The following is a 57,671-nucleotide window of genomic DNA, read 5'->3' on the forward strand; positions in this document are numbered from 1 at the left end:
TGAAATAAACAAGTCCATATCCTGTAGCTTCTGTTCTACCTAAACTTCCACCATAAGTTAATCCCTTACCTGTTAATACTCCTTGAGTATTTAATCCTGTTAACTTTTTATAATATCCATACATATAACCTATTTCTCTTCCACCTACTCCTATATCCCCAGCAGGTACATCAATATCACTTCCTATATGTTTGCATAATTCAGCCATGAAGCTTTGACAAAATCTCATTATTTCTCCATCTGATTTTCCTTTCGGATCAAAGTCTGATCCTCCTTTACCTCCGCCTATTGGTAATCCTGTTAATGAGTTTTTGAATATTTGCTCAAATCCTAAAAATTTTATAATGCTTGCATTAACTGATGGGTGAAATCTTAATCCTCCTTTATAAGGCCCTATAGCACTATTAAATTGAATTCTAAAACCTCTATTTACTTGGACATTACCTTTATCATCTATCCAAGGAACTCTAAACATTATTTGTCTTTCAGGTTCCACAATTCTCTCTAATAATCCATTTTCTATAAATTTAGGATTTTTATCAAATACAGGCACCAAAGAATTTAACACTTCAGTTATAGCATCAATAAATTCTTTTTCTCCAGCATTTCTTTTTTTTACTTTATCTAGTACTTCAGTTACATATTGTTTTCCATCCATGGTAAAACCCCCTTTTTATTAGTTAACTATATAATACATCTTTTTTCTATTTTTTTCTATAAAAATCAAATTTTATGATATAAGTTTGTTACTTTATTAATTTAACCCCTTTATTTTTATCAATTTACAAATTAAATATTTCTCTAACTTTTTTGAATTATATATATTTTTTTTGGAATTATATATATATAATTTACTATTACTTTAAGGAGGAGAACCTTATGAAAATTGGATATCCTTGTATTCCCCTAGGCGTTCCATATAAAACAACTAGAAAATTTTTATTGAAAAATTATAACGAAGAACTTCTCTATTCATGTATAGATAATAATCTAGATGATTTATTAAATATATTAAAATATAACAAATCAAATAATATACTTATGTTTAGAATAAGCTCTGATATTATTCCTTTTGGAAGTCATGAAATAAATATTCTAGACTGGAAAAAAGAATTTTCAAGTAAACTTTTAGAAATTGGAAAGTATGCAAAAGATAATAATATTAGATTATCAATGCATCCTGGACAATACACTGTAATAAACTCCCCTGATTTAAACATTTTAAAGAGATCTATAGCTGACCTAAAATATCATTGTGATTTTTTAGATTCTTTAGGAATAGATAAAAAAAATAAAATAATTTTACATGTTGGTGGAGTTTATGGAGATAAAAATTCTGCAATTGAAAGATTTATACAAACATATAAATCTTTAGACAAAAATATATTAGATAGATTAATAATAGAAAATGATGAAAAAAATTATTCTTTAAATGATCTTTTAAACATTTCTCATAGATGTAATGTACCAATAGTCTTCGATAATTTACATCATTTCTGTTATGAAGGTTCAATTGATATAAAAAATGCTTTAAAAAGTGCTTTTTCCACTTGGAATTATGATGATGGACCTCCTAAAGTTCATTATAGTGAACAAGACAAAAATAAGCGTTTAGGTTCCCATTCTCAAAGCATAGATATTAACAATGTAAAAGAATATATAGATGCTTCTGATGGACTAGATTTTGATGTTATGATTGAAGTTAAAGATAAAGATTTTTCTGCTTTTAAGTTTAATAATTTTATCCAATTTAAAGATAAAGATATTCCTTTTGAAATAGCAAATAAAGAATTTAATAGATATAAATATTATTTATTTCAAAGATCTTTAGCCCACTTTAATACTGGTAGAGACCTTCTTTTTAATGAAGGATTTTATAAATTTTATTCTTTCCTTGATAAATCTATTTATGATGATATATCTACTGAATTAAGTTTAAAGGCTTTCAAAGAATTTAAAGAAAACTTTAGTCATTTGAAAACTACAGAAGAAAATTATTTGAACAAATTATTTTTATCAAAAGATTTAAAGAAAATAAAAGATTATTTTTTAAAATTATCTTTACGTTATAAAATTCCTAATATATTAGAAAATTATTTTTTATTCTTTTAAAAAAGAGTGTGCTTTTAAACACACTCTTTTTATATATCCTTTAAAAATTCATCTATTAATTTAACATTTTTTCCTTTAGCAAATTTAATTATTGGGAAAAGAACTATAATTCCTCCTAATGTTCCAAGTATCATATCCCACATAGTATCATTTAATCCATTTTGAGCAGTTAATCCAAATATACTATCAGTTGTAAACTCCCATATCTCCCAAGCACCTGCTATTGATAACAAAAACATTATTATAAATATTATTAATCTTCTTATATCTATTTCTTTTTTATCTTTTATATTAAACATTTTTATATAGGAACCCAAGCCTATAAATCCTAATATAACACCTGATAATAAGTGTAACATCTTATCATAATTTTCTACTCCATAAAAATTCCAAACATTTGCTAAATACATAGAAATAAAAATAAAAAATAATGCTATTCTATATATTATTTTAGAATTTTTAAAAAAAGTTTTTTTATAAATTAAATTTAGTCCTAAAATTGTGATTGCAATTAGCGCTAATCTAGGTAATTTCTCTCCACCTCTATAAAAAATATCATAAACTGATGTTATTCCCAATATTAAATAAAATATAATTGTTAATTTACTATTTAATTTCAACTCTCTCATATTTTCTCTCCTTTATTTAATAATTTATTTTTCCCTTTTAGTTAATAATTTAAAGGAGAACATTTAAAAATTTTTATATGCTCTCCTTAATCAATATTTATTTATTATATTTCATTTTCTAACATATCTAATAATTCATTAAATCTCTTTATAGTCTTTTCTAATGGCATTGGAGTAGTCATGTCAACTCCTGAATTTCTTAAAATGTTTATTGGATAATCTGAACCTCCACTTTTTAAGAATTTCTTATATTTAGAAACTGCGTCTTTTTCTCCATTTAAGATTGAATTTGAAAATGCTGAAGCTGCTGCATATCCTGTAGCATATTGATAAACATAGAAATCTGAATAGAAGTGAGGTATTCTTGCCCATTCTACATCTATTTCTTCATCAACTATCATATCTTCTCCAAAATAATTTACATTTAATTCATGCCATTTTTTACAGTAATCTTCTGCTGTAAGAGGATTACCTTCTTCTATCATTTTGTGAGTATAATATTCAAATTCTGCAAACATTAACTGTCTAAACACTGTTGTTCTTATTTGTTCTAGCTCTTGATTTATAAGATATAATCTCTTATTTTTATCTTTTTCATTTCTTATTAAATAATTTATAAGTAATGATTCGTTAGTTGTTGATGCAACTTCTGCACAGAATAATGTATATCCACCATATATATATGGTTGTTCTTTATGTGAATAGTATGAATGAATTGAATGACCCATTTCATGAGCTAAAGTTGATACATCATTTAAATCATAATTATAATTTAAAAGTACATATGGCATAGTATCATATGTTCCCCATGAATATGCTCCACCTCTCTTACCTTCATTTTCATATTTATCTATCCACCCATTTTTTATTCCACTTTTAAAGATATCTAAATATTCTTCTCCTAATGGCTCTAATGCTTTAATTACAATTTCAACTGCTTTATCAAATTCAATATGTTCTTTTTCTATTTCTATAACAGGAACATATAAATCATACATATGCATTTCTTCTAGACCTAAAAGTTTTTTCTTTAATCTAACATATCTATGAAGTGATGGAAGATGTTTATTTATAGTTTCAATTGCTTCTTCATACACTTTAACTGGAATATTATTAGGTTTTAAAGATGCTTCTAAAGCTGAACTATATTTTCTTGTTTTAGCCATAAAATTAAAATTCTTTATTGAGGAAGTTAATGTTGTTCCTAAAGTATTTTTTATTTTTGCATATTCATTAAATAATGCTTTAAAAGCTTCTCTTCTAACATTTACATCTTTTGAACGAATAAATGAAGCATAATTTCCTTCTGTAAGTCTTACTAATTCACCTTTTTCATTTTTAACTTTTGGAAAAGTCATATCTGCATTAGTAAGAATTCCATGTATATTACTTGGTCCTTCTAAGCAATCTGAAACACTTGCAAGCATCTCTTCTATTTCTTTAGATAAAACATGATCTTTTTCAGCTAAAATAGATTTAAACATGAAATCATATAATTTTAATTCTTCTTTTTCATTAAGCATTTTATTTATATTTTCTTCTCCAATGCTTAATATCTCTGGTATAAAGAAAGCACCATAGCTTGAAAGCTCAGCCATATAGCTATCAGCTTTATTCATTCTTCCTTGATTTTGGTTATCTCCAGTATTTTCATCACTTTTTAGATGTGAATATACAAGTATTTTTTCTGCTTCTCTTGATATTTTTTCATCTAGCTTTAAAAATTCTAATAAAGTTTCACTATCATTAAGCTTTCCTTCGTATTCTTTAATCTTAATTCCTTCTTTTTTTAAAGTTTCAAAGGCTTTTTCCCATTCTTCTGAATTTTTATATATTTTTTCAATATCCCACTTATCTTCTTTTTTTATTTCTGATCTTTTTTTAAGTTCTTCCATAAATAAAATCTCCTTTTAAAATCTTATTCTTCAGTATATTCTTCTTTTTTATCTTTTATCTCTTCGAATACTTTATTCATCTCATCTTTAATTAAAGATATAACTTCAGAAATTTTTTCACTCATTTCTGAAAAATCCTCTACATATGGAAACTTAACTATGTATGTTGGATTATATTCTTCTAAATCCTCTTCTATTTCATATCCTTTTTCTTTAAATACATCTACATTAAAAAGATCATATATAGCAGAAAACTCCCATTCTTCTACATCTTTATTAGTATCAAATTTAACTATAACAACATCATTATCTACATAAAATCTTTTTACAAATAAAGCTCCTTCATCTACACTAAAGCTTCCAAGCTCCTTTGATATAAAACCTGTTTCTTTATCTTTTTCCATTAAAACTAAACTTGAAAAATCCATTTATATATCTCCTTTTCCTCTTTTTCTAATAAGTTTATTTAATTCATTATAATGTTAAATCTACTCTAATATCAACTATACCTATTATTTTATTCTAATAAAATAATAATATTCTTTACTTATTGGAAAAATATGGTAATATTTAAGTATATTTTATTTTGGGAGGTTATTATATTATGGTTGAACAATCAAAAGAAATTAAATTAAATAGACGTGAAAAAGCTAAAAAAAAGAAATTAAGACGAAGAAAAATATTTCTTTTAACTCTTGCTATAACTATTGCATTAATATCTTTATATTTTTTTAATGTATACAGAATAAAACAAAAACTCAACTCTTCTGATACTGCTTTAAAATATTATATGGTTGATTCAAATGATTCTAAACTTACTAGAATTGATAATTCAGAACTTATATTTTCTCATGAAGATAAATCCATATACAACGTTTTTGGAATTAATGAAGATGAAGAATTTAAAATGTTTGAAGTATGCTTAAAAAAAAATAATTCCAAATGGAACATAGATTATTTAAAAGATATAAAATAGATTTTATTTCTTGCAAACAATTCGCATTTATGTTTATAATGATTAGTAAAGATTTTTAGGAGTTGATTTTTTTGATTGAAATAAATAACTTAGCCTTTTCTTATACTGGAAAAAAGCCCTATCTTCTTAATGATGTATCATTAAATATAGAAAAAGGTATGTATGTTTCTATAGTTGGAGAAAATGGCAGCTGTAAAAGTACATTATTAAAATTAATTTTAGGACTTTTAAATCCAGTATCTGGAAATATAAATATAAATACTAAAAATATAGGCTATGTACCACAAAAACTAGAAAGTTTTAATTCACAATTTCCTATATCAGTTGAAGAAGTTCTTTTAAATCATTGTAAAGTAAATGGTATTAAAGATTTATCAAAGCTAAAAAAAGCCTTAAAAAAAGTTGATCTTTGTGATTTTAAACATAAACTTATTGGGAATCTTTCAGGTGGTCAACAACAGAGAGTTTTTATAGCTAGAGCCCTAATTGGTGATCCAGAACTTTTAATTTTAGATGAACCATCAACAGGTGTTGATTCAAAAAACCAAAAAAGTATCTATTCACTTCTTAAAGAATTAAATACTAATGGAAAAACTATAATTTCTGTTGAACATAATATAGACATAGCTTTATGCTACTCTACACACATAATAGAAGTAATTGAAGGATCTCCTAAACTTTACACTAAAGAAGAGTTTATAAAATATAAAACTTTTAACCGAGATAATATTATAGGAATGTAACGGGGGATCATATGTTTGAATTAGAATTCATGAAAAATGCTTTCATGGCAGGTGCTATTATTTCTGTACTTTGTCCATTTATAGGATTATTCCTTGTTTTAAGAAGGCATTCTATGATTGGAGATACCCTATCACACTCTTCCTTTGCTGGTGTTGCAATAGGATTAGTTATAGGCGTAAATCCTTTAATAACAACTTTTTTATTTACTACTTTATGTGCTCTTATAATTGAATTTTTAAGAGGATACTATAAAAAATATGCTGAACTTGTAATGTCTATCGTTTTAACCTTAAGTTTAGGTATAGCAATTGTATTAATCAGCAGTGGAAAAGCATCTACAAGTGTTAACTCTTTTCTTTTTGGTAGCATTTTAACAGTAACTAAAGAAGATATACTTCTTATTTTAGCAACTGGTATAATTTCTTTATTAATACTTCTTTTCATATTTAACAAATTACTTTATGTTACTTTTGATGAAGAAGGAGCTAAAGTTGCTGGAATTAATGTAAAAAGAATAAATTATTTATTCACTATTATAATAAGTGCTACTATATCTATGTCTATAAGAATAATGGGTATTTTAGTTATTTCATCTATAATAGTAGTTCCAGTTGCAACTGCTATTCAACTTGAAAAGAATTTTAAAAAGACATTATTATTATCAATTCTTTTCGGATTTATTGATATAATTTTAGGTCTAGTAATTTCTTATTACATAGATAGCGCTCCTGGTGGTGCTATTGCTATAACATCTGTAATTACATTACTAGTAGTTTTAATTCTAAAAAGATTTTTAAAGAAATAAAATAAGCCATAGTTTTTGAAACTATGGCTTTTATTTTATAAAATTATTTTTTACAATTATCACATACGCCTTTCATTTTTAAGCTATGTTCAGTTAATGTAAATCCTGTCTTTTCTCTAACTATCTCCTCTATTTGCTTTAGTGGACATGGAACTTCAACTTCCTTATGGCATATATCACACTCTAAAATATGCTTATGTGTCTTTTTATGTATTTTATATACTGAAACTCCATTTTCTAAAATAAATTTATCTAATATTTCTTTTTCTAAAAATATATCTAAAGTTCTATAAACTGTACTTAAATTTATGTTTTCTCCACTACGTCTACAAATACTAAAAATTTCTTCAGCATTTAAACTAGTATCTTTTTTCTCTAGAAATATTTCTAATATTTCTTTTCTAGCCTTAGTTACTTTTAACTCTTTTAATTTCAAAATATTATTAGTATCCATAACCTTCTCCAATTCTTTATTTTATTATATCAATATTACCACTTTTCTTACATATTTTAAACATAAATGAATAAGAATAAACAAGGTTTTAATAATATTAAAATAAATATCAATTTTACTTTTTCTATATTCTGTGTATACTTTATATTATTTTTTTTATTTTTTTTACCTTTTCCTCTTTATTTTACAATAATAATGTTGTATATTATTAAATAGAGTATGTTATTAATATCAATAGCATATCACATTAAAGTTATTATGATAATCAAAGGAGTTTTTTTATTATGTCAAATTGTATTATTGCTCAATCTGGAGGTCCTACTTCCGTTATAAATTCTAGTGTTGTTGGTTTAGTTAAAGCAAACCAAGAATTAAAACTATACAAAAATGTATATGGGGGTTTAAATGGAATAGAAGGTATACTAAATAAAAATATAATTAATTTATCTGACCTTAGTGAAGAAGATTTAAGATTATTTCAATATACACCTTCATCAGGACTTGGATCATGTAGATACAAATTAAAAGATTCATCTGAATGTATAGATGAATACAGCACATTAGTATCTATTTTACGTGAGCTAGATATAGATACATTCTTCTATGTAGGAGGAAATGATTCTATGGATACAGTGGCTAAATTATCTAAATACAGTAAAGAAAATAATTTAAATATAAAATTTATAGGTATACCTAAGACTATAGATAATGATTTAAAATTTACAGACCATACTCCTGGTTTTGGAAGTGCAGCTAAATTTATATGTACAACAGCTCTTGAATGTTATCTAGATTCTTCTGTATATACTAATAACGGAATATTCATTTTAGAAACTATGGGAAGAGATACTGGCTGGCTTGCTGCTTCTGCAACATTAGCTAGAATAAATGGACAACCAGTTGCTGATTTTATTTATGTTCCTGAAGTTTCTTTTGATAGACTTAAATTTTTAGAAGATGTTCGTAGTAAATTTGAAGAAAATAATAAAGTATTTATAGTAGTTTCAGAAGGAATAAAAGATGAAAATGGTAAATTTATTTCTGAATTTATTTGTACTTCAAATGATTCTTTTGGACATACACAATTAGGAGGGGTTTCTGAATATTTAAGAAATTTAATTCTTGATGCAGGAATAACTACAAGAGTTAAAGCACTTGAACTTGGAATACTTCAAAGATGTTCAATGCATTCTGCTGCTAATATAGATATAGAAGAAGCTTATTTATCTGGTTATGAAGCCTTAAAATATGCTATGGATAATTTAAATGGTGTTATGGTTTCTATTGAAAGAATTTCTGATACTCCTTATAAAACTAAATTCTCTCCAATAGAAGCTTCAAAAATAGCCAATAACGTTAAATATCTTCCAACTTCGTGGATAAACAAAGAAGGAAATAATTTAAATGATGAAGCATTTAATTATTTTTCACCTCTTATAGGAGACACTCCAACTTTAAACTTTGAAAATAATTTGCCAAAGTTTAAAGCTTTCACAATATAAATATGAACCTAAAAGAAGGGATTTACACATTGTAAATCCCTTTTTTTATAATATTTCATTAGATATATTTTTTAATTCGTCTAATAATATATCTATTTCTTCAATAGTATTATATGGGCCTAAACTAACTCTAACCATCCCTTTCATCTTTTCTTTTTTATCATAAATAAATTTACTAGCTTCCTCTTCAGTAAGATTCATAAGCCTTCTACAATAAGGATGTGCACAAAACCATCCATGCCTAACTGCTATACCTCTTCTATCAGCTAAAATTTTTGCAACTTCATGATGATATATTCCCTTTAAATTAAAAACTACTACTCCAAGCCTATCATCCATATTTATGGTATCTCCATAAATAATTATATTATCTATTTTTTTCAAACCATCTATCAAATATTTTAAAAGCTCTTTTTCATGAATTAATAATTTATCATATCCTATTTTATCAATTTCCTTTAAAGCACTTATTAATGTCATAACCCCAAAATAGTTAGGACTTCCAGCCTCATTTCTTTCAGGAGTATTTAAATAAAATACCTCTGAATCTTTTACTAATTCAACTGTTCCTCCACCTTGTTCATTTGGGCAAGTCTTATTAAATTCTGATTTTGGACCAATTATTACTCCACTACCAAAAGGTGCATAAATTTTATGACCTGAAAATACTAAAAAATCTATATAATCATTTTTTTCTTTTCCAGACATATTTATTTTTATATGTGGAACTAATTGGGCTCCATCTACAATTATTTTTCCTCCAGCTTTATGAACTAATTTTGCAATTTTATGAATATCATTTACATATCCAGTTACATTAGATGCTCCTGTAATAGTTAAAAATCTTAAATTACCTTTATATTCATCAAGTTTAGAATTTAATGAATCATAATCTATTCTTCCCAAAGAATCTACTTCCACATAATCTACATGTGCCTTTTTTCTCCAAGGCAAATCATTAGAGTGATGCTCCATTCTTGTGCTTAATACAACATCATTATCACAAAGGAGAGTATTTGCAATTTTATTTATTCCATCAGTTGTATTATTAACGTAAATAACAGTATAATCTTCTTTATTAGGAACATTGAAAAAATCTAAAATATATCTTCTAGCATTTTCATAATTCTCTGTTGATATAGATTGTTTTTGACCAGTTCCTCTACCTATTGAACCATAACTATCTATTAATTCTGTTAATACATTAAAAACTGCTTTTAAAGGAGGTGTTGTTGCAGCATTATCAAAATTTATAGCAGTTGAATAATTTCCATTTAATAATTTTATTTTAGCTTCTACTCCCAAAAAGTTTTCTCTTAAAGTATTCCTATTTGTCTCCATTTGTATCTCCTCCAATATATAATATTCATTAAAATAACTATTGTTCATTTTTTGTTCTAATAATAGCTTTCCCCGAATATTATAAAAGTAACAATAGTGTACATATTTCATATATCTATACTATATTATTATTTGGAGGTAAAAAATGTATCCTTATTTAAAATTTATGAACTCAAATGAAGATGATGATTTAATATTTGCTCCTTTAAATACTGATAATACTATTAATAATGGACTTTTTATTCCAGAAGAATTTATAGAGGAATTTAGGACTTCATCAGTTTCAGAAAATCCATTAGAATTTGATTTTAGAGAGGTTTTATTAAATTCTGATATTAATAGTGATGATGAGGATTTAAAAGAATTATTAGAAAATTATAAAAATGATTCTGAAAATTATAGAGATGAATTAAAATGCTATAACAATGAGGATAGAACTATTTTTAATTCTTATCTATCTATTCCTACAGATTCTAGTATTCTTAGAGAATTAGACCTAGATATTGATGAAGAAGTTCTAGAGCTTGAGAGAGACCTTGAAAATTCTTATGAATTTGAATTAAGGAATCCTCAAAAATTTCCACCATTTTTCCCACCAGTTCTTCCACCAAAAGTTCCACAAAGGTGTAATCCTGAAATTATATTTAGAAGAATAGAAGCTAATAATCCTAGAGTACTTCGTACACTACAATCATTTAGAATGCCTTATCCTGTAGCTAAAAGGATTACGAAGCAAATTATATCACTTACTCTTAGCTATTGTCCTAGTTGTAACAGAGGAGTGATTGAATAATGTTTGAAAGACTAAATAATTTACCTAGATTAAATTCTCATGTAAGATTTATACATGGTTGTCCAGACTTAGGACCAATTAATATATATTCAGAGGGAAAATTACTTGTTGGGAATTTAAATTTTGGAGGAAACACAGAATATATCCTTCTTCCATCTAAAGAATATGAGGTTGAAATTTTTAGAAGTTCTGATAATACAAAACCTATTGCCACTTATAAATTTGAAGCAATTCCAAATAAATTTTCAACTATTAGTTTAACTTGTAATAATGGAACTTTATTCGTTTTAAATTTAAAAGATGATTCAAGTGAGAAAGATCCTAAATTTAGTTATATAAGGTTTATAAATATATCACCTAATGCACCTTTATTAAGTTTAAATTTATCTAATAATAGGCCTATATTTTCAAATGTTGAATTTTTAGAAGAAACTAGATATTATCCTTTATCTCCTGGTTTATACAACTTTAATATTTCTTTTTCATCTTTTACTAAAGCTAGAAAAAGACTTCCTAGAATAAATCTTTTACCTGGAGAAAAATATACTATGTATATTATAGGTCTACTAAATGGAAAACCAGAGGTTGGTTATATACTTTTAAAAGATGGATAAACAAAAATAAACATTGCTTTAAAAGCAATGTTTATTTTTTAAGATATCATATTTTTTATTTTTTTAAATAAAATAGGCTTTATTTCTTCTATTTCGCAAGGTTTATTTAATATTATTGAATTATAACAAACACTACCTACCAATTCAATTATCATATAAAGAGTATGTTTTGCTTCTTTTTCACTATATCCTTTTTTCTTTAAATTATCGATAAAAATATTTAAAATTTCATTTGCTTCTTCTCTCTCCTCTAAATCTATTCCCATATTATCTCTATATAATCCTGCAGAAAAATTCTTAGATATTATACGTAACATTAATGTATTTTCTTTAAAATAACTTATTATATAATCAGTAAAATAAAGTATTGACTCATCAAATTCTGTTATTCCACTATCTCTTGTCTTTTTTAAAGCTTCTTTAGCCAATTTATAGCTTTTTTTACAAACTAACTTTTCTATAAGATCATATTTATCCTTAAAATAAAGATAAAAAGTTCCTTTAGCGACTCCAGCATTTTTAGCAATCTGATCAACTGTTGTATTCTCTATTCCCTTTTCTAAAAATAAACTATAAGCTGAATTATAAAGTTTTTTTTCTTTTTCTTTTTTATTTTTTAAAACTATTGTCCCCATAAAAATTTACCTCTTTTTCTTCTTGTTATACTATTATTCTATCATTTTAATTATTTTATTTAAACTATTTAACTATTTGCAAAAATTGATATACTTTTTTATAAATAGTATAATATAAAGAACAATGCAATAAGGTGAGGATAAAAAAATGATAGTTTTAAGTTGTAAAAATATAAAGAAAAGTTATGGAATAACAGAAGTCTTAAAAGACGTTAATATAAGTATAAATGAAGGAGATAAAGTAGGTATAATTGGTCCAAACGGTGAAGGTAAATCTACTTTATTTAAAATTCTTGCAAAAGAATTATCTTTTGATGAAGGTGAAATTTTTGTAGATAAAAAAAGAACTTTAGGTTATCTTTCACAACATCTTGAAGCTAATTCTGATAGCACTATTTATTCTGAAGCTGAATCTGTATTTAAAGATCTTTTAGAAATAGAAAAAAGACTTAGCGATTTAGAAATAAAAATGAATGAACCTTATGATGATTCTCAAAAATCTTATCATGAAGATTTAATAAAAAAATATACTACTCTTCAAGAGTTATACTCTCATAGAGGGGGATATACTTACAAAGGTGAAATTAATAGAGTTCTTAAAGGACTTGGCTTTTTAGAAACTGATTTTCAAAATAAGATTTCATCTTTAAGTGGAGGTCAAAAAACTAGAATTGCTTTATGTAAACTTTTATTACAATCTCCTGATATAATTCTTCTAGATGAACCTACTAACCATTTAGATTTAGAAGCTATAGAGTGGCTTGAAGAGTTCTTAAAAGCATATAAAGGTACTTTATTAGTTATTTCTCACGATAGATTTTTCCTTGATACAGTAACTAATAAAACTTTTCAAGTTATTAATGGGCATGTTAATTGCTATAATGCACCATATACAAAATCTCTTGAACTACAAAAGAAAGATTATGAAGCTAAATTAAAGGCTTATAATATTCAACAAGCTGAAATTAAAAGACAAGAGGCTATAATTGAAAAATTTAGATCTTTTAATCGTGAAAAAAGTATAAGAAAAGCTGAAAGTCGTGAAAAAGCTTTAAATAAATTAGAAAGACTAGAAGCTCCTGATAAAGAAAAAGGTGCATCTAAAATCTCTTTTGAAACAGAAACTAGTAGTGGATATGATGTTTTACATGTAGAAAATTTAACCAAATCTTTTGGTGACTTAAAATTATTTTCTAATGTTTCTTTTGATTTAAAAAGAGGTGAGAAAATAGCTTTAATTGGTGCTAATGGCCGTGGTAAAACTACTCTTTTAAAAATGATAATGGGAAAAATTAAACAAGATAAGGGGCTTATAAAACTTGGAGCTAATGTAGAAATTGGATACTACGATCAAGAACAATCTGATTTAGACCCAAATAAAACTATTTTAGATGAAATATGGGATTCTTTTCCTCATTTAACTACAACTAGAATAAGAACTGTTTTAGGATCTTTTTTATTTACTGGGGATGATGTATTTAAAGAAATAAAAACTCTAAGCGGAGGAGAAAAATGTAGAATAAATCTTTTAAAGCTTATGCTTTCTAAATCAAATTTTCTTCTTCTAGATGAACCTACTAACCATCTTGATATAATGTCTCGTGAAGCTTTAGAAAATGCTATATTAAACTATGAAGGAAGTATGCTTATAATATCTCACGATAGATACTTCTTAAATAAAATCATAAATAAAATTATAGAACTTGAGGAATCTGGTATAAAAGAATATTTAGGTGATTATAGCTATTATGTTCAAAAGAAAGAAAAGCCAACTAGATTCCAAGCTATAGAAAATAACGACTCCGGGAAAACAAAAACTCAAATAAAATCTGAAGTAAAAAAAGTTAAATTAGCTCAAAAAGAACTTAGAATTAAAAAATTAAGATTTAGAGAAATTGAAAAAGAAATTTCTGATACTGAAGAATTACTTGAAAAACTTAATTCAGATCTTTGTCTAGAAGAAGTTTATTCAAATCCAGAAAAATCATTAGAAGTTAATGAAAATATTAAAAATACAAATAAAAAAATAGAAGAACTTTATGAAGAATGGGAAGAACTTAGTGACTTATTAAATGATTTGTAATACAAAAGCACTAGCTTTATTAATTAAATAAAGCTAGTGCTTTTAAATTATTTTATACCAGTAGTTCCAAATCCACCACGATCTTCATTTCCAAAGCTTTCTACTTCTTCAAATTCTATTTCAGGCATAACTTCCATTATTCTAAATTGACCTATTTTATCTCCTTTTCTTATCCAAGTTCCTTTAGTTTCTATTCCTTCTATAACCTCAATATCTTTTCCTTGTAGACAAAATACTGGCATATGCCATTGATCATTATCTCCTATATATGTATCATCAACTACACCTACTGAGTTAGTTTGAATTATGCCCCATGTTTTAAATGTTGAGCTTCTAGGTGCTAAATGCGCTTCCCATCCTCTTGGTAATTCTAATGCAAATCCTAATGGAACCATTCCTCTCTCATCTTTTTTAACAAATATATCTTTATTTGCATATACATCTATCCAATTTCCTTTTGCTATCTTTTTTAATTTAGTAGCACCTTCAAAATATTTAATTCTCATTTTCATAATTAATTATTCCTTTCTTCTGTATTTGTTTTTATAAAAATATAAGTTTTCTATAATATTATAACTATAGAAAACTCATATAATAATCTTTATATACTGTATATATATTTTAATTAACTTTACTTTTAATTATTACTATCTATGTTTAGTAAAAATCAAATTTTAACTTCTTTTCTTCCTGTTTATTATATCTATTACAGTTTCTTTTAGATAATTTGAAATGTTTACTTCATTCCATGATTTATATATTGGTTTTTCATATATTTCTTTATCAATTATTTCTATCACTCTATAATTTCCAGGGCTTAAATTATCAAATATAACAACCCCATTTTTATCTGTTAATTTAGAAATTTCTAATTGAGGTGAAACTCCGTTTATTCTATATAAATTTATTTTTATTCCTTCCATTTTGCTTCCGTTTTTACTTTCCATAAAAACATTAACTATTATCTTCCCCAATTTTCCAGCTTTATTTCTATTATCTCTTTTTTCATTATTCACAAAATCCCCTCCTTAGTCAACCTATAATTTTAAAATATGATTAAACTAAGTTTTTTGGGATTATTTAGAATAAAATAGATAAAATATTTCCTATTGTATTCACATAATTATAATCCTTAAAGTCAAATTCTTTCCTTTTTAAAGGAACTGACATATATATAGCACCTTTTACTTCATCTTCATTTACTATTGGAACTATACAAATAGAATTCCATTTAGGCATAGTTTTATTTTCATTAACTACTTCATCCCAATCAATATCATATAAGCCGTTCCCCTCTTTGAATACATTATCTATAAGATTTCTATTGAAGTATTTTACATTTTTCCATCCTTGTTCTCTTTCTCTTATAGCCATTTCACATATTATTTCATTATTATTATTTATTTTAAATAACATACATTCTCTACTTTCAGTTAATTTAAGTATTTTAGTTAATATGTCATATAATTTAAATTCATTTCTAATATCTTTCTTTATTATTTCAATTATTTTTACTATAGAGGATATTCTTTCATAATCTTTTGAAGCATTTCCAGTCATTATACCTGCTAATCTATCGCTTACTTCTATTTTTATATCAAAAGTCTCATCCCATATCTTAACTATATTTTTTGTTCCTCTTTTAGCTTTATACAAAGCTTGATCTGCTTTACTTATTAACTCTTCCTTCTTTTTAGAATGTTTCGGATACTCAGATATTCCCATACTTATAGTAACTTCTCTTCTACCTCTAAGTATATCTGCCTCTTGTATTTTTTTTCTTATATTATCTGCTTTTTCATAAGCTTCTTCTGAATTCTTTCCTGGACATATTATAACGAATTCTTCTCCTCCATACCTAGAAAAAATATCTTTAATTTCTATTTCTTCTAACACTATACTAGATATTTTTTCTAATACAATATCCCCTGTTTGATGACCAAATTTATCATTTACTCCTTTAAAGTTATCAATATCAAATATAATTAAAGAAAATATATTTTCTGTGTAATTATAATTCATTATTATATTATTCATTGTCTTTTCAAAATATCTTCTATTGTATGCACCTGTAAGCTTGTCTCTTGTCGAACTAATATTTAATTTATATTGCTCTAAAAGAAATATTATAACATTCTCATATTTTTTAATTTTTTCATAGGACTCATAATTTATATTGTTTATTATTTTATCCGATACTAATACAAGTTCTATATCTAAAGGATTATTTATTTTTTCTTCAGTATATTTACTGCTTAATTTTTTATAAAAACAAGCTTTTGTTCTATTTTGAAAAATTTCATTATAAATTTCATTTTGAATCATTTCTTCATTATCAACTACAAAAAAATCAACATTTATTTTTTTACTTAATAATCTATCTTTTATATTTTCATAATTTATTCTATATGAGTAAATAACTTCATTTTTTCTACCATTTTTCATAATTAAAATTGCTGAGGTGGAAAGTGTTTCTCTTATTATAAATTTCATTATAGTTTCAATATTATAAATAATATTTTCTTTAAAATTTACTAAAACAGATTCTGCATCTTGAATTTTATTTAAGTAGCTTTTTTCATATTTCTCTATCACTATTTCTTTAAATTTATTATTTTTCATCATGTTACTAACTTTTATTTCATTCAAAAGTTTATCAATATCTTCATTATTTTTTATCATTGTAGTTATATCCAAATTTAAATTTAACTTTTCATTTGCACAAAAAATAATTTTTTCAAAAATTTTACAAAATATTTTACTTGAAACTATTTTTATTTTGTCTTCTGACTTTTCTTTTCTTATATAACTTGAAAGTATACTTAACCCTTCATAATAATTTTCAAAAGCTAATGAATAACAATTATTTTTTTCGAAGTTTTCTCCAATTATATAATATAACTCTACTTTATTCATATCATTTTTCATATCATTAATTAATCTTAGCCCTTGATTTATTAATGCATTAATAGAATAACTTTTAAATTTATTAGTTATCTTTAAATTTATTACTTCATCTAATTTAGTAAATGAAATTTTATATTTTATATTATTAAAGACTTTCCGTGCTAAATCTGTATAACCTAAATCATTTAATAGTAAAATCAAACTTATCATTTTATTGTCATAAGCTTTTGTATTGTAACTTTCCCTTGAGATTTGCTCTATATATGTTATTTCTTCATAAATATTATTTATATTCTTTAATAACAGTATATTTATAAAATTTGTTTTTATCTTTAAATAGGGTTTTTTATCAATTATACTTTTTATATTCTCATCACTTAATTTATTTATTTTATATTTTAATTTTTCATAATCCCCTAAAGCATAATAATATAATCCATATAAAAGTTCATTTCCACTTGTTTTGTCTATCTCTAATAAAATATTTTTATATTTTATTAATTCACATATATCTCTTTGAATTGCAGATACATAAATAAGGTACTCATATGTTGAATTTAAATATCTCTTTAAATTTTTTCCTGATTTTATAACTTCTAAACTAATTAAAAGATATTTTTTACTTACTTCAAATCTATCTGAATAAGCATATATATTAGCTAGTTGAATTAATGCATTATATTCTAAACTAGCAATTTTATATTTTCTACTAGCCTTTAAAACTTTTATTAAAACCTGTTTTCCTTTTTCTATATCTTTATCTCGTTCTATATATAAGATTCCTCTATTTAATAGATTTTCATAATACTTCTTTCCACTAATTCCTTCTTTAAATACTTTTTCACAATAAGATACATATTCTTCTGCTAAAATAAAATCTCCTTCTTGTATTGAATAACTAAATAATATAAGATATATTTCTCCAATTAATCCAAAATAATTTTCTTTTTTAGCTATATTTAAAGCTCTGTTAGCAAATTCTATTGCTTCCTCTTTGTTTTCAGCATATTTTAAATATAAGGCTTTTATTAAAAAATATTTTGCATATCCTAACTTATATTCGGTCTTTAAAAGGTTTATTCTAGCTATATTAATATTTTCAAATGCCTCTGTATGATTTTCATTTTCTATATGAATTCTAGCAATGTTAAGAGATGTTTCAATTATATATGAATAATTTCTAAGAGTTATTGCTTTTTCATTAGCTTTTTTATAATAACCTAAAGCTTTAGAATCACTTTCAGTCCTTGCATATATATTGCCAATTTCATAAGAAATCTCAAGCATTTCTCCATCACCTAAATAATTTAATATTCTTTTATATATTCTTATTGTTTTTTCATTTTCACCTATCTTATTCATTTTATTAGCATATTTTTTAGCATATATTATCATTTGGTCATATTCTTTTCCCATCTCTAAATGATAGATTAATTCATTATATAATCTCTCTTCTTTATCACAAATTTCCTTTAATATTTTTATAAAATTTAAATGTTCTGAGAACTTGTCCCTTCTATTCATCTTTTTATATATTATTTTTTTATAAAAACAATCTTTAAAATCTACATTTATTCCATTATCATCATAGCTTTCTATAAGTACATTTTTAATCTTTAATTCTGCATATGCTTCCTTTTCTTTTAATGTAACTATAGATTTTTTTAAAAATATGTCCTCTCTAATAGTAAAATTATATACTGCTAATTTTTTAAGAACTGAATACTCAAAAAATGATAATTTTTCTATTTTATCTATATATTTTTCCTCTAAATAAGATATTGAATTAAAAATCATGTATACATATCTATATTTCCAAATTCCATTTTTAGATACATAAATACTTTTATATAAATACATATCTTTTATTTTTTTCATAATTAAATTTGGATTTCCTAATGTATCATTATAAATAACCTCAACTATTTCTGTAATATCATTGGATGTATTAAGTACTTTTCTAGTCATTTCACATGTATAATACTTATTTAACATCTCTATTTTATACTCTTTTATATTTTGATTATATGAAATTTCTTCATAGTACTCTTTAAACTCTTCATCTTCTAAACTTCTATCTAAAGATGCTATTATTAAAATATTTTCCAAAGTCCTTAAGTTTTCAATTAAATGCTTAAAAAAATTTCTACAAATTTTATTTCTTTTATCTAAATCATCAATTATTAAAACCATAGGAGCAATTCTAGAATGTTCATCTATAATTTTTAATCCTGAATTTATAGTTTTATACATTTCCTTAATATCTTCAGTAAAAGAAAGATTATATCTTTTTTTAATCTTTTCTGAAAAATCATCAGTAAACTTTTCTAACTCAAGCCTAAATCCATTACTATAATTATATTCTTTAGCACACTTGTTCCATCTAAGTTTAACTTCATTTTTTATCTTAAAAATTGAAAAAATATTTGTAATATAATTATATTCAAGTCTACTTTTTACCTCTTTTAATAATCTAGTTTTCCCAACGCCCATTCCGCCATCTAATAATATTGCTTTTGAAGAAGATTTTCCTTTTGCTATATCACAATAAGTTTTTAAAATATTGCCTAATTCTACGTCTCTTCCTACAATGTCAATATGCTCTTCTATCTTTTGTATATTTTTCATTATAAATTTTTTATTTTTACTAGAAATTTTTCTATTTAAATATTCTATTAAAGTATTGATATCTTGTACTTTATTTTTATTTATATTGTTTAATATTATTTCTATTTCTTTTAATTTATAAAACTTATCATGTACAGATATTTCAACTATTTCTTGAATTATTTTTATTAAATAATCTAAATTTATTCTTCCATCATTATAAATATCTTTTTTCCCTAAATTTTCAATGTTATTACAACTTAAAATTATACCGTCTAATTTTCCAAATTCACTAGTAATTATATTAGGTAACTTAACAGTTCCAATACCATCTTCGCAATTTATTTTAATATCATCTAATGTTAAATTAGAATAGCTAAATCCTTTTAACATTAAAGTATTAACAATAGCTAAAATATCAAAAATTACTAGTAAAATTTTTTCTTCATCTACGATTCTTAAATATTCTTTTATATCAACTTCATTTTTACTTATTTCACTTATAAACCCATGTTTTATTTTTTCTAATCTTATACCATCAATTTCCTTTATACTTATTAACTCATAAGTCTCATATATTCCCTCAAAATTAAAATTTTTTATAGACTTAAAATTATTACTTATATATCTTATTGTAGATTTATCTATAGCATAATCACTAAGTATAGTTAACTTAAATTCTTTATTTTTCACTTTGTCTAAAACTTTATATTCAGATATAGCATTAAAATTTTTAATATTATTTTCTATTTCATATCTTTTATTAACAATTCTCATAATCTCACACCCTTACTATAAATATATTATGAATTAAACTACAAATATTAAATCATAATAATAGTATTTAAATATTATAAGTAAAAGAGTTTATTTTCATCTAAATCTCTTTAATGTGTACTGGCTTTGAAACATAATATTATTACAATATATAATATTTTTTATCAAATCCATCTTACTTGTATGTATATCTATTTATATCTATATCAATTTTACCATATTAAGGAATTTTAACCAATAAAATTCCCTCTAAAAGTAACTTTATGTCTTTTAGAGGGATTACTATTAATTTTTATACTAATTCTTTACTTAAAATTTCTATTTCTTCTATCTTCTCTTCTTTAACTCCATTTATTAAAATGTTACTTATAACTCCTACTATAGCCGCAAAGCTTAAGCCTGTTAAAGCAACTGTATTAGTAATTTTAATTCCTATTATAAATCCAAAGTTAGCTTCAATTATTGGATTTATTTGAGGTGCTATTAATCCAGTAATTATTATTAATGCCATTACTATTACATTTTTATAATCAAATTCTACTTTTTCTAATTTAATAGTCTTTGCTCCTATTAAAGCTATCATTGAAAATAACATTAAACTAATTCCACCCATTACTGGCTCTGGAATTGTTCTTATTACCATTCCAAATTTCGCTATAAAGCTTAATAGTATAGCAAATATTGCTGTTAATCTTAAAAGTGACGGATCATAATTTTTAGTTATTGCTAATACTCCTGTATTTTCTCCATAAGTTGTGTTAGCTGGTCCTCCTAATAAAGCTGCTACAAATGTAGCTAATCCATCTCCCAATAAAGTTCTATTTAAACCTGGATCTTTTATAAAATCTTTTCCTACTACTGAACCATTTGTTGTTATATCTCCAATATGCTCCATAAATACTGCTAATATTACTGGTACTATTATCACTACTGCTCCTATATCAAATTTAGGAAAAGTAAAGTTTGGTACAGATATTAAAGCTGCTTGTCCTATGGCTGTTGTATCTATAAATCCCATAAAATATGCTGCTAAATATCCAACTACTACTGCAAGTAAGATTGATATTTGTTTTATAAATCCTCTTCCAAAAAATCTAATTAAAAGTGCTGTTCCAAGTGTTATAAATGCTAAAATATAACTTTTACTTGCCATATTTAATGCTGTAGGAATTAAATTTAATCCTATTACCATTATCATTGGTCCTACAACTTGTGGTGGTAAAACTTTTTTTATTTTATCCATTCCAATTTTTTTTATTAAAAATGATACTAATATATATACAAGTCCTGCTATCATCATTCCACCTTGTGCATATCTTAAATCACCATATGTTTCTTTAACCACTCCAATTACTGCTATAAAAGCAAATGATGAACCTAAAAATACTGGTACTTTTCCTTTTGTACATATATGAAATATTATAGTTCCCACTCCAGCTGTAAAAAGTGCTACTGAAGGATCTAACCCTGTAAGCATTGGAACTAATACTGTAGCTCCAAACATAGCGATTAAATGTTGAATTGCTAAAATACATCTAAAACCATTTTCCTTTAATGTTCTTTCTTTTTTAAATTCATTTTTTTCAAATAGTTGCATTATTATCAAACTCCTTATTAATTTATTAAGGAGAAATCTAAATTTCTCCTTTATTAGCCTCTCTGGACTAATTTAAAAGGTATAAAAAAACTTCTTACAAATCCAATTTTTGGCCGTAAGAAGTTATAAATTCCATAACTATTAAAACTATTAATAAAAATAGTTTTTCTTATTTTCTTACATGCCTCTCTGGACAAGTTTAAAGATTTTCTTGATTATATCATACTTTATTAACATATTGCAATATTTTTCTTTAAGGTACATATATTTTTTTTATTTATAAATACTAATCATATAATATTAATTATTTAATAATTTTATAGAAAGGAGAAATAATACAAATTTAATATTTGTATTAATTTTATTATGAAAAATAAATTTAAACTTATATTCTTATCATTATGTATTTTAGTATCAATTATATCTTTTATACCAATAGAAGCTTTTTCTATGTCTGATGAAAAAGTAATCTATTTAACTTTTGATGATGGCCCTTCTAAAGGCCCTTGTAGTGAAATTTTAGATATTTTAAAAGAAGAAAATGTAAAAGGAACATTTTTTATTTTAGGAAATGAAATAAAAGGAAATGAAGATGTTTTAAAAAGAATTTATGATGAAGGACATTCAATAGGACTTCACAGTATGACTCACGAAAAGAAAAATCTTTATAATAATGAAAATGATTTTTTAAATGAAATGGTTCAAGTTCAAGATCTTATAGAAAAAACTGTAGGATTTAAATCAAATATTTTACGTTTTCCTTTTGGAGCTAATAACAATACATATAAACTAAAAAAATCTCTTGTTGAACTTCTTCATAATAATAATTTTAAAATTTATGATTGGACAGTAGATACTAGAGATGGAGAACTTTATAATTCCTCTCCTGAAACTTTTATTAAAAACTCTAAATCAAAGGATAATAATATAACACTTTTAATGCATTGTGGAAGTGCTAATAAAAATTCCCCTAAAGCTTTAAAAAGTATAATATCTTATTATAAAGAAAATAATTATATATTTAAAACTATTGATCAATCTACTCCAGAAATATTCCATTATGTAAAATAAAAAAAAAGGAGTTTCACTAATGAAACTCCTTTTATATTTTTTTTCCTATCATTTTTACTATATCTTTAAACTCTCTAGGTTTACTAAAATAATACCCTTGAATTATATCACATAATATATTTTTTAAGTAATCTACCTGCTCTTTTTCTTCTACTCCTTCTGCTACTACATCTATTCCTAATTGATGAGAAAGATTTATTATGTTTTCAACAATACATCTACTTTTTAAATTTTGATTTAAATCAGTTACGAAGCTTCTATCAATTTTTAAAACATCAATAGGTAATTTAGTTAAATAGTTTAAAGAAGAATAGCCTGTACCAAAATCATCTAAAGCTATAGTTGCTCCTAATTTTTTTATATCTTTCAGTATTTTTATATTTTTATCAAAAGATTTCATAAGAATACTTTCAGTTATTTCTATTTCTATATATTTTAAATCTACATCATATTTTTCTCTAAACTCCTGTAAATCTCTCAATATAGTATTATATCTCAATTGTAATTCTGATAAATTAATTGCTATTTTAAAATTATCATAACCTAAATTTAATAATTCTCTAATTTTTTTGAAAACCTCTTCTAAAATAAAAGTACTTATTGGAATTATAAGTCTTGTCATTTCAGCAATTGGAATTAATTCTCCAGGACTTACTTGCCCTAATTCACTACTATTCCATCTTAATAATGCTTCAAATCCTATAACCTTTCTATTTGAAACAAATACTTTTGGCTGAAATAAAACATAAAACTCTTCTTTTTTTATAGCTGTTCTAAGACATCTTTGTATATCATAAGTACGACTAAACTCCTTAGATATACTATAATCAAAAAATGCAAAGTTTCCTTTTCCAGTTTTTTTAGCTATAGTTAATGCAGCATCTGCATTTTTTAATAATCCGTAAAATTCTAATCCATTATGAGGTGAAACAGATACTCCTATACTTCCATTTATATATAAATGCTTTCCTCTATACACTATTGGATAATCAAAAATATCCATTATGTTATTTAAACATTCTTCTAGATATTCTTTTGAATCTACATTTTCAAAAAAAATTATAAATTCATCTCCATTATGCCTACATATGTATTCATTAGATAACATTTTCTTTGTAAGTCTTAATCCAACTTCTCTTAATACAAAATCTCCAGCTTGATATCCAAAAGATTCATTAATAAACTTAAAGTCATCTAAATCTAATAATATAAGTGAGCATCTTCCATTTGCACAAACTAATCTTTTATTTATTAATCTTACAATTTCTTCTTTTGTTTTAAAGCCAGTTATATTATCATGAGATAGTAATTTTTTTAATTCTTCTCTTTTTATTACTTCTTCAGTTTTATCTTTTATTATTCCTATAAGTAAATCTTCTTTTTTCTTTAAGCTTATATTTAAATAATAATCTTTTTGGTTATAAAATATTATTTCCTCTTTTAACACAGAACCTTCTCTTATACTATTATAATTTTCAATAAAACCTTCTTTAGTTTTTATACAATCAATAAATTCATCTAAAGAGAAAGAATATTCAAATGATTCAGATATTTGCTTTGCAAAATTACCTATCAATGTAACATTTTTTTCTATATTATCTATTTTTATGAATGTATCATTAGAAAATTCTTTTAAGATTTCTATAATTTCTAAATTTTTTATTATATTATTATTTTTAAATATTATATTTCCATTGAAGATTTCTAAATTACTTATTTTTTCTTTCAGTCCATTAATTTCATATTTAAGTTCTAAAATACAAATATCTAAATTTCCGCTTATATTTATTTCTTTTCCAATTTTTGAATACTTTATTTTTAAAAATACATCCTTTTCTATTAATTGGAGAAGTTTCATTATTCCTTTTATATCTGAATTTAAATCTTCTTTTGTTGAAATATTATTAAATTCAAAATCCCCATTTGTAATATTCCAACGAACCCCAATTAAAGAAGAGAGTTTTTCTTTTATCATCCCCATACCATTTTTCATATTTATAAAACCCCATTTATTACTCTTCTTCTTTTATATCACTTACCGCTTCTTCCTCTTTTTGATTTTTTTTATCACTAACTAAACTTGCTACTAAAGCAGCACTAGCAGCAACTAATATTGCTAATCTACCTGCCTTTCTTAATTTCATATTTATCATCCTTTCTAATTATATTTAAATACATTATAACCCATTTATAATTAATTTTTCTATATTTTTATTTAAAACTATTATTTTCTTTTATATATTCATAATTTCCTTCTTTTAGCTTATTTATAAGTGTTTCCTTTGATATATCCATATCATCACATAAATCATCTAAATTACTATAAAAATCTCTTAATTTTAAATTTATTATACTAACTAAAATATTTACATCCATATTTTCTATATCCATTTTAAATTCCTCCTTTATTTAATTATTATCTACTTATTTTTTATTATATCATCTTTTTTAATTTTTCTTTTTCTTTTATCATAAAATATATTGATATTATAAATGTTACAATTTCTACTACTGGTGTAGTAATCCATACACCATTTAACTTAAATACTAATGAGAATATCTCTAAAAAGACTATTATTAGTATAAGCCCTCTTAATAGAGATATCATTGTTGATATTTTTGAGCTCTCTATAGATTGAAGAACTCCCACATTTAAAATATTTATTCCCATTGGTATAAACGCTATAAAATATATTTTTATACCCAAACTAGCTATCTCATCTAATTTATTATTTCCTTTTGCGAATATCTTTATTATCATATATGGATCTATTATTCCTAATAAGAAAAATGCTCCTCCTACTATAATAATTATTTTTAATCCTATTTTATAAGTATTTAGAACTCTATTATTTTTTCCTCCTCCATAATTAGTACTAATTATAGGTTGTATTCCTTGAGCTATTCCATTAAATATAGCTATAACTATAAGAGAAAAGTTAGCAATTATACTATAAGCAGATATAGAAATATCTCCACCTAATTCTTTTAATTTAATATTAAAAAGTATTATTACCACTCCAGCTGATAATTCTACTATAAAACTTGAAAAGCCATTTGCAAGTATTCTTTTTGAATATCTAAAATTTAAAGCTTTAATAGAAATTTTTATTTTATTTTTTTTCATTATAAAATGAAAAGCCAAAATAATAATTCCAACTAATTGAGCTGTTGTTGTAGCAATTGCGGTCCCTCTCATTCCCATATTTAATGGAAAGATAAGAATATAATCTAAAATTATATTTGTTATATTAGAACCAATAATAGCCCACATAGATATTTTAGGACTTCCATCATTTCGTACAAAAACATTTAATGTTAATGATAAAATAAAAAGAATACTCCCCCAAAATATTATCTCTAAATATTCTTTTACACAAGTAAAAATTATTCCTGAAGCTCCTAATAATCTTATTATGTCATTTATAAAATAAAGACCAAATACAGTAATTAATAAACTCATTATTATTGTTATAAATATTGATAACGTAAATATTTCATTTAATGTTTCGTATTTTTTCTTTCCAATATTTATAGATAATAAAGTAGCTCCACCAATCCCAGTTAATAAAGAAATAGCTGCAAAAATATTAAAAAATGGTATTCCTAAATTTAATGCTGCAAGTCCTCTTTCGCCCATTCCTCTTCCTATAAACATTGTATCTAAAAATATACAACAAGATAATCCAAGCATTCCTAAAATACTAGGAATCATATAATCTAAAACAAGTTTTCCTAAATTATCGTGCAATAAATCATTATTCTTCATAAAAATCCCCCTTTTCTAGTAAATTTAATTAAATAAACCTCATTTTATTGGTAAAATTTTCTTATAAATTGATAATGAGGTGTTTTATGAAATTAATTACAATTGATTTAGATGGTACTCTTCTAAATTCTAACCACCAAATAAGTAATAAAGATATTTGTACAATCAAAAAAGCTCAAAGTTTTGGTGTAACAGTTGTTATATCTACTGGAAGAACTTTCGATTCTGCTAAATCTATATTAGAAAACTATAATATAGTCGTTCCATATATAATAACTTGTAATGGTTCAATAATTAATGATTTTTCTGGAAATATACTTTATTCTTTTCCTGTAGATAAATCTTCCCTTGAAAAAGTTATAAGTTTTCTTCATTTTAATAATTATTATTTTAGCTTAGCTTCTTCTGACTCAAGAATTTTCCCTAAATATAATAAAAACATACTAATGGCAGACTTTTATGAAGCAAAAATAAGTAATCCTGATTTAAAAGAAGAAGATTTAGATAATTTAATAAATTTATTTTATGACGGAAAAACTTTTGATGGGAAAGTTTTTAATAACATCCAAGATATAATTTCTACTGAAGAAGACATATATGGTATATGTGCTGTTTCTTTTTCAAATGAAAAACTTGAAAATGGAATTAAATCTTTTAAAGATATAAAAAATTTATCTATTTTTAAATCAGCATACAATAATTTTGAACTTATAAATAAAAATTCTTCTAAAGGTCAAGCAGCAAAACTTTTATGTAATCATTTAGGCATTGATCTTAAAGATACAATGGCTATAGGAGATAACCAAAATGATCTAAGTATGTTTGAAATTGTTCAATTTAGTGTGGCTATGGAAAACGCATATGATTCTATAAAAGAGAAATGTTCTTTTGTAACTTTAAATAACAACTCATCAGGTGTTGGACATGCTATTGAAAATATTTTAGAATTAACTGTTTAAAAATATCTATTAAAAAAAAGCAACATTTACTAGGTTACCCCTTTAAAATGTTGCTTTTCTCATTAATCTCTAATTTCTATTTCTTTATCACCATCATAGAAATCTTGGAATGTATATTTCTTTCCATCTTTTTCAAAACCTAATATAGCATCCATACTAATATTCTCAGCTGCTTTGAAAATTGATTTATCTACACCATCAAATTTCTCTTTTAGCTCTTTGATTAAATCTTTTATTTCATATCTCTTATTCCCTATTTTTTCCGCCGCTACCATACATGCACAATTTAATGGCCATATACCACTATAATTTATAAATCTTCTTATATAATCTTCTTCAATAAAGTACATTGGTCTTATAAGCTCCATATTTTCAAAATTATTTGCTTTAAGCTTAGGCATCATAGTTTTAAAATTACCAGCATATAAAACATTTAGAAGTGTTGTTTCTATAACATCATTATAGTGATGACCTAATGCAAGTTTATTACATCCAAGTTCTTGTGCTTTAGCATAAAGGGATCCTCTTCTCATTCTTGCACAAAGATAACATGGATATTCTCTTGATTTTTCATCTATTACATCAAAAATTCCAGATTCATATATGTATACAGGAATATTTAAATATTCACAGTTTTCTTCTAAAAGCTTTCTTACGTGTGGATGATATCCAGGATCCATTGCTATAAATTCTAGTTCAAATGGTACCTGTCCATGCTTTTGAAGTTCTTGAAGTAATTTTGCTAAAAGAAGTGAATCTTTTCCTCCTGAAATAGCAACTCCAATTTTATCTCCTTCTTCTATTAGATTATATTGTTTAACAGCCTTTACAAACTTAGACCAAATATGTTTTCTATATCTTTTAACTATACTTCTTTCAATTTCCTGAAGACTCTTTTTTTCTTCTTCTGGAATAATTCTTTCACAGCCTTTACCAGCTATACTATTCATTAAAAATCACCTCATTCATCCATAAATTATAACATATTTTATATCCTTTTAAAAATAATTTATGATTAAGAGCCAAATCAAATTAGATTTGGCTCTTAATATTAATATGGATATGAATTTATATTTGAGCATATAGTAACATTTAACTGCTTGTCGCCTACTACTTTCTTATAAGAACAAAGGAATTCATTTAACTCATTATCAGTTAAATCAACTGTTTTTTCACTTAATAAAGTTACGTTAACTCCTTCTAAAACTACCTTCAAATTATTTATTTCATTTTTTATTTCATATTCTTCAATAGATTTTTTAACTATTTTTTTATTATATTTTTCTTCAAAGCTCATTTTTTTTCTTACATCTTCATAAGTTCCGCTATCAAGGTTAACATTTAATCCTAGATTAGCCATTGATCCTTCTAATCCACTTATATCAAAGCCATATCTTTCCATCATCTTTTTTTGTATTTCAAATAATTTTTTTTCTGATATATTATTTTCAGTCATATATTTTGATATTTCTGAAGCATATTCTGCCATATTCATTGAACCAGATTGAGTCTTATAAAATAAGTCAAACATATAGCCTTCAAATTTATCTACATCGCCATCATTTACTTTGTTTTTTAATTCATTAAAATCTATAACTTTTCCGTCACCCATTTTAGAATCCTCCTAGTAGTTTCTATAATTATATTATATATTAATATTTTTATAAAAAAAAGGCTACATAAAACTTCGTAACTTAAAATTACAACTTTCTTATGTGCCCCCTTTTATATTATTTATTTTTTTTCTTTTTTATTCCTATAACTCTTGTTTCTATCACTCTTTCATTTTTATTTATAGGCTTTTTCGCATTTCTTGCTAATTTAAACTGCCCATACATTCCAATCAATAATACTGGAATTACAAATCCTCCAAGTGATTCTACTAATATGAATATAGGTGCTAAAACACCAATTGCTATAAGAAAAATATTAACATCATACTTATCACAAAGTTTAGAGTACATGTATATTGAATACCCACTATATACTATTGAAAATACCAATCTTAATATTGATGCAATATCATTAGTATAGCTTCCAAAAATCATAACTCCTATCAAAGTTGCAATAAAGAAGTAATTTCCTTTACCAAGTTTTATAAGTTGATAGAAGTTTCCTATTGGTATCCATGCAAGCCAAGGTCTGTTAACCTTTTCAGCTTTAGAAATATTATATATTGCAAATCCAGTTACTATATAATTAGCTAATGCAAATAAAGCTGATAACATTAATATCCCCATAATAGCGCTTTGTATTTCTGGCGTAAGTGCTTCTAAATTCATTAAGTTACCTCCCCATTCTCTCTATGTTTGTATTTTACCATAATTTAATGTATTTGTCTTTAACTTTTTAAACTTTTGTAGAATAATGTAAACTTTTCATACATAATTTAAATTTAGTAAAGTTATTTTACTAAACTTTTCTCACGTACTAGGAGGTGCCTGTATATGGAAAAAAAATGTTCTTGCCATAATAAAAGAAAGGTTAGTTTAATTCCTGCTAATCAATTAACATGTAATAACTCTGAAGATTATCAACCAAAAGGTAATGCCAATTCTCCTGAACCAAACGATGGAACATTTATTCATCATGAAGACAATAGTTTTTCAGCCAACGGTGTTGTAAGATATGGTGAAGAAACTGATGTAGATGATATATAAATTTTCTAAAATAAAAAAGGATTTGAAATAAATCAAATCCTTTTTTATTATATTAATTTTGATATTTTATTAATGATAAATTCTATAAATTTACCATCTTCTAATAATCCAAAATTTACTTCTTCAACTGTAATATTGTTATTCACAAATATTTTTTTAAAACTCTCATCTTTTTCTGAGTATATATCTTTAGAAAAATGATATCCTTTAGTCAACAATAATGGTTTAAACTTAACATTATTTATTCCTATTGATAAAAGATTTTCAATTACATTTTTTGATTCTTCTTTTCTATTTAAGCTTAAATATTTTAAATTATCATAATTTTTTTCTATTTCAAATTTAAAATCATCACTTATTTTATCTATTAATCCATCTTCTCTTCCATGAGAAATTAAAATTGTACATTTATCACTTGTTAAACAATTTTCTATAAAATCTTTTTTATAACTTAAAATAGGATTTGTTACTATTATCTCTTTAAAATTAATTTTATTTTTATTTATAAGCTCATCTATTTTTCTATTTTCTTTTCCATCAGATAAAACTAACTTAACTAAAATTAATTTTTCATATTCTAAAGCTTTTATTTCTTCGATTTTATCTTCTAAACTTTTTACTCTATCATCTTTTAATTTGTCTATTATCCTATTTGATGTAAATCCAACAAATGAATCTATACTAAACTCTTCTTTTATTTTCTCTAAAAATGGCTTAAATTGTTTTTCATAACCTTCTATATTAGAAGTACCAAACGCACTTACTAAAATACATTCTTTCATTAATTACTTTCCTTTATACAGAACTCTTCATATGCTTTTAAGAATTTTTCTATATGTTCTTTATTATGATAAACTGATAAAAATAATGCTTCAAATTGTGAAGGTGGTATATTAAATCCTTTTTCTATCATATGAAGAAAATATCTTTTAAATCTTTCACCATCACATTTTTTTACTTTTTCATAACTATCAACAACTTCATCATCACTAAAGAAAATAGTCATCATTCCACCAACTCTATTAAATGCTACATTTATTCCATATTTTTTTGATATTTCTTTTACCCCATCTACAAGAATTTTTCCTACTTCCTCAATGTGATTATAATATTTTTCTTTATTTTCTTTTAATTTATTTAATGTCGCAAGTCCTGCACTAACTACTACTGGATTACCAGACATAGTTCCAGCTTGATATACTCCACCTAATGGAGCTAACATTTCCATTATTTCACGTCTTCCACCATATGCTCCACAAGGAAGTCCTCCTCCTATTACTTTTGCATAAGTAATAAGATCTGGCTTTTCTTTAAATAATGCTGATGCACCTTGATAACTTGCTCTAAATCCACTCATTACCTCATCAAAAATTAAAAGTGATCCATTTTTATCACATTCTTCTCTAAGAGTTTTCATGAAACTCTCTTTTGATTTCATAACTCCCATATTCCCTGCTACTGGCTCTATTATTACACAAGCTATTTCATTTCCATATTTATTGAATATCTCTTTTATATTTTCTTCATCATTATATCTAGCTATAATAGTATTTTTAACTATATCTTTTGGAACTCCAAGAGATCCTGCTATTCCATCAGTTAAAACTCCTGAACCAGCTTCTATTAAAAATCCATCAAAATGCCCATGATAACATCCCGCAAATTTAACTATTTTATCTCTCTTAGTCCATCCTCTTGCAAGTTTTATAGCACTCATAGTTGCCTCAGTTCCTGAATTAACCATTCTTATCATATCCACATTAGGCATTTCTTCGCATAAAAATTTAGCTAAATCTAATTCACCTTTTGTTGGCGCTCCAAAAGCTAAAGCATCTTTTGCACATTCACAAATAGCTTTAACAACATCTTCATCACAGTGTCCTAAAATCATAGGTCCCCATGCAAGAACAAAATCTATATACTCTTTTCCATCTTCATCTTCAATTATAACTCCATGACCTTTTTTAATTACTTTTGGAGTTATTCCCATGCCATTAAATGATCTAACAGGACTATTTACACCACCTGGCATATACTCTTTTGATTGATTAAATATTTCTAAATTCATATAATCTATCTCCTATTTTTGTAACATTCTACTAGCTTCTAATGCATGATAAGTTATTATTATATCTGCTCCTGCTCTTTTTATTGAAATTAAAGTTTCAAGAATTGTTCTTTCTTCGTCTATTAATCCCACTTTTGCAGCAGCTTTAATCATTGCATATTCACCACTAACATTATAAGCTGCAAGTGGTAAATTACAGTTATTCCTTACATCTCTTATTATATCTAAGTATGCAAGAGCTGGCTTGACCATAACTATATCTGCTCCTTCTTCAATATCTTCTTTCACTTCTCTTATAGCTTCTAATCTATTAGCTGGATCCATTTGATAAGTTTTTCTATCCCCAAAACTTGGTGCTGAATTAGCAGCAGCTCTAAATGGTCCATAATATGCAGAACAGTATTTAGCTGAATAGCTCATTATAGGAACATTAATAAAACCATTTTCATCTAATATATTTCTTATAGTTCCTACTCTTCCATCCATCATATCTGAAGGCGCAATCATATCTGCTCCTGCTTTTGCATGAGATAATGCTATTTTATTTATGTATTCTAATGTTTTATCATTATCTACATATTCTCCATCTAATATTCCACAATGTCCATGATCTGTATATTCACACATACAAACATCTGTAATTACTAATAAATCTTTATTTATTTCTTTTATTCTTCTAACAGCTCTTTGCACAATACCATTTTCAGCAAAAGCTTCACTTCCACAACAATCCTTATGTTCTGGAACTCCAAATACCATTATTCCTTTTACTTTACATTCTACAACTTCATCTACTAATTCATCTAATCTATCTACTGAATAGTGATAAATTCCTGGAAGAGATGATATTTCTTTTTTTATTCCTTCTCCTTCAACTACAAATATTGGGAATATAAAATCTGATGGAGAAATACTAGTCTCTCTAACTAAACTTCTCATATTTTCATTTAATCTTAATCTTCTTCCTCTTTTTATCAATTAAAACACTTCCTTAATTTATATTAAATTTACTATTTCTTCTAAAAATCCTTCTTCAGAATGTTTTTTACAAACTTTTGGTGAAAAACCATGATCAATTAAAGCTTTTGCTGTTATAGGTCCTATGGCAATAGCTTCTTTTTCTTTTAATTTGTCTAAGCCTATAATCTCTATCATATTTTCTACTGTTGTTGGACTTGTATATAATACTATATCAACATCTTCAAAGCTTCTAGTATCATAAACATCTCCTTTTACTGTATCATAAATATTAACTCTATCTACTCTAGCTCCAATTTTTGAAATTTCTTCTTGAAGATAAGTTCTTCCCTTAAGAGATGTAGGTATAATTACATTATCTCCTTCTAATATAAATGGCTTTATTTCTTTAAATAAACCTTCTGAAATAAAGCTTTTTGAAGTAGCTTTTGGAACTATTCCTCTCTTAAGTAAAGCTTTTTTTGTTGCACTTCCTATTGCATAAAAATTACCTTTAATACTTCTTATATCATATTCTTTTTCTATTAAATAATCAAAAAATATATTTACACCATTTATTGATGTGAATATTAAATGATTATATTCTTTAAGCTTTTCTAAATAAGTATCTAAATTTTCTTTCATACTATTTATCTTAATAGAATTTATTTCTGTTACATAAGCTCCCATATCTTTTAATGAAGCTTTTAAGTTTTTAGATTGTTCTTTACTTCTAGTTATGCAAATATTTTTCCCAAATAAAGGCTTTTTAATAAACCAATCAAGATTTTCATTTAATGAAACAACATCACCTACAACAATTATACAAGGTGATTCTAATTTAGCTTCTTTAGCTAAAGAACCTATATTTTCTAATGTCCCAATCACTTTTTTTTGCTTTGATGAAGTTCCTTTCATTACAACTGCACTTTTTGTATTCTTATCTTTTCCATATTTTATAAGCTCACTTGTTATAATATCTATATTTTCAAGTCCCATCATAAATACAAGAGTTCCATTTTCTTTACTTAAAGCTTCAAAGTTAACATTTAAACTTTTAGCAGACATTCCTGTTACTATATGAAAACTTTGAGATATCCCTCTATGAGTAATAGGAATACCAGCATAATTTAGAACTGAAATTGGTGAAGTAACTCCAGGTATAACTTCAAATTCTAAACCTTCATCTAAAAGTGCTAATGCTTCTTCTCCACCACGTCCAAATACATAAGGATCTCCACCTTTTATCCTTCCAACTATATGACCTTTTTTTACAAGACTTACAAGAAGTTCATTTATTTCTTCTTGTTTCATTGAATGAGCATTTGGCTTTTTACCACAATAATAAATTTCACAATCATCATTTAAAAAATTTAATACATTAGTTGATACAAGTCTATCATAAACTACTGCTGTACATTTTTCTAATATTCTTTTTGCTTTTAACGTTAAAAGCTCTTCATCTAATGGGCCTGCTCCAATTAAATATGCTTTCCCTTTCATAGTAAATCACCTATCCTCTTAATATACTTTCTGCTAATTCTTCCCCTAAAGCTATATTATTTTTTATATTTCCTTCAATATCTTTTATAACTAGCTTTCCATTTACCTTATAAGCTCCTTTTAAATAAAGTTTGTCTCCATTTATTTCAGAATATATACCAATTAAGCTGTGACAATCTCCATTTAATCTTTTCATAAAACTTCTTTCCGCATCAACTGCTATTCTAACCTCTTTATTATCAAGAGATTTTATAATATCTAAGTCTTCAAATGTTTTTAGACATTCTATTCCTAAAGCTCCTTGACCTACTGCTGGTAAAAATTCTTTTGGATCAAAATATTCTGTTATAATATCCTCCATACCTAATCTCTTCAATCCAGCTGCTGCAAGTATAATTCCATCTAGTCCTTGCTCTTCCATTTTTTTAATTCTAGTTTGTACATTTCCTCTTATAGGAACAATTTCTAAATCAGGTCTCAAATGCTTTAGCATCTCAGCTCTTCTAATACTACTAGTTCCTATTTTTCCACCTTTTTTTATATCTTTTAATAATCTTCCATTAGAAACAAGAACATCTCTCACATCTTCTCTTTCTGGCATTGCTGCAAGTACAAATTCTTCTTCTAATTCATATGGAACATCTTTCATACTATGAACTGCTAAATGAGATCTTCCATCTATTAATGCCTTTTCAATCTCTTTTATAAAAAGTCCTTTTCCACCTATTTTGTTTAAAGCTACATCAAGCCTTCTATCTCCCTCTGTAACCATTAAAAGTTTTTCACTATCAATTCCTTTTTTATCTTTTAAAAGCTTCATAACATAATCTGCTTGAACCTGTGCTAATAAAGATTTTCTAGTTCCAATAATATATTTCATAAAATCCACCTATCCTAAACTAAATCTTTAAATATTTTCAAAAAACATCCTTAAAGTAGTTTCTCCCTTTCCCTTAAAAAAAATAAATTTAAAATCATCACTGTGAATGAATTCTAATATTTCTTTTTTATCTTCTCTATTTTTAATTTTATTTCTAATTTTTGTGGTATATTCAATAAATGAATCTAAATCATCTATTGTATTTTCTATTTTACTTTTTATAAACATAGCTCCTTTAGGATTTTTTCCTTTAACATTTAATGCTACATTTATATTTTTACTACTTACTGAACTTTGCATAACAAACATTCCTTCGTCTGCATCTGTACAGTTTAAATATATTTTATCCATTTCATTACAATCATTTATTATCTCTTTTAAAGTATTTTTTTCATTTATACATACTATTATTAAATGATTTCCTTTTAAAAAAGATTTTTTATAACCTTCATTTATTAAATTAATTTTTTTCAAGCCTTTTATTTCATCTATTATTTCTTTTCCTATAACAGTAACATTTGCATTTGATTTTATTAATGTTTTTATTTTTATAAGTGCAGCTTTTCCGCCACCTATAACCAATACATTTAACTTTTTTCCAAACAAGGCTATATTTAAATACTCACTATTTTCTAGAAGAATATCTTTTTCAATATTTCTAAGCATTCTTCTTCCCTACCCTTCAACGCTTCTTCCTTTAAAACTTTTATTGCTTTATTAGAATAGAAATTTCCCATACTTTCTATCATTTTCTCAACAATTTTATTTTCTTCCTTACTTTTCTTTTTATATGTATCATATCTTTTACTTACTTCATTCAATTTATTTTCCCTTATTTTATTTATATAAGGCGAAATATCTCTTAATTTTTCCCATTCTTTATACTCAAGAATATATTTATCTATAATCCATTTATAACTTTCCATTCTTTCTCTTCTAAGATGCTTATTTTTATCATCAATCTTACTTATATCATCTATATTTAAAATTTTAAATCTGTCTATTTTATAAAGTTCTAAATCAACATCTCTTGGAAGTGCTAAATCATATATATTTATTTTCTTACCTACTTTTTCTAAATCTTCTTTTCTAATAACTGTATGTGGTGCAGATGTACAAGATATTATTCCATCCATACTATTTATAAAGAGATTTTTTTCTCTGAAATCTAAAACTTTAACTCTATAATCAGAAATATCTACTTTGCTCTTATCTCGGACAACTATATATATTTCCTCAATACTTCTATGAGAAATAAGATTTTTAACAACAAGTTTTCCAACTGAACCATAACCTAAAACCATTACTTTTTTTCCATCTTCTTCAATCACTTTATTTACACTTATTGAAGCAGATGAAACTGGAATTTTATAAAGATTTGCTTCCTTTCTAAATCTTTTTCCACAAGTTACAGCCTCTTGAAAAAGTCTTAAAAGCTTATTTTTTACGAGTTTATTTTCTAAACTAAAGCTATATGCTTCTTTTATTTGACCTAAAATTTGATCTTCTCCTAATATTTTAGAATGAAATCCACAAATCACTCTAAATAAATGTTCTATTGCTTTTTCTCCTTTTGATATAAAAACGTAATCAATATACTTTTTATCAAAATCAAAAGCTTCAAAAAATTTTTTTAATATTTCTTTATCTTCTAAAAAATAATTAAAATAAATTTCTGTTCTATTGCAAGTGCTTAAAACTACTATTTCTTCTATTTCATCTCTTAAATAATTTATAGCATTTTCTCTTTTTTTAGGATTTACAGAAAACTTTTCTCTTATTTCTAAAGGAGTATCTTTTTTTATTCCTATTAATCCAATCATAATTTTACTCCTATTAATTTAATTTCAATTAATATTTTAACATAAATCTTATAACTAAAGTTATTTTTTTCTACATATATATATTATAACTTTTTACTTATATTAAAAAGCTGAATTTCAAAATGAAATCCAGCCTTTAATAAATTTATATTAGTAATTTTGAGTATTTGGATATTTTATTCCGCTCCAATATACATTGTTTTTAATTATTACTTTATCACTTAATTCAACACCTTCAAGAGCCCATTTTTTCCACTCCATGAAGCCTGTTCTGTCAATAATATATCCAATATGCTCTTTTCCTTCTGGTGCATCTTTAGATATATATTCTTTAACATATTTATAAGTATTTAAAATTATTTTTAATATACTATCTTCGTCAGCCCAAATTAAGAAATCTTCTGCAATTCTTGGGTTCTTTTTACCAGTTCTACCCATTATTGCTAATCTATAATATCTTTCTTTACTTCTAGTCCAAGCTCCTGTAGGACATTCAATAACACATTGTCCACATCCAATGCATTTCATTGGATCTCTAACCACTTTATAATTTTCTGCTGATAATGCTCCTGTAGCTTTCTTTTTACAAGCTCTTACACAAGCACCACAACTTATACATCTGTTATATTCATATTGTGGTTCTGTCATTCCTATTATTCCAAAGTCATGCATTCTTGCTTTTATACAGTCATTTGGACATCCTGTTAAAGCAATTTTAAAGTGTAAGTCATTTGGGAAAATTGCTTTTTCTATTCTTTTAGCAAAATTTGTTGTATTGTAATTACCAAAAGGACATACTTTATTACCTATACATGCAGTTACATTTCTTGTTCCTGAAGCTGAATATCCTGTTCCTTCTTCAACTTGATTTATTTCTAAACCTTCAATTACTTCTTGAAGCATTTCATTTACTTTATCAACATTTTCCATTTTAATTCCTGGAATTTCAAATCCTTGTCTTGCAGTAATATGAAGGCTTCCATTACCATATTCTTCTGATATATTTGCTAATGTTTTTAAATACTTAGCATCTATATGCCCACCTGGAACTCTTACTCTTGAAGCAGTAATTCCTCTCTCTTTTGTATATCTAAAAGCATTCTTTTTTAATTTCTTTAAATTTATATCCATGCCTGTCCCTCCACACAACTAATCTATTAGAAGTTTTCCTTTTGTATAGTTAAATACCGGTCCATCTAAGCAAATGTATGTATCATCTATTTTACAATGTCCGCATTTACCTAATCCACAGCACATTTTTCTTTCTTGAGAAATCCAAATATTTTCTTCTTTAATTCCTCTTTTTAAGAATTCTAAAACTGTAAATTTCATCATCATAGGAGGTCCTACAACTATAACTTGAACATTTTCCATATCTTTTATCTCTAATTCTGGTATGAATTTAGTTACAAGACCTGTGTGACCTTCATAACCTTCATCAGCTGAATCTACAGTAACTATAAGATTACTTAATTCATTTTTCCATGCTTTTAAATCTTCTTTGAAAAGAGCATCTTTTGGTGTTTTAAATCCAACTATAAGAGTTGATCCTTTGCAATCCTCTGGATTTTTAGCGAAATGATCTATAACACCTCTAACTGGTGAAAGTCCTGTTCCACCTGCAACTACTACTATTTCTTTTCCTTTATAATTTTCTATATCAAAACCATTTCCATAAGGGCCTCTCATGAAAAGTTTATCTCCAACATAATTGTTAAATACTTCATTTGTTACTTTACCAACTTTTCTTATTGTTAAATCAACAAAATTTTCTCCTATTCCACTTACTGAAATTGGAGCTTCCCCAAACTTAGGAATTGAAACTTCGAAGAACTGTCCTGGCTTAACTTCTCCTTTAAATTCCATTCTAAAAGTATATTCTATTTCTGTATGCTTTATAACATCTAATATAGTAGATGCATATGGTATATATTCATTTCTATTCATTTGAAGTCACCTCATCCATTGCTTTTCTTAATTTATTTACAGCACCTGGCATGCTTATATATTGTGGACAAATATCATCACATCTTCCGCAACCAGTACACATGTGGTATCCCCATCTCTTTTTGTAATCATATACTTTATGCATTACTTTAAATCTCATTTTGTCTCCATTTGGTTTTCTAAATTCATGACCACCAGCCATTGTAGTGTATCCTTGAACTTGACATGAAGCCCAAACTCTTCTTCTTTCACCAGCATTTTTATTATCTTTATAGAATATATCTTGCATTGTATAACAAGTACATGTAGGACAAACAAAGTTACATCTTCCACATGCTATACATCTTTCAGTATATTCATTCCACATAGTTGATTTAAAAATTCTAGTATCTATATTTTCTGGTATATCCACTTTAATTGTGTTTTCTTTAACAAATTCAGGCATAACTTCACAGTCCATTTTTTGTAAAGAACTTACAGCTTCTTCTATATCTTTATCTTTTACATCTAAATATACAAAATCTTCATCAACTTTTAAATAAGCATCATAAGAATCTGTTTCATTTGTCCCCATTGAAACACAGAAGCAATTTTCAAAGCTATTTGGACATCCAATTACTATAAATTTAGCTTTTTCTCTTACTCTTTTATAGTATATATCTTCAAATCCATTTCTTAAATAAATATCATCAAATCTCTTAATAGCGTGCATATCACAACTTCTTAATATTATTACTGGAGTAAAATCTTCTCCTTTTGCTTCTTTAAACTCATCTTCAGTAAAGAAAAATAAAGTTTGTGTAATTGGTGTTATTATTTCCTTTGATGAAAAATCAGATTTTTTATCAAAAACAATCTCTGATAAGTCTTTTATTTCTCCATATCTAATCATGTCTGTTTCAGAAAATCTACCTTTTCCCTCAAAGACTTTTGGAGCAAAAACTTTTACTTTAGGTGAGATACTTCTTATTAAGTTATCTACATCCTCTTTTCTTAATTTAATCCCCATAATAAAACTCCTTCCAAATTAAAAACATAAAACCACATTATTTTAATGGTGCCTATTTTCTCTATGGAAGTTATTATAAACAATTATCTCTTTTTAAACTGTAATCTTTATCACAGTCCTTTAAAATAGTCTGACAATTTATCTCTATCTACAATTATAATATCTTTATTATCTTTTATTATAAATCCATCTTTAACAAGAGAATTTATTCCTCTTGATACTGTTTCTCGCGGCATTCCAAACATTTCCGAAAGATATGTAACACTTATTTTTATATTTATTCTACATCCTCTACTTTCCATTACTCCATAATCTTTAGAAAGTTTCCAAAGCTTTGCTGCAAGTCTTTTCTCTATTTTTAAAGGAGTCGAATTTTTTATTTGTCTATATGTTCGTCTTAATTTTTTACTTAATCCTGTTAACACTATTTTTGTTAACTCAAAATCTTCTTCCATTATATCTAAAAAATCGAATTTATTTATGCTTATAAGCTCTGCTTCTTCAAATACTTCACAACTTACTGACGAAGGTAAATCATCTATTAAAACTTCATTTAATATTTCATTTTCTCCTAATATAAATATTATTTTTTTATAAGAGTTTTCTGAAAATTTATATAATGAAACCTTACCACTTTTAACAATGTAAATATTATTTGTTACTTCTTTTTCTCTAAATATATGCTCACCTTTTTTTACTCTATTTAAATCACTATAAAGGCTTAATTTCATTAATGTACTTTTTTTTAAATTTTTAAAAAAATCTATTTCTATTAAATTTTCTACATTAACCATATCAATCTCCTATCCTCTTTATATTTATTGTATCTATTATAACATTTACTATGTATTTTATTCTTTATAAAAAAAATTAAAAAGGTGTTAACATTAAATGTTAACACCCTCTCTATCTATTTTTTTACTTTTGTTTTTGAAATCACATAATAAGGAAAAGCTACAAATAAAGCACCACCTATTATATTTCCTATAGTTGCAAAAAATATATTATAAATTGCTCCACCTATACTCATAAGTTCAGATGCTTCTCCTAATAATCCAATCATAAAAAGTGACATATTAGCAATACTATGCTCAAATCCACTAGTTACAAATACAAGAAGACAAAGAAAAATAACAATTATTCTAGATGTTTCTTCTTTCATTTTTATAAAACACCAAACTGCTATACATACAAGAATGTTACAAAGAATTCCTCTAACTATTATTTGTTCAAAAGGAACATTTATTTTTGTTAAAGCTCCTTCAACTATATATTCAGCAACTATTCCTTTATTTAATCCAGAAAATTGAAATAATAAAGCTATAACTGCCGAACCTATAAAATTACCTAAATAACTAAAACACCAGATATTTATAACATCTTTTTTTGTAACTTCATTTTCTAATAAGCCACCTGTCATTACAAAATTATTTCCTGTAAAAAGTTCTGCTCCAGAAAACATTACAAGTACTAAAGCCACACAAAAAACACTTCCCATTATAAGTTTTGTAGCTGGCGAATGATATTCATTAAATTTAGCTCCTACTGTGTATGCAAGAATTATAGCTAGTCCAACAAATAATCCAGCAAGAGTTGCTGCCATTATGTACGCCTTACTATTATCATAAAAGAAATCCCTTTTCTTTTTTGCACCATCTACTACTTTAAAAAAATCTGAACTATACATTATATCCCTCCCAATAAATTCTCCTATTTCACTATACATAGTTTATTTACAAAATTCAATATTTTTATAAATTTATTAGGATAAATTTTCTTTATTTGTTAATAATAAAAATAAATTAATTTTAAAGGAGAAATAGTTTTATGAGAATACCAAATCACATAGGAATAATTCCAGATGGTAATAGACGTTATGCAACCTCTCTTGGTTTAACCAAAGATTGTGGTTATATTCATGGTATATTGCCAGGACTTACTCTTTTTAAACAATGTCAAAAATTAGGTATAAAAGAATTAACTTTTTACGGATTTACTCTTGATAATACTAAAAGACCTTCAATTCAAAAAAATGCTTTTACTGATGCTTGTATAAAATCTGTAAATTTAATTTCTAAAGAAAATGCTGAAATTCTTGTACTTGGAAATACATCTTCAAAAAATTTTCCTAAAGAACTTCTTCCTTATACTAAAAGAAAAGTTTGTGGAAAAGGTGGAATAAAAGTTAATTTTTTAATAAATTATGGCTGGGAATGGGATTTAAAAAATTATACTAATTCATCTTCAATTATGTCTAGTGACATTTCTAGAATAGATTTAATAATTAGATGGGGTGGTAGAAGACGTTTAAGTGGATTTCTTCCTATTCAATCTGTTTATTCTGATTTTTATATAATAGATGACTTTTGGCCTAATTTTAAAGAAACACATCTTTTTGAGGCTTTAGAGTGGTATAACACTCAAGATGTTACTTTAGGTGGATAATATGAAAGATGCTATTGTAATTGGTGCTGGAATTGCTGGTTTATCTTCTGCTTTAAGACTACAAAGCCAAGGATATTCAGTCACTATAATAGAAAAAAATTCATTTATTGGAGGAAAAACTAGTCTTATAAATAATAAATATAATAGTTTTAATTTGACTGCAACTATGCCAATTCTTTCCAAATCTCTTTTTGAGCTTTTTAATGAAATAGGTGAAGATCTAAATTATTATATTAAATATCAAAGGTTAGATCCTTTTTGTAAAGCCTTCTTTAAAGATGGAACTTCATTTGAATTTTCATCAGATTTAAAAAATCTTTCTGAAAATTTATCTAATGAAGATTTTGAAGATTATTTAGATTTAATTTGTGATGCTAAGGATATTTATTCGAATAAGTCCTTTAATACCCCAAATTTCAAATTAAGTTTTAAGAGTTTATATAATAAGGTTAATTTATCTAATACTTATAATTATTTTAGAAATCATTTATCAAATCAAAATTTAGTAGAAGCTCTTACTTTTCAAAGTATGAAAATAGGAACTTCTCCTTTTAAATGCTTTACTCCTTCTTCTCTCATGCCTTTAATAAATAGTATTGAAGGCTTCATAGAAATAGAAGGTGGTATTAATAATTTTGTTAAGTCACTTAGCAAAGTATTTTTAAAACGTGGTGGAAAATATTTATTAAATACAGAAGTAAAATCTTTAAATTTTAAAAATAATACATGTATTGGAGTCTCTACAAATAATGGTAAAAATTTAAACTCTTCTATAGTTTTATGTACATCTAATTTTCAATATACTTTAAATAATTTAATTCCACAAAAGTTTAATACTGAAAATTATGCTTTTTCAAAATTAGAAAAAGAACATATGACTTCCTCTAGATTTGCTATTTACCTTTCAATAAAAAAAGAGTTTCCACAATTATCTACTCATAATATTTTTATAAATAAGGATTTTAAAGAAAATATAAATGCTTGTTTTAAAGGTGATATTCCTAAAAATCCACATCTTTATGTATACAAAGATAGTTTTAAAAAAGGTATTACAAATATGAGTGTTATACTTAATGTACCAAACCTTTTATATTTAAATGAAGATTTTTGGACTAAAGATAATATTTTTAAAATTGAAGATTTAATTTTTAGAACTTTAGAAGATTTTTTTAAAGTTAGACAACTTTCTACATTTATCTTAGATAAAATTTCTATATCACCTATAACTTATAAAAAACTTTTTAACACTTATAATGGCAATTTTTATCAAACATATCCTAACAATTCTAATGTAGATTTTTCAGAACCTAAATGTAAAATAGAAGGTATAAATAACCTTTATTTTTCTGGAGAATCTATAAACGTTGGTTCTGGAATTTATAATGTTTTAAAATCTTCTAAAATCGCTGTAAAAACTTTAATAGATGATATAAAAATAAGAAAGTAAATATTTACTTTCTTATTTTTATTCTAAATTTAGCTCCTTTTTTACTATCTAAAAGCTCTATTATTCCATTGTGATTTTCTATTATTTTTTTAGTTATTGATAAACCTAACCCTGTTCCTCCATCAGTTTGTCTGCTTTCATCTCCACGGACAAATTCATCAAAAATAGTTTCTTTTATTTTATCGGGAACTCCAACTCCATCATCTTCAATATCTATATTGTAGCTTTCATTATCTTCTTTTAAACTTATATAAATATTTTTTGCATTTTCATTATATTTAAGAGAATTTTCAATTATATTACTTATAGCTCTCTTAAAAAGCCTTATATCAATCAAATGGAACTTAGATTCTTCCGGTATATTTATATGAAGCTCTATTCCATCTTCTTCAATCTCTTCATAATATTCAACTATTATAGTTCTTAAAAGCTCACAAATATCTACCTTTAAATAATTAAACTTGAAACTATTATTTTCTAACTTTACAAATTCAAAAAGGTCTTCTATAAGGCCACTTACTCTCTCACTTTTTTTATAAATAGCATTATAATATTGTTTTTTCTGCTCTTCACTATCTAACATTCCTTGACTTAAAGCAGCAGAATAACTTTTTATTGTTGTCATTGGCGTTTTTATATCATGAGAAAGGTCTAATAAAAGCTTATTTTTACTTTTTTCAAGCCTTCTATTTTCTTCTTCACTATTATTTAATTTTTCTATTAAATAATTTAAAGTATCTCTTATTCCTTCAAATTCTTCCTCACCTTTAAATTCTATCTTCTCACTGTAATTTCCATTAATAATACTTACTAATGCATTATCAATCTCAGTTAAAGGTTTTTTAAGTTTTCTTGCAGTATATATACTATATAATATTATAAATAAGATTGTCGCTCCTGCTGCAATTGAAATTACTTTTCCATATTCTTTATAAAATGGTTTACCCACACTAAAAGGAAGTTTAAACAAATTCAGATTTAATCTTAATTTATCTTTTGGAATTCTGAGTAAACAATAATACTCTTGATTATCTTTATCTTTAACCATATTCATTAATATTCTATATTTTCCATCTTCTTTTCTGGTCGCTAAATTAAGAAGTTCTGCTTGAGAATATCTATTACCTTCATGAGGTATTTCTCCATACCTTTTTACTATAACCCCATTTTTATTTATTATTTCCATTTCACCATTTAATTCTTTTAATTCTTTTATATTTATGGTTGTATAATCTATATACTCTCCTGATATTACATCTATTAATGGCAAGCTATTCTTTTCTATAACCTTAGGTAATTCTAGTGCTATATAAAGATATGCTATTGAGCACACTATTCCTAATACTATTACAAAAGAAACATATCTTTTAAAAACCGATACTATAAGTTTTTCTTTTTTTCTATTAAATCTAAATATTTTTTTCAAATCTGTAACCTAATCCTCTTATAGTTTTTAAGTATTTAGGTGTTCTTCCATTGTCCTCAATTTTATCTCTAAGCCTACTTATATGCACCATTATTGTATTATCTCCCCCTAAGAAACTTTCGTTCCATACTTCCTCAAAAATTTGGTTTTTAGTTAAAATCCTTCCTGAGTTCTCCATAAAATATTTTAATATTTTATATTCAATTGAAGTTAATTCTAAGTCATTTCCCTTAAATTTGACTTTAACATTAAACTTATCTAAAACTATATCTCCAATCTCTATAACATCTTTTTCATTAGCTTCACCATCTGTTAATTTATAAACTCTTCTTATCTGAGCTTTAACTCTTGCCATAACTTCTAATGGATTAAAAGGTTTTGTTATATAATCGTCAGCTCCTACATCAAGTCCTAATATTTTATCATCATCCTGACTTTTAGCTGAAAGTAATATTATTGGAATATTACTTTCTTTTCTTATTTCTTTTAATACTCTATATCCATCAATTTTAGGCATCATTATATCAATAATTGCTAAATCTATTTTTTCTTTTTTTCTTATATTTAAAGCTTCAACACCATCTTTTGCCTTTATTGTTTTAAATCCTTCTTTATTTAGATAAAGCTCTAATACATCTAATATTTCTTTTTCATCATCACACAACAATACTGTATATTCCATAGCATCATCCCCATCTTTATAATAAAAAAGAATCCATAGTAATATGGATTCTTATATAGATTATATCATATTTTATATAAATGTCTTTAAAAATACTATTAAAACTAATATTGGTGTAATATATCTTATAGTAAAAAACATTATTTTTACTATAGCTTCATTTTTTATAGTTCCATTGTTAGTTAATTGATTTTTTATAGTATCTCTACTTACAAAATACCCAATAAGTATAGTTACTAAAATACCGTTTATAGGTAAAAGAATATTTGAAACAATATCACTAAATAAGTTAAAGAAAGTATCTCCAAAAATCTTAAATTGTCCTAATACTCCTTCAGGATTTGCTGATAATGCAGCTAAAATCCCAAAAGCTACTATTATAACTATATTTATAACTATAGCTTTTTTTCTTTCAATTTTAAATTGTTCTGTAAATGTTGCAATAAGAACTTGTACAATTGAAATAGTTGCCATTGTTGCTGCCATAGCAGTTAAAAGGAAAAATACTATTCCTAATATTGTTCCACCTGCCATTTTTGAAAAAATAAGTGGAACTGTGTTAAATAAAAGCCCTGGACCTTGAGATGGTTTAAGACCAAATGCGAAAACTGCTGGAAATATTGCAAGTCCAGCTATAAGTGACACACAAGTATCTGCAAGAGCTACTTTTACACCAGTTCTAATAAGATTATTATCATCTGTAAAATAACTACTATATGTATACATTGATCCTGTTCCTACTGATAATTTAAAGAATGCTAGTCCAAGTGCTGAAAGAACAACACTCAAGTTTACTTTAGAAAAGTTTGGTTCTAATAAAAATTTAATTCCTTGCATAGCTCCTGGAAGAGTTACACTTCTAATTGCACAAACAATAAGAAGTACTACAAGTACAGGCATTAATATTTTAGTTATTTTTTCTATTCCACTCTTAACGCCCATGGCAATAATAATACCTGCAACTATTAAAGCAACTATTTGCCATACTATTGGCCCTAATGGTCCTACACTTGCTTCATTGAACATATTTACTGCTCCACTCGCTGTTATACCTTTAAAGCTACCAGCTAACGCTTTAAACACATAACAATATACCCATCCTGATACTACAGTATAGAAAAATAACATCATATAAGATGCTAAAAGCCCAATAATTCCTATAACTTTAAACCCTTTTTTATCAGTAACATCTGAAACTGCACCATAAATATTTTTTCTAGTACTTCTTCCAACAATAAATTCACTAATTAAAGTAGGTATTCCTATTATAAGTATACAAATCAAATAAATTATAATAAAAGCTGCACCACCATTTTCCCCTACTACAAAAGGAAACATCCATATATTTCCTAAACCAACTGCCGAACTTAATGTTGCAAAAAATACTGCAAGTCCAGATGAAAATTTCTCTCTATGTTGCTCCAATTAAATCATCTCCATTTCTACTAAAATTTTAATACTTATTGATTATATAACGAAATTTATTAAATATACAATAATTTTGTTAAAAAAAATAATACCATCTCTAAACTTTTTTAAAAATGGTAATATTTTTTTAATATCATATTAACTCAATGTCATATAGTGTATTTCGATAAATACAATAAGATTATTAGCACACAATTCATTCATTACAAATATATTTTCTTTAGTTAAAACCGAAAATGCTGGTAAATTTTTTGGTATTTTCAATGGAATAATATCCCCTCCCATTTTATTAAACTATATTTTTACTTAAAAAGAAATTTTTATATAACTTTTCCATTTCTTCTTTAATGTTATAATAAAGTAAATTCACTTTAAGGAGATTTTATATGAGTAAAAATTTTTTAATTGGAACATATACAAAAAAATATAGTAAAGGAATATATAAATTTACTTTAGATTCAAATGATAATGGAACATTTGAAAAAAGCTTTAAACTTCATAACCCAACTTATATAGATATAAAAAATAATTTTCTCATTTCTTCTCATGGAGACTCTAATACTGGTGGTATAGTTTTATTTTCATTAAAAAATGAGTCTCTCATACCATTAGATAAAGCTGAAGATTTTAATTGTCCTCCTTGTTTTGTTGAAATTTATAAAGATTATGTTTTATCTTGTAATTATCATCAAGGATTATTCATTTTATATAAAATCACTTCAGATTATTCTTTACAAAAACTAAATTCTATTTCTATAGAAAACGGAAAACTTCATTGCTGTAGAGTATATAAAGATAAACTTTACATTGTAGATTTAAATAATTCTAATTTAAATGTTTATAGTTTTCCAAACCTAAAACCAATAACTAAAATAAACTTTGAAAAAAAATCAAAACCAAGACATTTAGATTTTAAAGATAAATTTGTTTATTTAATCACAGAAGGAACCTATGAATTATTTCAGATAGATACTGATACATTATCTATATCTAACAGTATAAAACCTTTAAATTTTAATAATTATTTAGAAGGAGCTGCTATTCATATATATGATAATTTTATTTATACATCTGAAAGAAAAACTAATACTTTCTCTGTATTTAAAATTTTAGAAAACAACAGCTTAAGGCATATACAAAACTTTTCTTATAAAAAAATAAATTCTCCAAGAGATTTTATCTTAGATGGTAATAAACTATTTTCTTGTAATTTAAAATCAGATTCTATTTCTATATTTAGCTTAAAAAATGGAATAATAGATAAATTTTCTAATGAAATCCCAATTCCAGAACCTATTTGTATAAAAAAAATATAAAAATAAAACATGTCCAAATGAATATTTGGACATGTTTTTTACTATTTATCTAAAACAAATTTTTCAATTGCTTTTGCAACACCGTCATTATCATTAGTGTCAGTTATGTAATCTGCAATTTCTTTTAACTCATCTGAACCATTTTTCATAACAACACCAAGTCCTGCGTATTTTATCATAGGATAATCATTCATTGCATCACCCATTGTTATTACTTCTTCTCTCTTTATATTTAAATGCTCTGCTAAAAGTTTAACTCCAGCACCTTTATCTGCATTTTTATTAAAGAATTCTAAGAAGAATGGAGCACTTCTTGCCATACTATACTTATCACTTAATTCTTTTGGTAATTTTTTAATTCCAGCTTCTAAAATTTCTGGTTCATCTATCATCATTATTTTTATTATATCTTCATTATTATCAATATTATCATGGCTAACTTCTGTTAATGTTATAAAGTTTTGATCTGCTTCATATTGAGTATATTTACTATTTTTAGGAGTTATAAGCCCTCTTTCTTTTGAAAACGCATGAATATTTACTCCTATTTCACGACTTAAATTATAAAGATAACTTAAATCTTCTCCTTTTATTGTAACATCACAAATAACTTCTCTTGATTTACTTTTTTGAACTAAACAACCATTATAACTTAGTACATAATCATCATCACTTAATAAATCTAATTCCTCTAAATATTTTAAAAGTCCATCTATTGGTCTTCCTGATGCTAATACTACATAAACACCTTTTTTTCTTGCTTCTTTTATTGCTTTTTTAGTTCTTTCAGATATTTTTTTATCACTTGTTAAAAGTGTTCCATCCATATCTATTGCTATAAGTTTATACATTACTTGTCTCCTTTTTAAATGTTTTATAAATTAAATATACAGCTAATACGCCTATAATCAACTGAATATATTTTCCTCCACTTTTTAATATTCCATAACTAACTAACATTTCTAATCCTATAGATGGGATTTTACCAATGCAAGTTGCAAAAATATATCTAAAATCATCTATCTTACTTAAAGCTGCTGCAAGTGTAACTATTCCTGATGGAATAAATGGAATAACTCTAGCTTGGAAAATTAAAAAAGTAGCTTTATTTCCTTCACTTTCTGAGATTTTCTCTAAAATTTTATATTTAGAGAATCTTTTTTCGATGCTTTCCTTTAAACCTTTTTTATAAAGTTTAAAACTTATATAATTTCCTATAGTTTCTCCTAATAAAGAAACTATAAATCCAATAAAAGGTCCAAAAAATATAAGATTTGCTCCAGTGACAAAAACTGAAGGAACTAGTCCTAAAATTGCAATTATTATACTTATTAATATACTTATAATAATTGCATATTGACTATACTCACTTAATAATCTTAATACATTATCCATTCTCAACTTCCCTTCTTTTACTCTTTTAATTATAAACTAAACTAAAATATATGGCTACTTCAAACCTTATAAAACTTAGAAATCCTATCTAAAATTTTAGAATTTTCTTATTATGCATTAACAACCTTTTAAAAATATATTACATATATAACTAAAAAGATTTAATATATTTTATAGCATGGAAGTAATTAGAAATTCCTTTTTTGTCGATTAATGTAGCAAGCTCAAATCTAATACATATACTATATTAATCAATTTATTTGAGGTAAAAAAATGAGTATCTTTATTTTAGTTATTTCACTTATATTAGATTCTTTTGTTACAAGTATAGCTTATGGCTCTGATAATATTAAGATACCAAATTCCTCTATTATTTTAATTAATTTCATTTCAGCTTTAATGCTTACTTTAGCAATTTTATTTGGTATATCTTTAATGAATTTTATTCCAGAAGGACTTCCAAATAAAATAAGCTTTATAATATTTTTTTCACTTGGTTTATACAAACTTTTTGAAGTATTAATAAAAAAATATTTTAAAAAGTTTTCACTTCATAAGAAACCTTTAACTTTTAAAGCTTTTGATATGAAATTTGCTTTAAATGTTTATATAGATGAAAAATCTGCTGACTTCGATAAATCAAAGGCTATATCATTAAAAGAAAGTGTTTACTTATCTTTAGCATTATCACTAGATAGTTTAGCAGTTGGAATTGGTATTAGCTTTATGCAAATAAATTATGTACTTCTTATAGTACTTTGTTTTATTTTAGGAGTACTTTCTTTTAAATTTGGAATATTATTAGGGAAAAAATTAGTTAGTAAAAGAGAAATTAATCTTTCATGGCTTTCAGGTCTTATTTTGCTTTTAATCTCTTTTACTAAACTATAAAAGAGCTAGAAAACTATTCTAGCTCTTTCTTATACTACTAATTCTTCTATTTGTATTATGAATTTACCACAATTTTTACATATTATTATGCTTACTATATAGCTATCATCTACTTCACCTAAAAGTTCTAACTTATGATATGTTTTACCTTCATAATCTTTATCTATATTTGCTATAACATATTTTTTATTTTTAGTATATATATAGAAAAATCCTTCTACATATTCACTTACATTTCTTTTCTCTTTAAAGTTACTATCACAACTATCACAAGATGAGCTATAGTAAGCTTTATCAAACTCTAAATTTCCTTCATTTAAAAGTCTTAAAACTTCATTTAAATCAAAACCTTCAACTGGGGATTCTTCATCATTTATTAATTCTAATAAACTTTCTTCGTTTAAAATATATTCTTTTTTTTCAAAATTAAATTTGTACTCCATTTTACTCCTCTTTTCATTTTTTTAACTAGATTATATCATAATTAAGCTCTCTATTTTTCAAACTATTTGAATAAATATTGAAAATATCATAATATATTTCATTTTTTAGCTTTTTATCTTCTTTAATTATTCTTTGCATAGATATTTTAGCTAATTTTTCAACTTCTAATTTTTCTAATTCTAATTTATTATAACTACTCAATTTATTTATAGTTTTGCTTAAGTCTCTAAATGTAGAAAATCCTAGTACATTTATTATGTTGTTTAATTTTTTTTCTTTTCTAAACTTTTTAAGATATTCATTATAAAGTATTCCTTTTGATTTTCCAAGACTCAAATTACCATTGTATGATAAAGTTTCTCCTAATACGTTAAATAATCCCCTTCCATATCTATTTAATAATATTCCACCTAGTATAGATGCCATTGATAAATTTTCTCTATCCCTTGAAGAAATATTACAATCTAATAAATTATCTATTGATTCTCCAAATCTTCTTAAGCCTTCAATAGCTATTCTTTCATTTTCTTTATCTATATTTTCATTTAAGTAACCTTCAATTAAATTACTTAGTCCATTTAAACTAGAGTTTTTAACTAATTCTATATTTATCTTGTTTGTATAATATGGATCTACTATAGCCATATTGGGCTCTACTTCTATAGTGTAAAAATTTATTTCACCTAAATTTATTACTGCGTATTTACTTGTTTCACTACCTGACCCAGATATAGTAGGAATCGTAACTAATGGGACATTTCCTCTATTTTTTATACTTTTATTTTTTAAAAGAATACTAATTCCTTTTCCAATATCTATTGTTGTACCTCCACCTACTGCTACAACATAATCACATTTTTCCTTTCTCCCTATCTCAGCTCCTTCTTCTATATCTTTTATATTTGCCATAATCTCTGATTTTATATAAACAGAGTATTTTATATCATTTTTTTTGAAAAATTCTAATAAATCTTTATAACCTTGACTATTTTTTGATGATTTTTTCCCAGATACAATTAAAGGCTTTTCTCCAAGCTTTAGCATTTCTGTTCCGTACTTTTCTAAAATTCCTCTGCCATATACAATATTAGTATTTGTTTTTAAATTTAATTTCATCCTTTTTCCCCTTTCAACTATTGATGCCTACATAAAGATTACTTATTCTATATTATTTATAAAAATACTATATTATGATAAGATAAAATAATATTTGTAATATAAACTAAACTTAAGTAGAAAGTAGTAACTTTTTTAATTCTTTTGCATATTATATATTTTTTAATTCTTAAAATTAAAAAGACTTTTTTTAATTTATCTAAACTTTATATATGTATATAAATCATTATCTAAAAAAGCTGTTAATAATTAAATATATCAATTGACAAATTAAATCTAGAATGGTAGTATTTGCACCGTACAATAATATGGTTAAACAAACCTTACAATTATAACTATATATATACGTAACCAATAAAAAATTTTAATTACAAAAGAACTAGACTTTTCTATAGAGGAGGAAAAAAATTGAAAAACACACTAGATAAAAAAATATATCAACTATTTGATAAATATTTTTTTCAAATTTTTGTATTTATAATGATTTTAATTTCAATTTGGATAAGATATATTTTCATTAATTTTACTACAGACGATTACACTTATTTTCTAAAACCTTGGGTTAATTATATAGCAACTCATGGAGGATTAAATTCTTTAGCTACAATTCCAGCAAATTATAATGTTCCTTATTTATATATTTTAACTTTGATAGCAAAAGTACCTAAATATTCTCTTTATTTAATAAAAATTGTATCAATAATTTTTGACTATATATTGGCATTTGCAGGAGCTTTAATAATAGGAAAATTATTAGAAAATAAAAGTTCAAAAAGATTTGCTCAAATTTTTGTTTTTTTAGGAATTTTATTTATACCAACTGTTATTTTAAACGGAAGTGCTTGGGCACAATGTGATGGTATCTATTCATCTTTTTGTTTATTTTCTATTTATTTTTTACTAGATGATCATCCATCTATTAGTTTTATATTTTTTGGCATAGCATTTGCATTTAAACTACAAGCAATATTTATATTACCAGTGTTAATAATTCTTTATTTTAGTAATAGAAAATATTCAATACTTAATTTTTTATGGATTCCAATAGTAAATGTTATACTATATATACCAGCCTTAATTAGTGGTAGAAGCTTTAGCAAAATAATATCAATTTATTTTACTCAAGAATCACAATATAAAAAATTGACTCTTAATATGTCTAATATATATTCATTTTTCCATAGTGGAGAAAATGATATGATAAGAACAGCTGGAATAATTTTTACATTATTTATCTTTGCTATGATCTTTTGTTTTATTATTTATAAAAAGAAAAAGTTATCAAACCTTAATATAGTAACTTTATCTCTTTTATCAGTTCTAATATCAACATATTTTCTACCAGGAATGCATGGACGTTATGTATATTTAGCTGTTGTATTATCAGTAATATATGTAGTAATGAAAAAATCTAATTTTTATGTTGCGATAATTCTTATGTTTAATTCTTTTATGAATTATGTTCGATATTTATGGGCTTACAATCTTATAGATATTAAAATAATATCTGCAATGCAATTTATAATATTAATATGTGTTTTAGTAGATTTCTTTAAAGCCCTTAACAAGGGTGAAGAACTTATTTGTTAATATTAATAAAAAAGACTTTTCTATTTGAGAAAAGTCTTTTTTATTATTTTATATTTTAGTCTATTTTTATATTAACATAACATCTTTTAAAATTTTGTTAGATATTTAAAACTAAAAATAAATATTTTTATTATTTATTTCTAAAAACTAATTTTTTGCTTTTTCTACTTTAAGCTTTTTACCTTTTATAGTTTTATTTTTCAATTCTCTTAAAACTTTTTCTCCTTTATTATTGAATATTTCAACTGTTGAACCATTATCTTTTATTTCAATTATTCCTATATCATCTTTTTCTATTCCATCTATACTACATATAGTTCCTACTATATCTAAAATTCTAATTTTTTTCTTTTTTCCCCCATTTAAATAAAGTTTTGTTACCCCTTTAATGCTTTTCTTTTTATCTTCTCTTTTCTTTGGATTTTGTCTCAATATCTTTTCTGATAAAGCTTTATCTTTTATTTCTTTTTCTTTATAAGGCTCTATTTTTAAATTTATATATTCTTCTATTCTATTTAAATATTTATCTTCATATGGAGTCATTATTGTTATTGAACTTCCTTTAAGCCCTCCTCTTCCAGTTCTCCCTATTCTATGAACATAAGCTTCCTTTTCAACTGGAATATCTATATTTATTACATGTGTAACATTTTCTACATCTAAACCTCTTGCTGCTATATCTGTTGCAATAAGTATTTTAAATCTTCCTTCTCTAAAGCTATCCATTTTTTTATTTCTTTCTTTTTGAAGCATATCTCCATGCAACTTATCTATAGAATATCCTTTTTCTTTAAAATAATTATGCGCAATCTCTACATTATCTTTTGTTCTACAAAAAATAATTGCTCTTTCAGGAATTTCACTTAGAAGTATACTATTTACTTTTTCTAATTTTTCTTTTCCTTCTACTACAATTAATCCATGAGTTATTCCCTCTGTTACTAATCCTTTTCCTTCACATTTAATCCATACAGGTCTATCCATATGTTTTTTAGTTAGTTCTTCTATTTTTTCTGGAACTGTTGCAGAAAATAACATTGTTGTTCTGTTTTTATTTATTCTTCTACATACTCCTTCTACTTGATTTATAAATCCCATATTAAACATTTCATCAGCTTCATCTATAACAAGGTATTTTATCATTTTTCCGTTTAAAGTGCATTTATCTAAATGATCTAATACTCTTCCTGGTGTACCTACAACTATCTGTACTTTTCCTTTTAAATCATTATCTTGTTCTTTAACTGATTCTTTTCCTATCAAAGTACAAACCTTTAATTTTTTATATCTTCCTATATTTTTAATATCTTGACTTATTTGTATTGCAAGCTCTCTTGTAGGAGCTAAAATCAAAGCTTTATCCCATTCTTCATCAAAGCTTAATCTTTCACATAAAGGAATTGCAAAGGCTCCTGTTTTTCCACTTCCTGTTTGAGATTTTACTATTAAATCTTTATTTAATAACGCTTCCTTTATAACCTTTTCTTGTACCTCTGTTGGCTTTTTATATCCTAAATCATTAATTGCTTTTAATATTTCTTTACTTAATTTAAAATCATTAAAATTACTCATATTTTCCTCCTAAATCAAAAAATTAGACTGTATTAAACTATCTATTAAGATAACATATCTTTCAAAGTTTTAATACAGTCTAATTAAATTATTTTATATTAAATTTTTCTGTTGATCTATCTAATATACCTGTTAAAAATGCTAATACTACTCCATAGTTTGTAATAGGAGTCTTATTTTCTTCACATTTTAAAACTCTATTCATTACAGTTTTTCTATTTATCATACATGCTCCGCAATGAATAACTAATGCATATTTATCTAAATTTTCAGCAAAATCATATCCTACTTTATATTCAAAATCTAATTCTCCACCAACATATTTTTGAAGTGCTTTTGGAATTTTCACTCTTCCTATATCTTCATGAGATACATTGTGAGTACAACTTTCTGCAAAAAGAACTTTATCTCCAGGTTTTAAATTTCTTATAGCATTTACTCCTTCTATAAAGGACTTTAAATCACCTTTTTGTCTAGCAAATAGTATTGAAAAGCTTGTAAGTTTTATTTCTTTTGGAACTATATCGCTAACTTTTTTAAATGCTTGAGAATCTGTTACAACTAAATCTATATCTTTTAAATCCTTTAAAGCTGATTTAAGTTCTGTATCTCTCACAACATAACTTTTTATACCATTATCAAGACAATCACGTATAAGTTGGACTTGTGGTAATATAAGTCTTCCTTTTGGAGCTTCTGAATCTATAGGAACAACCATAACTACTTTTCCCCCATAAGGAACTATATCTCCTATTAAACTTTTCTCTTCTTCTTCTTTTTCAAGAATTTTCACAAGTTCTTC

General features: G+C 25.0%; 56 protein-coding genes (2 of these 56 running past the window's edge). 16 read left to right on the forward strand and 40 right to left on the reverse strand.

Annotation, left to right across the window (positions count from 1 at the left end; translation table 11 throughout):
- A protein-coding gene (gdhA, locus tag HMPREF1092_RS07495) for an NADP-specific glutamate dehydrogenase (RefSeq protein WP_002598046.1) crosses the window boundary here: on the reverse strand, window positions 1–658 show its 5' end (the start). Its footprint begins 689 nt before the window's first position; only the first 658 of its 1,347 coding nucleotides appear in the window; it begins with the start codon at window positions 656–658; the stop codon falls past the left edge of the window.
- 221 nt (window positions 659–879) lie between these two features.
- Between gdhA and uvsE the strand changes: the two genes are divergently transcribed.
- Complete coding sequence (gene uvsE, locus HMPREF1092_RS07500; RefSeq protein WP_002598047.1) at window positions 880–2,112, forward strand: UV DNA damage repair endonuclease UvsE; 1,233 nt, start codon at window positions 880–882, stop codon at window positions 2,110–2,112.
- 29 nt (window positions 2,113–2,141) lie between these two features.
- On the opposite strand, the gene HMPREF1092_RS07505 is transcribed toward uvsE, so the two are convergent.
- From HMPREF1092_RS07505 to HMPREF1092_RS07515, 3 genes are all read right to left on the reverse strand, one after another.
- The gene (locus HMPREF1092_RS07505; protein WP_002598048.1) at window positions 2,142–2,741 is read right to left on the reverse strand and encodes a DUF2238 domain-containing protein; all 600 of its coding nucleotides are present in this window, start codon (window positions 2,739–2,741) and stop codon (window positions 2,142–2,144) included.
- 104 nt (window positions 2,742–2,845) lie between these two features.
- Entirely contained in the window at window positions 2,846–4,636 is a 1,791-nt protein-coding gene (pepF, locus tag HMPREF1092_RS07510; protein ID WP_002598049.1) for an oligoendopeptidase F, read from the reverse strand.
- A gap of 23 nt (window positions 4,637–4,659) precedes the next feature.
- Window positions 4,660–5,064: a DUF6762 family protein gene (locus tag HMPREF1092_RS07515; RefSeq protein WP_002598050.1), complete on the reverse strand. Its 405-nt coding sequence runs from the start codon at window positions 5,062–5,064 to the stop codon at window positions 4,660–4,662.
- A gap of 176 nt (window positions 5,065–5,240) precedes the next feature.
- Between HMPREF1092_RS07515 and HMPREF1092_RS07520 the strand changes: the two genes are divergently transcribed.
- The 3 genes from HMPREF1092_RS07520 (at window position 5,241) to HMPREF1092_RS07530 (ending at window position 7,161) form a co-directional block, all read left to right on the forward strand.
- The gene (locus tag HMPREF1092_RS07520) at window positions 5,241–5,612 is read left to right on the forward strand and encodes a hypothetical protein (protein ID WP_002598051.1); all 372 of its coding nucleotides are present in this window, start codon (window positions 5,241–5,243) and stop codon (window positions 5,610–5,612) included.
- Window positions 5,613–5,683: 71 nt separating this feature from the next.
- Window positions 5,684–6,355 carry a metal ABC transporter ATP-binding protein gene (locus tag HMPREF1092_RS07525; protein ID WP_002598052.1) on the forward strand — a complete coding sequence of 224 codons (672 nt, stop codon included), beginning with the start codon at window positions 5,684–5,686 and terminating at the stop codon, window positions 6,353–6,355.
- An 11-nt stretch (window positions 6,356–6,366) separates the two neighbouring features.
- On the forward strand, window positions 6,367–7,161 hold the full coding sequence (locus HMPREF1092_RS07530) for a metal ABC transporter permease (protein WP_002598053.1): 795 nt from the start codon (window positions 6,367–6,369) through the stop codon (window positions 7,159–7,161).
- Between the two features lie 43 nt (window positions 7,162–7,204).
- On the opposite strand, the gene HMPREF1092_RS07535 is transcribed toward HMPREF1092_RS07530, so the two are convergent.
- Entirely contained in the window at window positions 7,205–7,615 is a 411-nt protein-coding gene (locus HMPREF1092_RS07535) for a Fur family transcriptional regulator (protein WP_002598054.1), read from the reverse strand.
- A gap of 284 nt (window positions 7,616–7,899) precedes the next feature.
- Here HMPREF1092_RS07535 and HMPREF1092_RS07540 point away from each other — a divergent pair, with 284 nt between their 5' ends.
- A complete protein-coding gene (locus HMPREF1092_RS07540; protein ID WP_002598055.1) occupies window positions 7,900–9,117 on the forward strand; it encodes a 6-phosphofructokinase in 1,218 nt (405 codons plus the stop codon).
- A 45-nt stretch (window positions 9,118–9,162) separates the two neighbouring features.
- Here the strand turns inward: HMPREF1092_RS07540 and HMPREF1092_RS07545 are convergent, their stop codons facing one another.
- Window positions 9,163–10,458 (reverse strand): aminotransferase class V-fold PLP-dependent enzyme, encoded by a 1,296-nt coding sequence (locus HMPREF1092_RS07545; RefSeq protein ID WP_002598056.1) that lies wholly within the window; start codon window positions 10,456–10,458, stop codon window positions 9,163–9,165.
- Between the two features lie 145 nt (window positions 10,459–10,603).
- Between HMPREF1092_RS07545 and HMPREF1092_RS07550 the strand changes: the two genes are divergently transcribed.
- Window positions 10,604–11,251 carry a hypothetical protein gene (locus HMPREF1092_RS07550; RefSeq protein WP_002598057.1) on the forward strand — a complete coding sequence of 216 codons (648 nt, stop codon included), beginning with the start codon at window positions 10,604–10,606 and terminating at the stop codon, window positions 11,249–11,251.
- A complete protein-coding gene (locus HMPREF1092_RS07555; RefSeq protein WP_002598058.1) occupies window positions 11,251–11,865 on the forward strand; it encodes a DUF4397 domain-containing protein in 615 nt (204 codons plus the stop codon). The genes HMPREF1092_RS07550 and HMPREF1092_RS07555 overlap by 1 nt, the downstream gene beginning before the upstream one ends.
- A gap of 38 nt (window positions 11,866–11,903) precedes the next feature.
- Here the strand turns inward: HMPREF1092_RS07555 and HMPREF1092_RS07560 are convergent, their stop codons facing one another.
- On the reverse strand, window positions 11,904–12,500 hold the full coding sequence (locus HMPREF1092_RS07560) for a TetR/AcrR family transcriptional regulator (RefSeq protein ID WP_002598059.1): 597 nt from the start codon (window positions 12,498–12,500) through the stop codon (window positions 11,904–11,906).
- A 148-nt stretch (window positions 12,501–12,648) separates the two neighbouring features.
- On the opposite strand from HMPREF1092_RS07560, the gene abc-f reads away from it, so the two are divergent.
- Complete coding sequence (gene abc-f / locus HMPREF1092_RS07565; RefSeq protein WP_002598060.1) at window positions 12,649–14,583, forward strand: ribosomal protection-like ABC-F family protein; 1,935 nt, start codon at window positions 12,649–12,651, stop codon at window positions 14,581–14,583.
- 47 nt (window positions 14,584–14,630) lie between these two features.
- Here abc-f and HMPREF1092_RS07570 read toward each other — a convergent pair whose 3' ends face one another.
- The 4 genes from HMPREF1092_RS07570 to HMPREF1092_RS07585 all read right to left on the reverse strand — a co-directional run bounded on the left by HMPREF1092_RS07570 (window position 14,631) and on the right by HMPREF1092_RS07585 (window position 22,471).
- Window positions 14,631–15,095 (reverse strand): dUTP diphosphatase, encoded by a 465-nt coding sequence (locus HMPREF1092_RS07570; RefSeq protein ID WP_002598061.1) that lies wholly within the window; start codon window positions 15,093–15,095, stop codon window positions 14,631–14,633.
- Window positions 15,096–15,257: 162 nt separating this feature from the next.
- Window positions 15,258–15,599: a prealbumin-like fold domain-containing protein gene (locus HMPREF1092_RS07575; RefSeq protein ID WP_002598062.1), complete on the reverse strand. Its 342-nt coding sequence runs from the start codon at window positions 15,597–15,599 to the stop codon at window positions 15,258–15,260.
- Between the two features lie 64 nt (window positions 15,600–15,663).
- Window positions 15,664–20,874, reverse strand: coding sequence for a diguanylate cyclase (locus tag HMPREF1092_RS07580; protein WP_002598063.1), 5,211 nt, complete (start codon window positions 20,872–20,874; stop codon window positions 15,664–15,666).
- A 292-nt stretch (window positions 20,875–21,166) separates the two neighbouring features.
- Window positions 21,167–22,471, reverse strand: a complete 1,305-nt coding sequence (locus HMPREF1092_RS07585) for a uracil-xanthine permease family protein (RefSeq protein ID WP_002598064.1) — start codon at window positions 22,469–22,471, stop codon at window positions 21,167–21,169.
- 366 nt (window positions 22,472–22,837) lie between these two features.
- Between HMPREF1092_RS07585 and HMPREF1092_RS07590 the strand changes: the two genes are divergently transcribed.
- Window positions 22,838–23,542, forward strand: a complete 705-nt coding sequence (locus tag HMPREF1092_RS07590) for a polysaccharide deacetylase family protein (RefSeq protein WP_002598065.1) — start codon at window positions 22,838–22,840, stop codon at window positions 23,540–23,542.
- A 31-nt stretch (window positions 23,543–23,573) separates the two neighbouring features.
- Here the strand turns inward: HMPREF1092_RS07590 and HMPREF1092_RS07595 are convergent, their stop codons facing one another.
- The 4 genes from HMPREF1092_RS07595 to HMPREF1092_RS07605 all read right to left on the reverse strand — a co-directional run bounded on the left by HMPREF1092_RS07595 (window position 23,574) and on the right by HMPREF1092_RS07605 (window position 27,311).
- Window positions 23,574–25,535 (reverse strand): putative bifunctional diguanylate cyclase/phosphodiesterase, encoded by a 1,962-nt coding sequence (locus HMPREF1092_RS07595; protein WP_002598066.1) that lies wholly within the window; start codon window positions 25,533–25,535, stop codon window positions 23,574–23,576.
- Window positions 25,536–25,554: 19 nt separating this feature from the next.
- Complete coding sequence (locus HMPREF1092_RS17660) at window positions 25,555–25,686, reverse strand: hypothetical protein (protein WP_002598067.1); 132 nt, start codon at window positions 25,684–25,686, stop codon at window positions 25,555–25,557.
- A 67-nt stretch (window positions 25,687–25,753) separates the two neighbouring features.
- Complete coding sequence (locus HMPREF1092_RS07600; RefSeq protein WP_002598068.1) at window positions 25,754–25,933, reverse strand: DUF4250 domain-containing protein; 180 nt, start codon at window positions 25,931–25,933, stop codon at window positions 25,754–25,756.
- Between the two features lie 43 nt (window positions 25,934–25,976).
- On the reverse strand, window positions 25,977–27,311 hold the full coding sequence (locus HMPREF1092_RS07605; RefSeq protein ID WP_002598069.1) for an MATE family efflux transporter: 1,335 nt from the start codon (window positions 27,309–27,311) through the stop codon (window positions 25,977–25,979).
- 86 nt (window positions 27,312–27,397) lie between these two features.
- Here HMPREF1092_RS07605 and HMPREF1092_RS07610 point away from each other — a divergent pair, with 86 nt between their 5' ends.
- Window positions 27,398–28,270 (forward strand): Cof-type HAD-IIB family hydrolase, encoded by an 873-nt coding sequence (locus HMPREF1092_RS07610; RefSeq protein ID WP_002598070.1) that lies wholly within the window; start codon window positions 27,398–27,400, stop codon window positions 28,268–28,270.
- A gap of 62 nt (window positions 28,271–28,332) precedes the next feature.
- On the opposite strand, the gene HMPREF1092_RS07615 is transcribed toward HMPREF1092_RS07610, so the two are convergent.
- The 3 genes from HMPREF1092_RS07615 to HMPREF1092_RS07625 form a co-directional block, all read right to left on the reverse strand.
- Window positions 28,333–29,220 (reverse strand): tRNA 2-thiocytidine(32) synthetase TtcA, encoded by an 888-nt coding sequence (locus HMPREF1092_RS07615; RefSeq protein ID WP_002598071.1) that lies wholly within the window; start codon window positions 29,218–29,220, stop codon window positions 28,333–28,335.
- A gap of 101 nt (window positions 29,221–29,321) precedes the next feature.
- Window positions 29,322–29,882, reverse strand: a complete 561-nt coding sequence (locus HMPREF1092_RS07620; RefSeq protein WP_002598072.1) for a DUF3867 family protein — start codon at window positions 29,880–29,882, stop codon at window positions 29,322–29,324.
- 118 nt (window positions 29,883–30,000) lie between these two features.
- Entirely contained in the window at window positions 30,001–30,552 is a 552-nt protein-coding gene (locus HMPREF1092_RS07625; protein ID WP_002598073.1) for a hypothetical protein, read from the reverse strand.
- 165 nt (window positions 30,553–30,717) lie between these two features.
- Between HMPREF1092_RS07625 and HMPREF1092_RS07630 the strand changes: the two genes are divergently transcribed.
- Window positions 30,718–30,930 carry a hypothetical protein gene (locus HMPREF1092_RS07630; protein WP_002598074.1) on the forward strand — a complete coding sequence of 71 codons (213 nt, stop codon included), beginning with the start codon at window positions 30,718–30,720 and terminating at the stop codon, window positions 30,928–30,930.
- A 47-nt stretch (window positions 30,931–30,977) separates the two neighbouring features.
- Here the strand turns inward: HMPREF1092_RS07630 and HMPREF1092_RS07635 are convergent, their stop codons facing one another.
- From HMPREF1092_RS07635 to HMPREF1092_RS07690, 12 genes are all read right to left on the reverse strand, one after another.
- On the reverse strand, window positions 30,978–31,712 hold the full coding sequence (locus HMPREF1092_RS07635) for a sirohydrochlorin cobaltochelatase (RefSeq protein ID WP_002598075.1): 735 nt from the start codon (window positions 31,710–31,712) through the stop codon (window positions 30,978–30,980).
- Window positions 31,712–32,998, reverse strand: a complete 1,287-nt coding sequence (hemL, locus tag HMPREF1092_RS07640) for a glutamate-1-semialdehyde 2,1-aminomutase (RefSeq protein WP_002598076.1) — start codon at window positions 32,996–32,998, stop codon at window positions 31,712–31,714. Before hemL ends, HMPREF1092_RS07635 begins: the two co-directional genes overlap by 1 nt.
- A 12-nt stretch (window positions 32,999–33,010) precedes the next feature.
- Window positions 33,011–33,976: a porphobilinogen synthase gene (gene hemB, locus HMPREF1092_RS07645; protein WP_002598077.1), complete on the reverse strand. Its 966-nt coding sequence runs from the start codon at window positions 33,974–33,976 to the stop codon at window positions 33,011–33,013.
- A gap of 18 nt (window positions 33,977–33,994) precedes the next feature.
- Window positions 33,995–35,458: a uroporphyrinogen-III C-methyltransferase gene (cobA, locus tag HMPREF1092_RS07650; protein ID WP_002598078.1), complete on the reverse strand. Its 1,464-nt coding sequence runs from the start codon at window positions 35,456–35,458 to the stop codon at window positions 33,995–33,997.
- Window positions 35,459–35,468: 10 nt separating this feature from the next.
- Window positions 35,469–36,338, reverse strand: coding sequence for a hydroxymethylbilane synthase (gene hemC, locus HMPREF1092_RS07655; RefSeq protein WP_002598079.1), 870 nt, complete (start codon window positions 36,336–36,338; stop codon window positions 35,469–35,471).
- 27 nt (window positions 36,339–36,365) lie between these two features.
- On the reverse strand, window positions 36,366–37,004 hold the full coding sequence (locus HMPREF1092_RS07660; protein WP_002598080.1) for an NAD(P)-dependent oxidoreductase: 639 nt from the start codon (window positions 37,002–37,004) through the stop codon (window positions 36,366–36,368).
- Window positions 36,971–38,161, reverse strand: a complete 1,191-nt coding sequence (hemA, locus tag HMPREF1092_RS07665; protein ID WP_002598081.1) for a glutamyl-tRNA reductase — start codon at window positions 38,159–38,161, stop codon at window positions 36,971–36,973. The genes HMPREF1092_RS07660 and hemA overlap by 34 nt, the downstream gene beginning before the upstream one ends.
- A gap of 150 nt (window positions 38,162–38,311) precedes the next feature.
- Entirely contained in the window at window positions 38,312–39,292 is a 981-nt protein-coding gene (gene asrC / locus HMPREF1092_RS07670) for a sulfite reductase subunit C (RefSeq protein WP_002598082.1), read from the reverse strand.
- A gap of 18 nt (window positions 39,293–39,310) precedes the next feature.
- On the reverse strand, window positions 39,311–40,108 hold the full coding sequence (asrB, locus tag HMPREF1092_RS07675) for an anaerobic sulfite reductase subunit AsrB (RefSeq protein ID WP_002598083.1): 798 nt from the start codon (window positions 40,106–40,108) through the stop codon (window positions 39,311–39,313).
- Window positions 40,101–41,117 carry an anaerobic sulfite reductase subunit AsrA gene (gene asrA / locus HMPREF1092_RS07680; protein WP_002598084.1) on the reverse strand — a complete coding sequence of 339 codons (1,017 nt, stop codon included), beginning with the start codon at window positions 41,115–41,117 and terminating at the stop codon, window positions 40,101–40,103. Before asrA ends, asrB begins: the two co-directional genes overlap by 8 nt.
- 110 nt (window positions 41,118–41,227) lie before the next feature.
- Window positions 41,228–41,911 carry a Crp/Fnr family transcriptional regulator gene (locus HMPREF1092_RS07685; protein WP_002598085.1) on the reverse strand — a complete coding sequence of 228 codons (684 nt, stop codon included), beginning with the start codon at window positions 41,909–41,911 and terminating at the stop codon, window positions 41,228–41,230.
- Between the two features lie 116 nt (window positions 41,912–42,027).
- Window positions 42,028–42,804 (reverse strand): formate/nitrite transporter family protein, encoded by a 777-nt coding sequence (locus tag HMPREF1092_RS07690; protein WP_002598086.1) that lies wholly within the window; start codon window positions 42,802–42,804, stop codon window positions 42,028–42,030.
- A 140-nt stretch (window positions 42,805–42,944) separates the two neighbouring features.
- Between HMPREF1092_RS07690 and HMPREF1092_RS07695 the strand changes: the two genes are divergently transcribed.
- Together HMPREF1092_RS07695 and HMPREF1092_RS07700 are read left to right on the forward strand one after the other, a co-directional pair.
- Window positions 42,945–43,562, forward strand: coding sequence for an undecaprenyl diphosphate synthase family protein (locus HMPREF1092_RS07695; RefSeq protein ID WP_002598087.1), 618 nt, complete (start codon window positions 42,945–42,947; stop codon window positions 43,560–43,562).
- Between the two features lies 1 nt (window position 43,563).
- Window positions 43,564–45,009, forward strand: coding sequence for a phytoene desaturase family protein (locus HMPREF1092_RS07700; RefSeq protein WP_002598088.1), 1,446 nt, complete (start codon window positions 43,564–43,566; stop codon window positions 45,007–45,009).
- 4 nt (window positions 45,010–45,013) lie between these two features.
- Here the strand turns inward: HMPREF1092_RS07700 and HMPREF1092_RS07705 are convergent, their stop codons facing one another.
- The 4 genes from HMPREF1092_RS07705 to HMPREF1092_RS17665 form a co-directional block, all read right to left on the reverse strand.
- Entirely contained in the window at window positions 45,014–46,435 is a 1,422-nt protein-coding gene (locus tag HMPREF1092_RS07705) for an ATP-binding protein (protein ID WP_002598089.1), read from the reverse strand.
- Window positions 46,419–47,117: a response regulator transcription factor gene (locus HMPREF1092_RS07710; RefSeq protein WP_002598090.1), complete on the reverse strand. Its 699-nt coding sequence runs from the start codon at window positions 47,115–47,117 to the stop codon at window positions 46,419–46,421. The genes HMPREF1092_RS07705 and HMPREF1092_RS07710 overlap by 17 nt, the downstream gene beginning before the upstream one ends.
- A 72-nt stretch (window positions 47,118–47,189) precedes the next feature.
- Complete coding sequence (locus HMPREF1092_RS07715; RefSeq protein WP_002598091.1) at window positions 47,190–48,542, reverse strand: sodium-dependent transporter; 1,353 nt, start codon at window positions 48,540–48,542, stop codon at window positions 47,190–47,192.
- A gap of 141 nt (window positions 48,543–48,683) precedes the next feature.
- Window positions 48,684–48,809 (reverse strand): hypothetical protein, encoded by a 126-nt coding sequence (locus HMPREF1092_RS17665; RefSeq protein WP_278244355.1) that lies wholly within the window; start codon window positions 48,807–48,809, stop codon window positions 48,684–48,686.
- A gap of 122 nt (window positions 48,810–48,931) precedes the next feature.
- Between HMPREF1092_RS17665 and HMPREF1092_RS07720 the strand changes: the two genes are divergently transcribed.
- Window positions 48,932–49,861 (forward strand): lactonase family protein, encoded by a 930-nt coding sequence (locus HMPREF1092_RS07720; protein WP_002598092.1) that lies wholly within the window; start codon window positions 48,932–48,934, stop codon window positions 49,859–49,861.
- A gap of 41 nt (window positions 49,862–49,902) precedes the next feature.
- On the opposite strand, the gene yidA is transcribed toward HMPREF1092_RS07720, so the two are convergent.
- The gene (yidA, locus tag HMPREF1092_RS07725) at window positions 49,903–50,712 is read right to left on the reverse strand and encodes a sugar-phosphatase (RefSeq protein ID WP_002598093.1); all 810 of its coding nucleotides are present in this window, start codon (window positions 50,710–50,712) and stop codon (window positions 49,903–49,905) included.
- Window positions 50,705–51,256 carry a TVP38/TMEM64 family protein gene (locus tag HMPREF1092_RS07730; protein ID WP_002598094.1) on the reverse strand — a complete coding sequence of 184 codons (552 nt, stop codon included), beginning with the start codon at window positions 51,254–51,256 and terminating at the stop codon, window positions 50,705–50,707. Before HMPREF1092_RS07730 ends, yidA begins: the two co-directional genes overlap by 8 nt.
- Window positions 51,257–51,529: 273 nt before the next feature.
- Here HMPREF1092_RS07730 and ytaF point away from each other — a divergent pair, with 273 nt between their 5' ends.
- Window positions 51,530–52,147, forward strand: coding sequence for a sporulation membrane protein YtaF (ytaF, locus tag HMPREF1092_RS07735; protein WP_002598095.1), 618 nt, complete (start codon window positions 51,530–51,532; stop codon window positions 52,145–52,147).
- 29 nt (window positions 52,148–52,176) lie between these two features.
- Here ytaF and HMPREF1092_RS07740 read toward each other — a convergent pair whose 3' ends face one another.
- Together HMPREF1092_RS07740 and HMPREF1092_RS07745 are read right to left on the reverse strand one after the other, a co-directional pair.
- Window positions 52,177–52,590 (reverse strand): DUF3785 family protein, encoded by a 414-nt coding sequence (locus HMPREF1092_RS07740; RefSeq protein ID WP_002598096.1) that lies wholly within the window; start codon window positions 52,588–52,590, stop codon window positions 52,177–52,179.
- A 25-nt stretch (window positions 52,591–52,615) separates the two neighbouring features.
- Entirely contained in the window at window positions 52,616–53,707 is a 1,092-nt protein-coding gene (locus HMPREF1092_RS07745; protein ID WP_002598097.1) for an iron-containing alcohol dehydrogenase, read from the reverse strand.
- A gap of 408 nt (window positions 53,708–54,115) precedes the next feature.
- Between HMPREF1092_RS07745 and HMPREF1092_RS07750 the strand changes: the two genes are divergently transcribed.
- A complete protein-coding gene (locus HMPREF1092_RS07750; protein ID WP_002598098.1) occupies window positions 54,116–55,297 on the forward strand; it encodes a hypothetical protein in 1,182 nt (393 codons plus the stop codon).
- A gap of 147 nt (window positions 55,298–55,444) precedes the next feature.
- On the opposite strand, the gene HMPREF1092_RS07755 is transcribed toward HMPREF1092_RS07750, so the two are convergent.
- Together HMPREF1092_RS07755 and hydF are read right to left on the reverse strand one after the other, a co-directional pair.
- Window positions 55,445–56,869, reverse strand: coding sequence for a DEAD/DEAH box helicase (locus HMPREF1092_RS07755; protein ID WP_002598099.1), 1,425 nt, complete (start codon window positions 56,867–56,869; stop codon window positions 55,445–55,447).
- Between the two features lie 88 nt (window positions 56,870–56,957).
- Window positions 56,958–57,671: the 3' portion of a [FeFe] hydrogenase H-cluster maturation GTPase HydF gene (hydF, locus tag HMPREF1092_RS07760; protein WP_002598100.1), read on the reverse strand. The gene runs 480 nt beyond the window's last position; the window shows 714 of its 1,194 coding nt (coding positions 481–1,194); its start codon lies off the right edge, out of view; its stop codon occupies window positions 56,958–56,960.

The sequence above is a fragment of the Clostridium thermobutyricum genome (assembly GCF_000371465.1).
In the GTDB taxonomy this organism is placed as follows: Bacteria; Bacillota; Clostridia; order Clostridiales; family Clostridiaceae; genus Clostridium; species Clostridium thermobutyricum.

Excerpts from the sequence above, each read along its gene's own strand:
- uvsE (WP_002598047.1), top strand. The coding sequence starts at position 880 with ATGAAAATTGGATATCCTTGTATTCCCCTAGGCGTTCCATATAAAACA.
- HMPREF1092_RS07505 (WP_002598048.1), bottom strand. The coding sequence starts at position 2,741 with ATGAGAGAGTTGAAATTAAATAGTAAATTAACAATTATATTTTATTTA.
- pepF (WP_002598049.1), bottom strand. The coding sequence starts at position 4,636 with ATGGAAGAACTTAAAAAAAGATCAGAAATAAAAAAAGAAGATAAGTGG.
- HMPREF1092_RS07515 (WP_002598050.1), bottom strand. The coding sequence starts at position 5,064 with ATGGATTTTTCAAGTTTAGTTTTAATGGAAAAAGATAAAGAAACAGGT.
- HMPREF1092_RS07520 (WP_002598051.1), top strand. The coding sequence starts at position 5,241 with ATGGTTGAACAATCAAAAGAAATTAAATTAAATAGACGTGAAAAAGCT.
- HMPREF1092_RS07530 (WP_002598053.1), top strand. The coding sequence starts at position 6,367 with ATGTTTGAATTAGAATTCATGAAAAATGCTTTCATGGCAGGTGCTATT.
- HMPREF1092_RS07535 (WP_002598054.1), bottom strand. The coding sequence starts at position 7,615 with ATGGATACTAATAATATTTTGAAATTAAAAGAGTTAAAAGTAACTAAG.
- HMPREF1092_RS07540 (WP_002598055.1), top strand. The coding sequence starts at position 7,900 with ATGTCAAATTGTATTATTGCTCAATCTGGAGGTCCTACTTCCGTTATA.
- HMPREF1092_RS07545 (WP_002598056.1), bottom strand. The coding sequence starts at position 10,458 with ATGGAGACAAATAGGAATACTTTAAGAGAAAACTTTTTGGGAGTAGAA.
- HMPREF1092_RS07550 (WP_002598057.1), top strand. The coding sequence starts at position 10,604 with ATGTATCCTTATTTAAAATTTATGAACTCAAATGAAGATGATGATTTA.
- HMPREF1092_RS07555 (WP_002598058.1), top strand. The coding sequence starts at position 11,251 with ATGTTTGAAAGACTAAATAATTTACCTAGATTAAATTCTCATGTAAGA.
- HMPREF1092_RS07560 (WP_002598059.1), bottom strand. The coding sequence starts at position 12,500 with ATGGGGACAATAGTTTTAAAAAATAAAAAAGAAAAAGAAAAAAAACTT.
- abc-f (WP_002598060.1), top strand. The coding sequence starts at position 12,649 with ATGATAGTTTTAAGTTGTAAAAATATAAAGAAAAGTTATGGAATAACA.
- HMPREF1092_RS07570 (WP_002598061.1), bottom strand. The coding sequence starts at position 15,095 with ATGAAAATGAGAATTAAATATTTTGAAGGTGCTACTAAATTAAAAAAG.
- HMPREF1092_RS07580 (WP_002598063.1), bottom strand. The coding sequence starts at position 20,874 with ATGAGAATTGTTAATAAAAGATATGAAATAGAAAATAATATTAAAAAT.
- HMPREF1092_RS07585 (WP_002598064.1), bottom strand. The coding sequence starts at position 22,471 with ATGCAACTATTTGAAAAAAATGAATTTAAAAAAGAAAGAACATTAAAG.
- HMPREF1092_RS07590 (WP_002598065.1), top strand. The coding sequence starts at position 22,838 with ATGAAAAATAAATTTAAACTTATATTCTTATCATTATGTATTTTAGTA.
- HMPREF1092_RS07595 (WP_002598066.1), bottom strand. The coding sequence starts at position 25,535 with ATGAAAAATGGTATGGGGATGATAAAAGAAAAACTCTCTTCTTTAATT.
- HMPREF1092_RS17660 (WP_002598067.1), bottom strand. The coding sequence starts at position 25,686 with ATGAAATTAAGAAAGGCAGGTAGATTAGCAATATTAGTTGCTGCTAGT.
- HMPREF1092_RS07600 (WP_002598068.1), bottom strand. The coding sequence starts at position 25,933 with ATGGATATAGAAAATATGGATGTAAATATTTTAGTTAGTATAATAAAT.
- HMPREF1092_RS07605 (WP_002598069.1), bottom strand. The coding sequence starts at position 27,311 with ATGAAGAATAATGATTTATTGCACGATAATTTAGGAAAACTTGTTTTA.
- HMPREF1092_RS07610 (WP_002598070.1), top strand. The coding sequence starts at position 27,398 with ATGAAATTAATTACAATTGATTTAGATGGTACTCTTCTAAATTCTAAC.
- HMPREF1092_RS07615 (WP_002598071.1), bottom strand. The coding sequence starts at position 29,220 with ATGAATAGTATAGCTGGTAAAGGCTGTGAAAGAATTATTCCAGAAGAA.
- HMPREF1092_RS07620 (WP_002598072.1), bottom strand. The coding sequence starts at position 29,882 with ATGGGTGACGGAAAAGTTATAGATTTTAATGAATTAAAAAACAAAGTA.
- HMPREF1092_RS07625 (WP_002598073.1), bottom strand. The coding sequence starts at position 30,552 with ATGAATTTAGAAGCACTTACGCCAGAAATACAAAGCGCTATTATGGGG.
- HMPREF1092_RS07630 (WP_002598074.1), top strand. The coding sequence starts at position 30,718 with ATGGAAAAAAAATGTTCTTGCCATAATAAAAGAAAGGTTAGTTTAATT.
- HMPREF1092_RS07635 (WP_002598075.1), bottom strand. The coding sequence starts at position 31,712 with ATGAAAGAATGTATTTTAGTAAGTGCGTTTGGTACTTCTAATATAGAA.
- hemL (WP_002598076.1), bottom strand. The coding sequence starts at position 32,998 with ATGAATTTAGAAATATTTAATCAATCAAAAGAGTATATGCCAGGTGGT.
- cobA (WP_002598078.1), bottom strand. The coding sequence starts at position 35,458 with ATGAAAGGGAAAGCATATTTAATTGGAGCAGGCCCATTAGATGAAGAG.
- hemC (WP_002598079.1), bottom strand. The coding sequence starts at position 36,338 with ATGAAATATATTATTGGAACTAGAAAATCTTTATTAGCACAGGTTCAA.
- HMPREF1092_RS07660 (WP_002598080.1), bottom strand. The coding sequence starts at position 37,004 with ATGCTTAGAAATATTGAAAAAGATATTCTTCTAGAAAATAGTGAGTAT.
- hemA (WP_002598081.1), bottom strand. The coding sequence starts at position 38,161 with ATGATTGGATTAATAGGAATAAAAAAAGATACTCCTTTAGAAATAAGA.
- asrC (WP_002598082.1), bottom strand. The coding sequence starts at position 39,292 with ATGGATATAAATTTAAAGAAATTAAAAAAGAATGCTTTTAGATATACA.
- asrB (WP_002598083.1), bottom strand. The coding sequence starts at position 40,108 with ATGAATAGAAATGAATATATACCATATGCATCTACTATATTAGATGTT.
- asrA (WP_002598084.1), bottom strand. The coding sequence starts at position 41,117 with ATGGGGATTAAATTAAGAAAAGAGGATGTAGATAACTTAATAAGAAGT.
- HMPREF1092_RS07685 (WP_002598085.1), bottom strand. The coding sequence starts at position 41,911 with ATGGTTAATGTAGAAAATTTAATAGAAATAGATTTTTTTAAAAATTTA.
- HMPREF1092_RS07690 (WP_002598086.1), bottom strand. The coding sequence starts at position 42,804 with ATGTATAGTTCAGATTTTTTTAAAGTAGTAGATGGTGCAAAAAAGAAA.
- HMPREF1092_RS07695 (WP_002598087.1), top strand. The coding sequence starts at position 42,945 with ATGAGAATACCAAATCACATAGGAATAATTCCAGATGGTAATAGACGT.
- HMPREF1092_RS07700 (WP_002598088.1), top strand. The coding sequence starts at position 43,564 with ATGAAAGATGCTATTGTAATTGGTGCTGGAATTGCTGGTTTATCTTCT.
- HMPREF1092_RS07710 (WP_002598090.1), bottom strand. The coding sequence starts at position 47,117 with ATGGAATATACAGTATTGTTGTGTGATGATGAAAAAGAAATATTAGAT.
- HMPREF1092_RS07720 (WP_002598092.1), top strand. The coding sequence starts at position 48,932 with ATGAGTAAAAATTTTTTAATTGGAACATATACAAAAAAATATAGTAAA.
- yidA (WP_002598093.1), bottom strand. The coding sequence starts at position 50,712 with ATGTATAAACTTATAGCAATAGATATGGATGGAACACTTTTAACAAGT.
- HMPREF1092_RS07730 (WP_002598094.1), bottom strand. The coding sequence starts at position 51,256 with ATGGATAATGTATTAAGATTATTAAGTGAGTATAGTCAATATGCAATT.
- ytaF (WP_002598095.1), top strand. The coding sequence starts at position 51,530 with ATGAGTATCTTTATTTTAGTTATTTCACTTATATTAGATTCTTTTGTT.
- HMPREF1092_RS07740 (WP_002598096.1), bottom strand. The coding sequence starts at position 52,590 with ATGGAGTACAAATTTAATTTTGAAAAAAAAGAATATATTTTAAACGAA.
- HMPREF1092_RS07745 (WP_002598097.1), bottom strand. The coding sequence starts at position 53,707 with ATGAAATTAAATTTAAAAACAAATACTAATATTGTATATGGCAGAGGA.
- HMPREF1092_RS07755 (WP_002598099.1), bottom strand. The coding sequence starts at position 56,869 with ATGAGTAATTTTAATGATTTTAAATTAAGTAAAGAAATATTAAAAGCA.